Origin of the sequence: Elizabethkingia sp. YR214 (assembly GCF_003058195.1) — a bacterium.
Classification (GTDB): Bacteria; Bacteroidota; Bacteroidia; order Flavobacteriales; family Weeksellaceae; genus Elizabethkingia.
In genome coordinates this window covers 1-57,671 of the sequence record NZ_QBUH01000002.1, presented here as the reverse complement: position 1 = coordinate 57,671, position 57,671 = coordinate 1, and the positions used below count along the sequence as shown (strand labels likewise).

54 protein-coding genes (1 of these 54 running past the window's edge) are annotated in these 57,671 nt (G+C 34.8%); 38 read left to right on the top strand and 16 right to left on the bottom strand.

From position 1 onward, the window contains the following. The 18 genes from C8J95_RS03450 to C8J95_RS03365 all read left to right on the top strand — a co-directional run. On the top strand, positions 1 to 320 hold the end of the coding sequence (locus C8J95_RS03450) for an aldo/keto reductase (RefSeq protein WP_107808758.1). It extends 520 nt beyond the left edge of the window; the window shows 320 of its 840 coding nt (coding positions 521-840); its start codon lies off the left edge, out of view; its stop codon occupies positions 318 to 320. A gap of 174 nt (positions 321 to 494) precedes the next feature. Beyond that, complete coding sequence (locus C8J95_RS03445; protein ID WP_107808757.1) at positions 495 to 1,067, top strand: Crp/Fnr family transcriptional regulator; 573 nt, start codon at positions 495 to 497, stop codon at positions 1,065 to 1,067. Between the two features lie 63 nt (positions 1,068 to 1,130). Further along, the gene (def, locus tag C8J95_RS03440) at positions 1,131 to 1,712 is read left to right on the top strand and encodes a peptide deformylase (RefSeq protein ID WP_107808756.1); all 582 of its coding nucleotides are present in this window, start codon (positions 1,131 to 1,133) and stop codon (positions 1,710 to 1,712) included. Positions 1,713 to 1,718: 6 nt separating this feature from the next. Then, a complete protein-coding gene (map, locus tag C8J95_RS03435) occupies positions 1,719 to 2,483 on the top strand; it encodes a type I methionyl aminopeptidase (protein ID WP_107808755.1) in 765 nt (254 codons plus the stop codon). Positions 2,484 to 2,583: 100 nt separating this feature from the next. Next, a complete protein-coding gene (locus C8J95_RS03430; protein ID WP_107808754.1) occupies positions 2,584 to 3,450 on the top strand; it encodes an alpha/beta hydrolase in 867 nt (288 codons plus the stop codon). A 2-nt stretch (positions 3,451 to 3,452) separates the two neighbouring features. Further along, complete coding sequence (locus tag C8J95_RS03425; RefSeq protein ID WP_107808753.1) at positions 3,453 to 4,019, top strand: Crp/Fnr family transcriptional regulator; 567 nt, start codon at positions 3,453 to 3,455, stop codon at positions 4,017 to 4,019. A 56-nt stretch (positions 4,020 to 4,075) separates the two neighbouring features. After that, positions 4,076 to 4,654 (top strand): NAD(P)H-dependent oxidoreductase, encoded by a 579-nt coding sequence (locus C8J95_RS03420; RefSeq protein WP_107808752.1) that lies wholly within the window; start codon positions 4,076 to 4,078, stop codon positions 4,652 to 4,654. Between the two features lie 151 nt (positions 4,655 to 4,805). Continuing rightward, positions 4,806 to 5,831, top strand: a complete 1,026-nt coding sequence (locus C8J95_RS03415; protein WP_107808751.1) for a serine hydrolase — start codon at positions 4,806 to 4,808, stop codon at positions 5,829 to 5,831. Positions 5,832 to 6,115: 284 nt separating this feature from the next. Continuing rightward, on the top strand, positions 6,116 to 6,712 hold the full coding sequence (locus C8J95_RS03410; RefSeq protein ID WP_107808750.1) for an FMN-dependent NADH-azoreductase: 597 nt from the start codon (positions 6,116 to 6,118) through the stop codon (positions 6,710 to 6,712). A gap of 11 nt (positions 6,713 to 6,723) precedes the next feature. Then, entirely contained in the window at positions 6,724 to 7,065 is a 342-nt protein-coding gene (locus C8J95_RS03405) for a YciI family protein (protein ID WP_107808749.1), read from the top strand. A 2-nt stretch (positions 7,066 to 7,067) separates the two neighbouring features. Continuing rightward, positions 7,068 to 8,312, top strand: coding sequence for an RNA polymerase sigma factor (locus C8J95_RS03400; RefSeq protein WP_255412708.1), 1,245 nt, complete (start codon positions 7,068 to 7,070; stop codon positions 8,310 to 8,312). 282 nt (positions 8,313 to 8,594) lie between these two features. Beyond that, complete coding sequence (locus C8J95_RS03395; RefSeq protein WP_107808747.1) at positions 8,595 to 10,106, top strand: acyl-CoA dehydrogenase family protein; 1,512 nt, start codon at positions 8,595 to 8,597, stop codon at positions 10,104 to 10,106. Positions 10,107 to 10,384: 278 nt separating this feature from the next. After that, complete coding sequence (locus C8J95_RS03390) at positions 10,385 to 10,645, top strand: hypothetical protein (protein WP_370446819.1); 261 nt, start codon at positions 10,385 to 10,387, stop codon at positions 10,643 to 10,645. 227 nt (positions 10,646 to 10,872) lie between these two features. Further along, entirely contained in the window at positions 10,873 to 11,133 is a 261-nt protein-coding gene (locus C8J95_RS03385) for an RNA-binding protein (protein WP_059155565.1), read from the top strand. Positions 11,134 to 11,171: 38 nt separating this feature from the next. Then, complete coding sequence (locus C8J95_RS03380; RefSeq protein ID WP_078721506.1) at positions 11,172 to 11,606, top strand: cold shock domain-containing protein; 435 nt, start codon at positions 11,172 to 11,174, stop codon at positions 11,604 to 11,606. Between the two features lie 235 nt (positions 11,607 to 11,841). Continuing rightward, entirely contained in the window at positions 11,842 to 12,969 is a 1,128-nt protein-coding gene (locus tag C8J95_RS03375; protein WP_107809011.1) for a PCMD domain-containing protein, read from the top strand. 41 nt (positions 12,970 to 13,010) lie between these two features. Next, complete coding sequence (locus C8J95_RS03370; protein ID WP_107808746.1) at positions 13,011 to 13,796, top strand: porin family protein; 786 nt, start codon at positions 13,011 to 13,013, stop codon at positions 13,794 to 13,796. A 226-nt stretch (positions 13,797 to 14,022) separates the two neighbouring features. Then, positions 14,023 to 15,153, top strand: a complete 1,131-nt coding sequence (locus C8J95_RS03365) for an acyltransferase (protein WP_107808745.1) — start codon at positions 14,023 to 14,025, stop codon at positions 15,151 to 15,153. 50 nt (positions 15,154 to 15,203) lie between these two features. Here the strand turns inward: C8J95_RS03365 and C8J95_RS03360 are convergent, their stop codons facing one another. The 4 genes from C8J95_RS03360 to C8J95_RS03345 form a co-directional block, all read right to left on the bottom strand. Continuing rightward, positions 15,204 to 15,719: a GNAT family N-acetyltransferase gene (locus C8J95_RS03360; protein ID WP_107808744.1), complete on the bottom strand. Its 516-nt coding sequence runs from the start codon at positions 15,717 to 15,719 to the stop codon at positions 15,204 to 15,206. Positions 15,720 to 15,936: 217 nt separating this feature from the next. Beyond that, positions 15,937 to 16,725 carry an SDR family oxidoreductase gene (locus tag C8J95_RS03355; RefSeq protein ID WP_107808743.1) on the bottom strand — a complete coding sequence of 263 codons (789 nt, stop codon included), beginning with the start codon at positions 16,723 to 16,725 and terminating at the stop codon, positions 15,937 to 15,939. 123 nt (positions 16,726 to 16,848) lie between these two features. Beyond that, positions 16,849 to 17,934: an AraC family transcriptional regulator gene (locus C8J95_RS03350; RefSeq protein WP_107808742.1), complete on the bottom strand. Its 1,086-nt coding sequence runs from the start codon at positions 17,932 to 17,934 to the stop codon at positions 16,849 to 16,851. Positions 17,935 to 18,123: 189 nt separating this feature from the next. Beyond that, a complete protein-coding gene (locus C8J95_RS03345; protein ID WP_146165459.1) occupies positions 18,124 to 18,399 on the bottom strand; it encodes a hypothetical protein in 276 nt (91 codons plus the stop codon). Between the two features lie 171 nt (positions 18,400 to 18,570). Here C8J95_RS03345 and C8J95_RS03340 point away from each other — a divergent pair, with 171 nt between their 5' ends. The 12 genes from C8J95_RS03340 (at position 18,571) to C8J95_RS03280 (ending at position 31,312) form a co-directional block, all read left to right on the top strand. Further along, positions 18,571 to 20,829 (top strand): family 20 glycosylhydrolase, encoded by a 2,259-nt coding sequence (locus C8J95_RS03340; protein WP_107808740.1) that lies wholly within the window; start codon positions 18,571 to 18,573, stop codon positions 20,827 to 20,829. A 168-nt stretch (positions 20,830 to 20,997) separates the two neighbouring features. Continuing rightward, on the top strand, positions 20,998 to 21,666 hold the full coding sequence (locus tag C8J95_RS03335) for a MarR family winged helix-turn-helix transcriptional regulator (RefSeq protein WP_107808739.1): 669 nt from the start codon (positions 20,998 to 21,000) through the stop codon (positions 21,664 to 21,666). Position 21,667: 1 nt separating this feature from the next. Continuing rightward, positions 21,668 to 22,225, top strand: a complete 558-nt coding sequence (locus C8J95_RS03330; protein WP_107808738.1) for a lipocalin family protein — start codon at positions 21,668 to 21,670, stop codon at positions 22,223 to 22,225. Then, the gene (locus C8J95_RS03325) at positions 22,215 to 23,519 is read left to right on the top strand and encodes a deoxyribodipyrimidine photo-lyase (protein ID WP_107808737.1); all 1,305 of its coding nucleotides are present in this window, start codon (positions 22,215 to 22,217) and stop codon (positions 23,517 to 23,519) included. The genes C8J95_RS03330 and C8J95_RS03325 overlap by 11 nt, the downstream gene beginning before the upstream one ends. Before the next feature lie 689 nt (positions 23,520 to 24,208). Next, positions 24,209 to 24,760 carry a DUF3347 domain-containing protein gene (locus C8J95_RS03315; RefSeq protein ID WP_107808735.1) on the top strand — a complete coding sequence of 184 codons (552 nt, stop codon included), beginning with the start codon at positions 24,209 to 24,211 and terminating at the stop codon, positions 24,758 to 24,760. After that, a complete protein-coding gene (locus C8J95_RS03310) occupies positions 24,753 to 25,211 on the top strand; it encodes a heme-binding domain-containing protein (RefSeq protein WP_107808734.1) in 459 nt (152 codons plus the stop codon). Before C8J95_RS03315 ends, C8J95_RS03310 begins: the two co-directional genes overlap by 8 nt. Positions 25,212 to 25,295: 84 nt before the next feature. Next, entirely contained in the window at positions 25,296 to 25,511 is a 216-nt protein-coding gene (locus C8J95_RS03305) for a (4Fe-4S)-binding protein (protein ID WP_107808733.1), read from the top strand. Between the two features lie 199 nt (positions 25,512 to 25,710). Then, positions 25,711 to 26,613 carry an ABC transporter ATP-binding protein gene (locus C8J95_RS03300; protein ID WP_107808732.1) on the top strand — a complete coding sequence of 301 codons (903 nt, stop codon included), beginning with the start codon at positions 25,711 to 25,713 and terminating at the stop codon, positions 26,611 to 26,613. A 4-nt stretch (positions 26,614 to 26,617) separates the two neighbouring features. Further along, positions 26,618 to 28,804, top strand: a complete 2,187-nt coding sequence (locus C8J95_RS03295; RefSeq protein ID WP_107809010.1) for a thioredoxin-like domain-containing protein — start codon at positions 26,618 to 26,620, stop codon at positions 28,802 to 28,804. Between the two features lie 154 nt (positions 28,805 to 28,958). Continuing rightward, positions 28,959 to 29,576, top strand: coding sequence for a hypothetical protein (locus C8J95_RS18585; RefSeq protein WP_146165458.1), 618 nt, complete (start codon positions 28,959 to 28,961; stop codon positions 29,574 to 29,576). Further along, entirely contained in the window at positions 29,573 to 30,388 is an 816-nt protein-coding gene (locus C8J95_RS03285; RefSeq protein WP_107808730.1) for a hypothetical protein, read from the top strand. The genes C8J95_RS18585 and C8J95_RS03285 overlap by 4 nt, the downstream gene beginning before the upstream one ends. Before the next feature lie 168 nt (positions 30,389 to 30,556). Further along, the gene (locus C8J95_RS03280) at positions 30,557 to 31,312 is read left to right on the top strand and encodes an SDR family NAD(P)-dependent oxidoreductase (protein ID WP_107808729.1); all 756 of its coding nucleotides are present in this window, start codon (positions 30,557 to 30,559) and stop codon (positions 31,310 to 31,312) included. A 74-nt stretch (positions 31,313 to 31,386) separates the two neighbouring features. Here C8J95_RS03280 and C8J95_RS03275 read toward each other — a convergent pair whose 3' ends face one another. Together C8J95_RS03275 and C8J95_RS03270 are read right to left on the bottom strand one after the other, a co-directional pair. Further along, on the bottom strand, positions 31,387 to 32,976 hold the full coding sequence (locus C8J95_RS03275; RefSeq protein ID WP_107808728.1) for a discoidin domain-containing protein: 1,590 nt from the start codon (positions 32,974 to 32,976) through the stop codon (positions 31,387 to 31,389). Positions 32,977 to 33,168: 192 nt separating this feature from the next. Beyond that, complete coding sequence (locus tag C8J95_RS03270; protein ID WP_107808727.1) at positions 33,169 to 34,842, bottom strand: hypothetical protein; 1,674 nt, start codon at positions 34,840 to 34,842, stop codon at positions 33,169 to 33,171. A gap of 436 nt (positions 34,843 to 35,278) precedes the next feature. On the opposite strand from C8J95_RS03270, the gene C8J95_RS03260 reads away from it, so the two are divergent. The 4 genes from C8J95_RS03260 to C8J95_RS03245 all read left to right on the top strand — a co-directional run bounded on the left by C8J95_RS03260 (position 35,279) and on the right by C8J95_RS03245 (position 41,297). Further along, positions 35,279 to 36,571 carry a DUF389 domain-containing protein gene (locus C8J95_RS03260; RefSeq protein WP_107808725.1) on the top strand — a complete coding sequence of 431 codons (1,293 nt, stop codon included), beginning with the start codon at positions 35,279 to 35,281 and terminating at the stop codon, positions 36,569 to 36,571. Between the two features lie 318 nt (positions 36,572 to 36,889). Next, positions 36,890 to 38,365, top strand: coding sequence for a hypothetical protein (locus C8J95_RS03255; RefSeq protein ID WP_107808724.1), 1,476 nt, complete (start codon positions 36,890 to 36,892; stop codon positions 38,363 to 38,365). A gap of 874 nt (positions 38,366 to 39,239) precedes the next feature. Continuing rightward, positions 39,240 to 39,839 carry an HdeD family acid-resistance protein gene (locus C8J95_RS03250; protein ID WP_107808723.1) on the top strand — a complete coding sequence of 200 codons (600 nt, stop codon included), beginning with the start codon at positions 39,240 to 39,242 and terminating at the stop codon, positions 39,837 to 39,839. A gap of 426 nt (positions 39,840 to 40,265) precedes the next feature. Next, positions 40,266 to 41,297 carry an alpha/beta hydrolase gene (locus C8J95_RS03245; RefSeq protein WP_107808722.1) on the top strand — a complete coding sequence of 344 codons (1,032 nt, stop codon included), beginning with the start codon at positions 40,266 to 40,268 and terminating at the stop codon, positions 41,295 to 41,297. A 431-nt stretch (positions 41,298 to 41,728) separates the two neighbouring features. Here the strand turns inward: C8J95_RS03245 and C8J95_RS03240 are convergent, their stop codons facing one another. From C8J95_RS03240 to C8J95_RS03225, 4 genes are all read right to left on the bottom strand, one after another. Next, positions 41,729 to 42,961 (bottom strand): S41 family peptidase, encoded by a 1,233-nt coding sequence (locus C8J95_RS03240; protein WP_146165457.1) that lies wholly within the window; start codon positions 42,959 to 42,961, stop codon positions 41,729 to 41,731. 69 nt (positions 42,962 to 43,030) lie between these two features. Beyond that, positions 43,031 to 43,993 (bottom strand): D-2-hydroxyacid dehydrogenase family protein, encoded by a 963-nt coding sequence (locus C8J95_RS03235; protein WP_107808720.1) that lies wholly within the window; start codon positions 43,991 to 43,993, stop codon positions 43,031 to 43,033. A gap of 31 nt (positions 43,994 to 44,024) precedes the next feature. Beyond that, positions 44,025 to 44,813 (bottom strand): MBL fold metallo-hydrolase, encoded by a 789-nt coding sequence (locus C8J95_RS03230; protein WP_107808719.1) that lies wholly within the window; start codon positions 44,811 to 44,813, stop codon positions 44,025 to 44,027. A 111-nt stretch (positions 44,814 to 44,924) separates the two neighbouring features. After that, complete coding sequence (locus C8J95_RS03225; protein WP_107808718.1) at positions 44,925 to 45,803, bottom strand: helix-turn-helix domain-containing protein; 879 nt, start codon at positions 45,801 to 45,803, stop codon at positions 44,925 to 44,927. Between the two features lie 282 nt (positions 45,804 to 46,085). Here C8J95_RS03225 and C8J95_RS03220 point away from each other — a divergent pair, with 282 nt between their 5' ends. Further along, complete coding sequence (locus C8J95_RS03220; protein WP_107808717.1) at positions 46,086 to 46,619, top strand: NADPH-dependent FMN reductase; 534 nt, start codon at positions 46,086 to 46,088, stop codon at positions 46,617 to 46,619. Between the two features lie 115 nt (positions 46,620 to 46,734). Continuing rightward, on the top strand, positions 46,735 to 47,763 hold the full coding sequence (locus C8J95_RS03215; protein WP_107808716.1) for an Atu2307/SP_0267 family LLM class monooxygenase: 1,029 nt from the start codon (positions 46,735 to 46,737) through the stop codon (positions 47,761 to 47,763). A gap of 51 nt (positions 47,764 to 47,814) precedes the next feature. Here C8J95_RS03215 and C8J95_RS03210 read toward each other — a convergent pair whose 3' ends face one another. Next, positions 47,815 to 48,318, bottom strand: coding sequence for an SRPBCC domain-containing protein (locus C8J95_RS03210; protein ID WP_107808715.1), 504 nt, complete (start codon positions 48,316 to 48,318; stop codon positions 47,815 to 47,817). Positions 48,319 to 48,543: 225 nt separating this feature from the next. Between C8J95_RS03210 and C8J95_RS03205 the strand changes: the two genes are divergently transcribed. After that, positions 48,544 to 49,668 carry an agmatine/peptidylarginine deiminase gene (locus C8J95_RS03205; protein ID WP_107808714.1) on the top strand — a complete coding sequence of 375 codons (1,125 nt, stop codon included), beginning with the start codon at positions 48,544 to 48,546 and terminating at the stop codon, positions 49,666 to 49,668. Positions 49,669 to 49,718: 50 nt separating this feature from the next. Here C8J95_RS03205 and C8J95_RS03200 read toward each other — a convergent pair whose 3' ends face one another. From C8J95_RS03200 to C8J95_RS03180, 5 genes are all read right to left on the bottom strand, one after another. Continuing rightward, entirely contained in the window at positions 49,719 to 50,459 is a 741-nt protein-coding gene (locus tag C8J95_RS03200; RefSeq protein WP_107808713.1) for a LytTR family DNA-binding domain-containing protein, read from the bottom strand. Next, positions 50,459 to 52,339, bottom strand: a complete 1,881-nt coding sequence (locus C8J95_RS03195) for a sensor histidine kinase (RefSeq protein ID WP_107808712.1) — start codon at positions 52,337 to 52,339, stop codon at positions 50,459 to 50,461. The genes C8J95_RS03200 and C8J95_RS03195 overlap by 1 nt, the downstream gene beginning before the upstream one ends. Positions 52,340 to 52,650: 311 nt before the next feature. Continuing rightward, the gene (locus tag C8J95_RS03190) at positions 52,651 to 54,243 is read right to left on the bottom strand and encodes a beta-carotene 15,15'-monooxygenase (protein ID WP_107809009.1); all 1,593 of its coding nucleotides are present in this window, start codon (positions 54,241 to 54,243) and stop codon (positions 52,651 to 52,653) included. Next, positions 54,236 to 55,300 carry an HlyD family secretion protein gene (locus C8J95_RS03185; protein WP_107808711.1) on the bottom strand — a complete coding sequence of 355 codons (1,065 nt, stop codon included), beginning with the start codon at positions 55,298 to 55,300 and terminating at the stop codon, positions 54,236 to 54,238. Before C8J95_RS03185 ends, C8J95_RS03190 begins: the two co-directional genes overlap by 8 nt. Positions 55,301 to 55,303: 3 nt before the next feature. Next, on the bottom strand, positions 55,304 to 56,626 hold the full coding sequence (locus C8J95_RS03180; RefSeq protein WP_107808710.1) for a TolC family protein: 1,323 nt from the start codon (positions 56,624 to 56,626) through the stop codon (positions 55,304 to 55,306). Between the two features lie 133 nt (positions 56,627 to 56,759). Here C8J95_RS03180 and C8J95_RS03175 point away from each other — a divergent pair, with 133 nt between their 5' ends. Next, on the top strand, positions 56,760 to 57,557 hold the full coding sequence (locus C8J95_RS03175) for an AraC family transcriptional regulator (protein WP_107808709.1): 798 nt from the start codon (positions 56,760 to 56,762) through the stop codon (positions 57,555 to 57,557). The last annotated feature ends 114 nt before the right edge of the window (positions 57,558 to 57,671 follow it).

The following is a 57,671-nucleotide window of genomic DNA, read 5'->3' as shown; positions in this document are numbered from 1 at the left end:
TTCAGAATGATGTTGTTAACTACTGCAAAAACAATGAAATCCTTGTAGAAGCCTGGAGTCCTATTGGCTCAGGAAGACTTCTGGATAACGAACTTCTTAAAAGTATTGCAGAAAAATATCAGGCTAGTGTGGCACAATTGTGTTTGAAGTTCTGTTTACAGAATGCTGTTCTACCACTTCCAAAGTCTGTAACACCTGCCAATATTAAAAGCAATCTGAATGTAGATCATTTTAATATTTCAGATGAGGATATGAAAATAATTGCCGGAATGGAAGAAATTGGCTTCTCTGGTTTAAATCCGGATCATGTTCCTTTTTAATTAAAATAAATGAGCACTAAGTTACCTGCTTATAGCTTATAACTTAGTGCTTATCATTCACCATTACTCATAGATCATTGTCTATCAATACAATTGACCAATATTTATCTTCCTTCTCTCTTTATTGACTATCTTTGCATAAAGTTTCCGCAAGGCTAAAAACACAAATGCATTATGGGTTTCTTAAAAGAATATTACGAACAGATAGTTGAACTTCAGGAATCGGAATGGGATTTTATTGCATCACATTTCGAGCGTAAAGTAGTGACTAAAAACGAAATTATCACCCAGCAGGGTGAAACAGAAAACTATTTGTCTTTTATAGAATCTGGTATTGTGCGTTTCTATATTCCGGAAGAGGAAGAAGAGGATGAATTGACTTTTAATTTTAGCTTCGACAAAGAGCTTACCTGCGCTTATGATTCTTTTCTAACCCGTACTCCTTCTCAATATGAAGTACAGGCACTAACCAAAACTGTAATCTGGCAGATTTCTCATCACAATCTTCAGCGTGTGTACATGGAAACAAAAGTGGGCAACTATATTGGCCGCCTGGCCTCAGAAAAATTATTTCTGACAAAAAGTAAACGCGAACTTTCTTTACTGAAATACAACATAAAAGAAAGGTACCTGAACCTCTTTAAAGAAGAACCTGATGTTTTGAAGTATATCCCGCTAAAATATATTGCTTCTTATATTGGTACAACACCACAGGGTTTAAGCAGAATTCGCCGCCAGATCTTTTAATTACTTATCATTTGTTCATTGCCTGTGTAATCAGGTCGCAAGAACTTTGTAAAAATTTTTACAATGATCTTACCTATTCTAGTATATGGCCATAGTATCCTGAAACAAAAATGCTCTCCTATAGCCGAAAATCCTGATCTGAACAAACTTGTAAAGGATATGTGGGAAACTATGCAAAACGCTAATGGCTGTGGATTGGCAGCTCCACAAATCGGACAGGCCAAGCAATTATTTATTGTAGACAGCACTTCTGTCTATGGACTAATGGACAATGAAGATCGCAGAAATTATTTTGACGCTGCGGATCAGGGCATTACCGAAACATTCATCAACGCTAAAATTACAAGTTACTCGGAGGAGCAGTGGGACGATTATGAAGGTTGCCTAAGCATTCCGGGGCTTTCTCAAAAAGTGAGAAGACCATGGGGTATTACTATTGAATATCTTAATGCCAGTCTCCAGCCTCAACAACGAAGCTTTAGCGGGGCTACGGCACGAACCATACAACACGAATACGATCATACCCAGGGTATCCTTTACCTGGATCATCTAAAACCTTTTACCAAAAAGCTAATGGAAACAAAGCTCCATAAAATCAAAACCGGACAAACCGAAAGCAACTACCCTGTCAAATTTTTAAAATAATCACCTATGTCTATTACCAATGAAACAGAACTTACAGGCATGCAGCAGGTAAGTGAGGCTGTAGCCTATACCCTGAAAAAGATGAAAGCCTATGCCCGCGCAGGTATGTCGACTAAAGAACTGGATGATTATGGAGCTAAGATATTGGACCATTTCGGTGCTAAATCGGCACCACTCCTTACCTATAATTTCCCGGGATGTACCTGTATTAGTGTCGGTCAAGAATTTTGCCACGGCATTCCTTCAGAAAACAGAATTTTACAGGAAGGAGATCTCATTAATATTGATGTATCTGCGGAACTAAATGGTTATTGGGCAGATAATGGAGCTTCTTTTGTTATCGGTGTCGACATCCATCAGCATCAGAAACTGGTTGATGCCTCTAAAGATATCCTGAATAAGGCTATCAACAATATAAAAGGTGGTGTAAAGATCGCCGATATTGGTTACCTAATGGAAACCGAAGCCAAAAAAAGAGGTTATCGGGTAATTAAAAACCTCGCTGGTCACGGTGTAGGGAAAAGCTTACATGAAGAGCCTGATGAAATCCTGAATTATCGAAACAGAAACGACCAGAGAAGGTTTAGAAAAAATACTGTAATTGCTATTGAAACCTTTATTTCTACTACTTCTACCTATGCTGAAGAAGAAAATGACGGCTGGACAATGACCGGAAACAAAGATGGTTATATGGCTCAACACGAACATACAATTCTTATAACTGATACAAAACCTGTTGTACTGACCAGAATGAACGGAATACCCTATTAAAAATCATTGCGGTTAATCGCCATAAAAAGACTAACTTCGTTAAGCTTTTCCCCTATACAAGGGAAACAACTAAATTTCGAACAAACCTAATTAACATTACATGGCACTTACACGCTACAGGACTTTTTTTATGCTGGTAGCTCTGACTATCGCTTCTCCCCTGTTTTCACAAAACAATACCAAGCCTTTAGTATTCGGCAATAGTGAAGTTTTTCATTCCGATATACTGAAAGAAGACCGAAATATCAATATTTACCTGCCTGAAGAGTTTAACCCGACTGATGCTACAAAATATCCGGTCATCTATATTCTGGATGGCGGTGTGGAAGAAGATTTTTTCCATATTGCAGGGATTGTACGCTATAATACACAACCATGGGTGGAGCGTTTTCCAAGATCTATCGTTGTTGGCATAGAAAACACCAACAGAAGAAGAGACTTTACTTACGCTGTTCCCAATCTTAACTTCCTGGAAAAAGAAGGTTTTAAAAAGGAAAGCTTTCCGCAGTACGGTGGTTCCGAAAAATACATCAGTTTCTTGAAAAACGAACTTCAGCCTTATATTGAGAAAAAATACAAAGCCAATAATAACAGAACAATTATTGGTGAGTCCCTTGCCGGATTGATGTCAACCGAAATATTACTAAAAGAACCGGAAATGTTTAATCAGTACATCATCATTAGCCCAAGTATGTGGTGGGGTGGAGAAAAATTATTAAAAGAAGCTGACAGCTTTTTGAAATCCAGATTAAAAACAACCAAAAATATTTATATCGGTGCTCCAAATAAAGAGGAAGATGTAAGGATGTATAATGAAGCTGAAGCGCTTTATAAAATACTAAAGTCTAATAAGAATATAAAAGTAAGCTTTGATTATATGCCTGATGAATTACACTCCACAGCAATACATCAGGGCGTATACAATGGGTTTAAAAAGCTTTATCCAAAGTCAGCATATTCCAAATAATAGTGATTACAGAATATTTTAGCAGCTTTGGTATTTTTACTTCTGAGGAAATTGCCACAGTCGTTCGGTTGTTCGAAACCAGAAAACTGGATAAGGGTGATTTCTTTGTAAAGGAGCATGAAAAAAATAATGAAGTTGCTTTTATAGAATCCGGGATTTTCAGATCCTATTACACTTCTGCTGACGGTAACGATACAACATATTGCTTCCGGTTTCCTAAAGATATGCTGGCAGCCTACTCTTCTTTTATAACCGGAAATCCGAGTACCGAAAGTATGCAGGCAATTACTCCCGTAACCTTACTCGTTATACAAAAAAATATGATAGACGAACTGGAAGCCCAAAACCCTAAATGGACAATGTTTCTGAAAATAATAGCTGAACAGCAATACCTGGAACTTGAAAACCGGGTATTCCAGCTTCAGAAAGAAACAGCTCTGTATCGCTATACCTCTCTTCTGAACAATCATCCGCAATTTGTACGGGAAATCCCTTTGCAATATCTTGCTTCCTATCTGGGAATAACCCAGCGCCACCTGAGCCGCATCAGAAAGCAAGTTTCTTTTTAGACATTTGTCCTGTTATTGAGGCAAATGCTGTTCATAGCTTTGCACAAATCAATCTTATGAAACGCATCGCAATTATCAACGGACATCCTTATAAGGAATCCTTTAATGCAGGTTTGGTAAAAACCTATAAAGAAGGAGCCTTGCAAACGGGAGCTACTATACAGGAAATAAACATTGCAGATCTTGAGTTTAATCCTAACTTGGAAAGCGGTTACAGTAAAAGAACAGAGTTGGAACCTGATCTTTTAAAAGCTTGGGAAATTATTCAGTGGGCAGAGCATTTGGTATGGATACATCCTGTTTGGTGGGGAGGTCTTCCTGCAATTACCAAAGGTTTTATCGACCGTTTATTCCTTCCGGGAATGGCTTATAAATACCGTGACAATTCTATTCTATGGGATAAACTACTAAAAGGGAAGACAGCCCGTATTATCACAACACTAGACCAGCCAGGTTGGTATTACAGGCTCATGTATGGCAGACCAAGTGTTAATCAGCTTCGGAAATCTACTTTACAATTCTGCGGTATCTCTCCGGTAAAAGTTACTTATATCGGAATTATTCGAAACTCTCCTGAGGCCAATCGAAAGAAATGGCTACAGCAGGTAAAAAGAATGGGATTAAAGTTGAAATAAAGCATATACAGCCCTGTCAAAGTTTTAGACCTTGACGGGGTTATTATTTTAAGCCATACAAATAGCGTTTATTCTATATTTAAAAATAAACTTCCCCCGTGTAACGTTCACATGTATACAACTGACTTATTGAATATTAGAATCAGTCACCATGATCAGAATATTACCTCTTTTCAGCTTTATCCTGTTAATTCTTTTCTCCTGCAAAGGGAAATCAGAGAAAGATATTGTGCTTCGGTATTATGAAAAAGACAGACTTAATGGCTCTGTTCTTATTATAAAAAATGGGAAAGTAATTTGTGATACAGCATTAGGTTATAAAAGCTTTGAGGAAAAGAGTATCCTAACCAGAGAGACTCCATTCTGTATAGCTTCTATAACAAAGCCATTTACTGCTGTAGGAATTATGCTATTACAACAGCAGCATCTTTTATCGTATGATGATAAGGCCAGTCGTTATATTCCCTCGCTTCCTGTTTATGCACAGAACATTACAATCCGACAGTTACTCACCCATACCTCCGGGCTACCTGACTATGAAAATATCCTGATAATGGATTCCCATAAAATTACAAATCAGGACGTTTTTAGCTTTCTAAAAAAGCAGGCAGGTTTAAAATTCCCTTCCGGAGACAAATTTGAATATAGCAATAGCGGCTATATTGTACTGGGGCAGATTATAGAAGCACTATCGGGAGAGTCATACAGTAAATTTATGCAAAACAATATCTTTACGCCTTTGAAAATGCAGCATTCATTTGTTTATGATTCTGAAACGATTCCACCCTCTAATATCGCGAAAGCTTATGATGCTCATAAAAAACCAGATGATTATTCTTTATTAACAACAGGAGATGGCAGTATCTATTCCACTACCGGGGATTTGTACAAATTTGATCAGGCATTAAAAAACCACCAGCTACTAAACGTTGAAAATTCAAAACTGATGTACAAATTGCCTACTCTGAAAGGCGGAAAACCAAGCGAATATGCTTTTGGGTGGTATATATCAGACAATACTGCCATGCATACAGGAGGAATAGATGGCTTCAGAAGTGTGATCTGGCGCGACCTTGGTTCTAATACTGTAATTATTGCTCTTACCAGTATGGGAGATGCTTTTCCGGTATACAAATTTTTGGATGAAGAAAAGAAAGCTCTATTCCTGAACAAGTAACAGTCGACTCAATTTATATACCTTCTGGGCAAGCATTTTAATATAATTTTCAATATCACTAATAAAACAGTTGTATAATTTAAAACCTTGTCGTAACATTGTATAACTAACAAAATAGTGATACATAGAAACTAAATAACCATTATATGACAAAGTATTAACAATTCAATTATTTCAACTTATAATACCTCCATAACAGAGGTATTTTTTTTATTTTTTTTTAAGATAATGTCCCTCTTCTGTTGTCTCAATCGTTATGCTAATGAATTCAAAACTTTTACATAATGAAAAATATACTGCACATTATCTCCAGTGCGAGAGGCCAAGAGTCTTACAGCTACAGACTAAGCACTGCTATCGTAGAAAAATTAATGGATACAGATCCTAACGCAAGTATTACAAAAAGAAATCTTACAAAGGAATTTCCACCATTTATTGATGAAATACTAATTCCGGAGCTCTATAAAACTCCAAAAGACTATAATGAGGAATCGAAAAGACTTCTAAAATACTCTGATGTCATATTTAATGACGTCAAAAATGCCGATATTATAGTAATAGGCACTCCTATGCATAATTTTAGTATTTCGGCACCGCTTAAAGCCTGGATAGATCTACTTATCCGCCCTGGTATTACTTATAATTTCGATAATACAGGTGCAAGAGTTGGTCTTCTCCAAGACAAAAAAGTATATCTGGCAATTGCCTCGGGAGGTAAATTACCAGATACTATGCGGGAAAATGATTATATAGAATCGTATATAAAAACTGTTTTCCAGGCCTATACAGGAATTACAGATATTCGTACATTTAGGGTTGAGGGAACTATCGAAAACAATTATAGTACGGACGACTACAAAAAGATTATACAAAACCTCTAAATAAAACAGGCATGAAAGAATTTGCATTAATTTTCAGACTTACAGATATCAATGACTTCCGCCCTTCTCCGGAACAGATGCAGGAACGTATGAACTGGTTGGCAGGTATTGTCGCTCAAAATAAACTGGCAGATAAAGGGAATACCCTCTTACCTGTGCAGGGAAGTGCTAAAACAGTAAAGCCCGATAACGTTATAAGCGATGGCCCTTACACCGAAATCAAAGAGTTTATAAGTGGATATATTGTTGTAAGAGCTGAAAACATAGAAGAAGCTATTGAAATGACTAAAGGAAATCCTATCTTCAAAATAGGCGGGAGCATAGAAGTACGTGAAGTTTTAGCGCGTAATTAATCGTGAAACAACAATCGGTTAAAGACATACTTCCCCATCTATTCCGACAGGAATATGCTAAAATGACGGCTGTATTATGCCGTCTTTTTGGCATTCATCATATTGAAATTGCCGAAGACCTTGCCAGTGATACATTTTTGAAAGCTTCAGAATACTGGGCGCTTCACGGAATACCAGAAAATCCTAGTGCCTGGCTCTATACTGTTGCAAAAAATAAAGCTAAAGATTATTACAAACATACCGGTATTGCCAAGGAAAAGCTTCAGGAAATTTTCAGAACAATGCATAGTGAGGCAATGCAAGAAACGGAAGCTTCTGAACAATATATTACAGATAGCCAACTAGCCATGATATTTGCAGTATGTGATCCCTCGATACCTACTGAATCTCAAATATGTCTGGCACTACAGATATTATGTGGCTTCAGTATTGCAGAAATTGCCGATGCTCTGCTCAGCAAACCGGAAACCATAAAAAAAAGATTGACAAGAGCTCGGGAAAACCTTAGAAACACAAATTTTCAAATCATTCTTTTAAGCGTATCTGAAATAAAATCCAGACTCAGCACAGTTTTAAAAACCCTATATCTTTTATTCAGTGAAGGCTATTTTTCCAAAAGTAACCAATACTATATTCGAAAGGAACTATGTCTGGAAGCTATAAGACTCACCCTGATACTTACAGAATCTACTCTTACAAATACTCCGCAGGCTAATGCCCTGTTAGCCCTGATGTGTTTCCAAAGTTCCAGGCTGGAAGCAAGAACTGATCTATACGGAAAGATGGTTCTCTTTGATAAGCAGGATATAAGTCTTTGGGATCGATCTCTTATTGATAGAGGAAATTACTATCTTGTAAAGGCTTGTACAGGAAATGAAGTTTCCAAATATCACCTGGAAGCAGCTATTGCATATTGGCATACCAGTGTTGGAAACGAAAAAAAATGGCCACAGATATTAGAATTATATAATCAGCTTATTTCTATCGAAAATTCACCAATTACAGCACTCAACAGACTTTATGCTTTCTCAAGAGTCTATGGAAAAGAAAAGGCCCTCGAAGAACTTCTGAAAGGCGAAAAAACAGAAAATAGTTATTATTATGAACTATTGGGATTCTTATACGCCGATACGGAAATATCCAAAGCAATACATTATTATTCTGAAGCAATAAAACTGGTAAAATCCGGAGCTGAAAAACAGCATATTCAAGAGGAAATTGAACGATTAAAGAATATTTTGGAATAAAAATTAAAAAAATAAAATAAAACAGCAGGGGTAAACATATAGAAAACAAGGGGTTCCAAATATTAAACACTTATTTAGAAATGACCTTTACTATTTATATTATAAATACTTGCAAGAGTTTTTTTTTTAAACGTACTTTGTGACAAATCGTTCTTCTTACAAAGAATAGGATTTTGATTTAGATTATATAGGGCTGCTATTTAGATTATTAAGTTGGGTGCCATTCGCTCTATTTTCTTTTTATCGTTGTGTAGATGGCGTACAGCACTAATTTAACAATGTATGAATCCATCGGCACCAGCCCTTACCGGAATTCCGTTTTCCGAATTTTTAACTCATTTTAAAGATTCTATTTCCCAACTTTTCAAAACAGACTGTATAAATCAGCTAAGTTTATCCAGAGGTCTTCCTCCGCATGTATGGAAATCCATTATGAACTTAAAACCTTTATCAGTTGCTATCCCTGAAGAATTTGGCGGAAGAGGAACAAAAGTAAAGGAATGCCTTGGAATTCTCTCAGCTGCATCTTATGAATCCCTTCCTCTTTCTTTAACATTTGGGATCAACATTGCTCTTTTCCTCGAGCCATTGGCTAAATATGGGAATGCACTGGCAAAAGCTGATATCTTTAAGCACTTTTTAGATTACGGCGCAATGGGCGGGCTTATGATTACAGAGCCGGATTATGGTAGTGATGCTCTTAACATGAAAACCCAGAATAAACTGGAAAATGATACATACCATATAAAAGGAACAAAGCATTGGCAAGGTCTTACAGGAATGGCCGATTACTGGTTGGTAACTTCTAGGAATATAAATGCAGAAGGAGCTCTTGCAAGAGATGTAGACTTCTTTATTGCCAATACACATCAACCTGATCAAAATATAGATGTAGTCGAATACTATGACAATCCGGGACTGTATATGATTCCTTACGGATTGAATAAAATTGATATAAAAGTACCACAGCAGAATAAATTAATTCCTGAATCTACAGGACTAAAAATGATGCTGGACATCCTTCACAGAAGCAGACTTCAGTTCCCGGGAATGGGAATGGGCTTTTTGAAGCGTATGATGGAAGAAGCATCCAAGCACTGTCAGGAAAGGCAGGTAGGTGCAGGAAATCTGTTATCATTTGATCAGGTACAGTTTCAGCTTTCCAAAATGCAGTCTTTCTTTACACTTTGCTCGGCAATGTGTGCAAAAAGTACTAAAGTAAGTGGTATAGATCATGATGTATCAGGAAGCGGTATTCATGCAAATAGTATGAAAGCTCTGGTAACAGATATGATGCAGGAAGCTGCGCAGCTATATGTACAGCTATCCGGAGCTAAAGGTTACCGTATGAGCCATATTGGCGGACGTGGTATTATGGATAGTCGTCCGTTCCAGATTTTTGAAGGTTCTAACGAGATGCTTTATACTCAGATTGCAGAAGGAATCTTAAAGGATATGAAGAAGAAGAAAACAGAAAATCTGGCTCAGTATTTAGGCATTAACGAAACGACTAAAAACGCCGCTACAGTATATAGTAAAGATCTGGACATCAGCATTAACGCACCTATTTCTCAGCGTAAAATGATAGATCTGGGTAAAATTGTTGCTCGTGTCATTATCGTAAATGATCTGCTAGAGCTTAATGATTCCGGATTCAGCCAGGAACTTACAGACAACTGTATACAAATGGTAAGACAAGAGATCAGAAATCTTATCGCTTCCATAGAGCACCATGAAAATATATATGCTCTGGAAGACACCAGTAATAAAAGCGACTGGATGTTATTTTCATAAAACATTCTTTCATCTATAATAAAAGCATTTTTCTTAAACGGAAAAATGCTTTTTTGTTGCCCTAATATTTGAACACAAATCCCTACCAGTCCTTTCTATCTTTAAAAAAAATATCGCCAATGAAAACATGACACTCATTTTTAGTATATTTAAACTAATAAAATACATCAATGATGAAAAGTAAAATTATTTGGTTTGTATCTTCCATTCTGTTTGCTCTATTTATGAATTCATGTTCAACAAGGAGCAAATTTTCTTCAGAATCCCTAAACATAGGAATGACAAAAGAACAGGTCCTGGCAAAGTTTGGAAAGCCTTATAAATCTTCATTTGTACAGGATAAAGAGACCGGAGCAATTGAAGAGACTTTATTTTACAGAGAATTCCTTTATATTACGGGGAACAGCAACATAACGAATATCTTGACTTTTAAAGCAGGAAAGCTTATATCCCTGAAGCAAGGGCAGGAATCCGGCTCTTCTACTCAAACAACGATTATCAATACACCTCAGTCTACAGTTGTCCAAACTCCTAATTGATCATATTTTTTCATGAGTTTTATGCTATAATCTTTTCAATCAACTTTTTAAGCAAATAACTTTAACACTATTAAATATATTTTTCGTATATTTGCATAATCATATGACAATATGAACAGGGCTTTTGCCAATGCTATTTCTGTAATAGTTTAGAATATTTATATTTTTTTCTCAGTTTTCGCTTTTTTTCAGTTGCCGTATTTTTTTTAACCTATAATTCAATAATTATGAATATATTAGTTGGTAAACTGAACCCTCAGACAACCGAGCAACAATTGGAAAAACATTTTAATTCTTTTGGCTTTATAACTGCTGTAGACATCATTAAGGAGTCTTACTCCGGTGATTCTCTAGGCTATGGATATGTGCTGATGCCCAATCCTGAAGAAGCAGAAGCAGCAATTAGAAAACTGAATGGTACATCTCTGGATGGACATGCAATATTCGTGAGCAAAGCCTCACAAAACAGTAACAGATATAGATTATAACATAACCCAGATCATAACTAAATAAACTAAAACAATATATGGCAGATTCTTTCTCTAAAAAGGAAAACAACAAGAAAAAAGCACAAAAACAACAGGAAAAAGCAAAAAGACGCGAAGAGCGTAAATCAACCAATAACAAAGGCAAGAGTCTGGACGAGATGATGGCATATGTAGATGCCAATGGTCAGATCACTATGACTCCGCCGGAAGACAATGCTCCACTGGAGATTAATCTGGATGACATACAGCTGGGTGCTGCTCCGATAGAAGCAGAGGAAGCTGTAAAAACTGGGATTATTACATTCCTTAGTGAAAAAGGCTATGGCTTCATCACAGAAGACAAAAGCAAAGAGAATATCTTCTTCCACATCAATAACTGTAAAGAGCCGGTAAAAAAAGGCAACAAAGTATCTTTCGAAAAAGAAAGAACAATGAAAGGATTTGCAGCTATTGATATCCAGATTGTTAAGTAATAAAAAATGAATTTTTAATCTTTACCGGTTTAAAAATTTATTTTCAATAAAGCTGTTCCATATCGGAGCAGCTTTATTTTTTTTAACCAAAACAGATAAATGCATTATTTTTTACTGTATCTTTGCTTAGCATTACGGCTGTGACATTCTTTTCAGCCATCCGGAAAGTTTTTGTGACCAAATATTTCCGGTCCATACAATATATTAATCTGTTAATTAATCTTATATTATAATGATGAGAGTCAAAAACTTTATCTATTTATTACTATTGGCTACAGGTCTGTTACTAGCCTCCTGTATCCGGGATCAGGCTCAGAATATGGAAGCCGATATAGAAACCGCAACAATAGCAAATTCTACAGAAATCTTACAGATCCAACCCATTATCACTGACAATACAATTACATTCAGATTAAAGGAATACACCACCGATTTCCATTTTTCTCCGGAATTCACTTTAACACCAGGAGCCAGCATAAAACCTGCAAGCGGAACAAAACTGGATTTCAGTGCTCCTCAGAAATATACTGTAACATCAGAAGATGGTGCATGGACAAAAGAATATACAGTATCATTTGTTGTCGATGATTCAGAAAGGCGTTATTACCCTTTTGAAAATGCAGAAGTTATTGATACAGACGGCCCCGAAGGTCATTTCCATAGGTTTTTCGACTATCAGGCTAATGGACAGAAAAAATACGATTGGACGACAGCAAATGAGGGCTATAACATTCTGGCTGAAACATTGCTGGAAGAGGGAGAAACGCTTACTCCTGCCTTCTACCCTACAGCTCAGATACCAGATGGTTATATTGGAAAAGGTGTAAAAATGCAGACAAAAAGTACAGGACCATTAGGTGGTATGTTTGGCTCGCCATTGGCTGCAGGAAATCTATTCCTTGGAACATTTAAACTAACCGTTCCTGCAATTAAGTCAACTCTTTTTGGAATCCCTTACAACTTCAAAACGGCGCCAAAAGCTATTAAAGGTTATTTTAAATACAAGGCCGGAGATAATTTTGTAGTGAACAGTAAAACCGGAACCAAACTTACAAAAGACACATGGGATGCTTATGCTATTCTATTTGAGAAATCGGATAAAAACAATTACCTGAGTGGTGATCACTCTTTCAAAGATGCACGAATGGTAAGTGTAGCGAGAATAAAAGCAGACAAAAGAATAGAAACAGATAAGTGGACGGCATTCGAAATTCCTTTTGAGAATGTAAACGGAAAAGCTTTTGATAAAAATAAGGAATACATGTACACGATTGTATTTACATCTAGCTTAGAAGGCGATTTGTTTAATGGTGCTGTAGGAAGTGCTTTATGGATCGACGAAGTAAATGTCGTCACGGAGTAAAAACTAAAGTTTTCTAATCTTAACAGAATCAGAATTATCACATGAAAAGAGTATTATTATCCATATTATTATCACTGGGAACCAGCAGTATTGTTTCTGCACAACAAATAGAAGCAAATATCTCTACGCCAAAACCCAATTTTTTCAATACTGATATCGATTATCAGATCCGAGCAAATTATAGCATTGGTGGTAGCACTCCACTAGGTATGCCCCGCGAAATACGTAAAATAGAAAGTTATAACCCAACGCTTGCTTTAGGCCTTGAAGCCAATGCTACAAAATGGATTTCTGAAGACAAAAAATGGGGTATCCGTTTAGGTGTTCGTGTAGAGGGGAAAGGAATGAAAACCAAAGCAGAAGTAAAGAATTATCTTACAGAAATAAAACAGGACAATTCAAAAGTACGCGGGTACTATACCGGTAAAGTACAAACCACTGTAAAAAACTCCTATATTACAGTACCTGTGTCTGCGGTCTATCGTCTGTCTGATAAATGGAATCTGTATGGTGGACTTTATTTTTCCGGGCTTATTGATAAAAACTTTGATGGTTATGTTTCTGATGGTTACTTGCGTCAGAATACACCTACAGGACCAAAAATTACATTCTCTGAAGGTAGTACTGCAACCTATGACTTCTCGAATGAAGTACGTAAATTCCAATGGGGATTGCAACTGGGAGCAGAATGGTCTATGAACAAACATTTTGTTTTGTTCCCTGAATTCTCTTACGGAATCAATGGACTTTTGAATAAAGACTTCGACGCGATCTCATTTAGTATGCACAATGTATATCTGAATATGGGCTTCGGTTACAAATTCTAAAAAATAAAATATACAATTCTAAAAGCCCTCTTCCGAGGGCTTTTTTTATATCACATCATATTCATTTTTATTAAAATAATAAATACATAACCTAAATAATTAAAAATAGCAACATATATAAACAATAAATTATCAACTTATTATATAAAAAGCCTATTGTTTATCATAAAATAATTTTAGATATTTGACACCAAACTAATAATCCATTTAACAAACTGAAATACTGATGAGTAACACTACTTTTTCTGATTCAAAAAAACACTATGAAATCCTGGATGGTCTGCGCGGAATTGCCACTATTATGGTCGTTATGCTCCATATTTTGGAAATATTTGCCGGTGGTGACCATACCAAACTGATGATAAACCACGGCTACCTTGCGGTAGACTTTTTCTTCCTCTTATCTGGTTTTGTAATTGCTCATGCTTATGATGACCGCTGGAACAAAATGACTATTGGTCAGTTTTTCAAAAGAAGACTTATCCGACTGCATCCTTTAATTATTGCAGGGATGACTCTTGGCGGGATATTTTTCTATTTCAGTGAATCAGCTGTGCTCTTCCCTATCGTTGGGGAAACTCCAGTATGGAAACTGATATTAGTAATGCTTATTGGGTATACACTTATACCTGTTCCGCTATCTCTGGATATACATGGCTGGGGCGAGATGCACCCACTAAATGGACCTGCATGGTCATTGTTTTATGAATATGTAGGCAATATTCTGTATGCATTCTTTTTAAGAAAAGCATCTACAACCGTACTCAGTATACTGGTTTTGTTATCCGGAGCATTTCTGGCTTATTATACCATTACAAGCCCGCAGGGAGATATTATTGGCGGTTGGTCTCTTACCGGAGAGCAACTCACAATAGGTTTCACAAGACTTTTATATCCGTTTCTGGCAGGATTATTATTGTACCGTATATTCAAGCCAATGTCCCTGAAAAATGGTTTTTTACTATGCAGTATATTATTGATAGTTGTTCTGGCAATGCCGAGAATTGGTGGCAAAGAACAACTTTGGATGAATGGAGCCTATGAAGCCTTTACTATTATATTTATATTTCCTCTTATCTTATTTTTAGGAGCCAGTGGAAGTATTAAAGGAAAAGCTGCGACAAATATATGCAACTTCCTCGGAGATATTTCTTATCCATTATACATCACCCACTTCCCTGTTCTTTATGTTTATTATGCATGGGTTGTAAACAATAAAGTAACTTTGGACCAGGCCTGGCCAATAGGCATTGGAATTCTGACAGTGAGCATTTTAGTTGCCTGGCTACTCCTGAAGTATTATGACATCCCGGTAAGAAAATGGCTTACCCAAAAATATATGAATACCAAACGTTAATATAAAACAGCTAAAAGAAAATCTTTTGGCTGTTTTTATTCTAAAAAAAATTATTTTTTTATATTTTCTATTCTGAACACCAAACTATTTACTTCATTTTCAACATCATTTAGTTCACTAAACAAATCTAATCCAGACTTTTCAAGCACTTTAATTGAAGGCAGATTTGAAGGTCTGACCAAAGCGTATATATCATCTTTACCTAATTCATTAAACCCAAATTCAATTGCCATTTTAGCAACTTCTGTAGCATAGCCTTTGCCCCAGAAATCTTTATCAAACCTATATCCCAAATTCAATCTCAGATGATTCGCATATTGTTTATAATTTAGACCTCCGAAACCTATTACATATTTTGGATCTGTTTTCTCTGCAATAGACCAAACACCAAATTTATGTTCTTGCCAATGTCTAATTATAGTTTCAAAATTTCTTTTTGCAGCCTCATATTTCATAGGTCCGCTTGGATTATATAGATTATTTTGTGGGTCAGAATTAATATCAAAATACCTATCAAAATTATCTTGATTTGGTGCATTTAGAATTAATTGTTTTGTATCTATCATTTTATATTAATTTGATTTTCTGCTAAAAGATTTTGTGAAAATTATTAAAGCTTAAAAATACCTTCTTGCTATACATATCTTTTAGCGTTATAAGATTTAGCTTCTATAAATAAAAGTACAAATAACTTTATCAAAAGATCTCATTATCACTATTTTTTCAAAATTATAAAATTATCGTGTGAGTGTTAACCATAATGAACCTTAAACTATTTATGCTTCATGAGGCTATAATATTAATTTCCCTTTTTATTTTATTTGTCAGCACAGGCATTTTCAGCCATATAGGAAGAATCTTTAATAGTAGCCAGCTAAAATGGTTCACCATAATTACGGTATCACGCTTTTTTAGCTGACGGATGCAATAACAGGCAACTTTTTGTGGATCCAGGCTGGTAATCCTTGCCCAAAAGCCTTGCTCCTCTATTCTACGGCTTACCTCAGCATTTGTTTTCATAGGTCCCGGGTTTACAACGCTTACAAATACATTGGTACCCTTTAGTTCCTGATATAAACCTCTGGAAAAAGAATGAACGAAAGCTTTAGATGCAGGATACACCGTTTTGTAACCCATCGGTGAAAAAGCGGCGAGACTGGATACATTAAGTATATATGCTTTGCGGCTTCTTTGTAAATTAGGCAGAAGCTGATGCGTTAACAATGCCGTAGCAAGTACGTTGAGCTGAATAATTTTTTCGATGTAACTTCCGGAAACATCGCCAAATTTTCCGGAACCTCCAATACCTGCATTGTTAATGAGTGTATCAATATTAAACCCGGAATTAATCCATTCAGCCAAAGCCAGTACGTTATCCCTTATGCTAAGATCAGTTTCATAGTAACAGACTTTTACAAAATGTTGTGATTCCAGTTCTTCTGCAAACTCCTTTAGGTTTTGTCCCGGCAGGCTTATAAGGATCAGGTTATTCTTTTCTTTAGCCAATTCTTCAGCAAAAGCTTTTCCCAGTCCCTGACTAGCCCCTGTAATTACAGCATACGAATCTTTCATACTCTAAATATTATAGCACAAAAGTAGATTAAGCAATAGGTGGAAATGCTCCGGTTTATCAATCAGAACAAAATCAGGAAAATCAATTAAAGCACTGATTTACAACAATAAAAACAAACTATTTTATAAACCAGAACGTTTTTTCCGGTATTCTGTAGGTGTAAAAGAGGTTATTTTTTTAAAAGCATTATTGAATGATGTTTTCGAATTAAACCCGGCTTCATATCCTATCGCCAATATTGTATATTGTTTACATGCAGGACTCGTTAATAACTCTTCTGCCTTCTTAACTCTGTATTTATTGACAAAATAAAAGAAATTCTCATCAAAGCCCTGATTAAGTACATAAGAAAGCTGATGCGTAGAAATATCCATTTTTGAAGCAAGCTTAACTAAATTCAGTTCACTTTCCAGATATGGTTTAGTAGTCTCCATAAGGATCATAAGCTTTACCTTAAGGCCTTCAAGCTCTGCATCATCCATCAGTTTATTTCTTACACCAGAAGTAACTTCAGAAAATTCTGTTTCAATATCCTTTACTTCTAATCCTTTGGGGTAAATTTCTTTCTGCTGAACGGTGTAATAAGCAACAATATAAACGACCAGCATAAAGAAAAGACTGATATAAATATTTAGTGATCTTTCACCAGAAAAGATATTATAAAAAGCTGTGGTAACCGATGCCGCAATAGTAGCATAAATAATCCACGTAATCCAATTAAGATCTATATTCTCTTTACTGGAAGCAAAAGACTCAATATTCTTCCGATGTTTTAGAATTTTCAGATAAGATAATCCTGTATAAAATAATGCATTCCCCAGAACCATAGTGAGGTATATAATATGGAATAGTCCTGAATCTACTATTGATCTACTGCACAATAATATCAAAAACAAGAGGGCTAATATCAAATGCCCAGTATCTTTTATTTTATATTTATAATATGGATTGGAATAAAAATGAACGCTCTGATAAAAAGCTAGTGGAGCTAAAAACTGAATAAATCGGGTAATTACAAAAACAATCTGATTTTGTAATAAATCCCCCAATAGCAAATCGTCCCAAAAGAAGCTTGACCAAATAAGTATACATATTCCAAAATAAAAATTAGGTTTCCTGTTTACCCTGATTGCATTGCTAAGCAACAGAAAGGACAATAGGATTAGTCCTCCGGCTATTAGTAAAAGAATTAAAAGGTTTATATCCATCCGCTGATCATAAATACTTTGCTGGCTAAATTACTAAATGTGACAATACTTTGTCTATATAAATTATATCCATTCTATTAACAAACAAAGAGACCTTTTCAGCTTGGTGAATAAAGTCTCTTCTCTACATCAGACATTTTATACAAATACTCTTTCAGAATATTTATACTATATTTTCATTAAATAGAACTAACCCTGTATACAGTAATACGGCGGTCCAGCACATGGTTCGTTCTGAACAAATGTTCCCCACGGGCAAATACAGGTATATGATGGTCCACCAGGATTTCCACCTCCGCCACCGCCGCCGGGACCTGTATAAGGAACACATTTACCGCCTGAACAAATTTCGCCTGCGGAACATCCTCCCGTACCTGGTCCTTCTCCTTCAAAACAATAATAAGGACCATCACCAGCCATAAAGCTACGTTGAATTGCTCTTGAAAGTTTTTTAAGATTTTTCATATTAAACATTTTAAAGATTAGTAATCAAATATAATAAAAAAAACAAAGCATAAAACACATAAACAACTGAAAATCATTTAAATAAATACAAATACTTATATAAAACCTGACAAACTATAACATAACATAAAACAGAAAAAAGTCCTATTTTTGAGGAAAACTAATTCAAACATGAAAATACTTTCCACAATTTTCACCTGTATTATAGGTTCTTTGCTCTTTTCGGCACAAGAATTACAGTCTCCTGCTCTTATTCCTTATCCTGCAAAGTTGGAACAAACCAACGGAAACTTTTCTCTGAAAAACAATACAATAAGCTATTCAGTAGATGCAAAACAACCATGGAAACGAGTAGAAAACTTTATCAGCCAATCGCTTTTCAGTACATCAGTTATCCGGAAAAAAGGCAATTCAGCACAGGCAGATCTTCAGATAAAAAATCAGCCTGATTTAAAACCAGAAGCCTATAAGCTGCAGATTACTAATAATAAAATTGAAATATCAGCTTCTAGTGAAGCAGGTGCTTTATATGCTTTACAAACCTTGCAACAGCTTTATCAGCTTTCCGGGAATACAAAACTTCCTACACTTTCTATACAAGACAGCCCCGCCTATAATTGGCGAGGTGCAGAACTGGATGTTGCTAGGCATTTCTTTTCCAAAGAATATTTATACAAATTCATTGATTTATTAGCATCATATAAATTCAACAAACTACACCTGCATCTTACCGACGACCAGGGATGGCGTATTGAAATAAAAAAGTATCCGAAACTTACAGAACAGGGAGCATGGCGTGAATTCAATAATCAGGACCTTGCATGCCTGGAGAAAGCAAAAGAAAATCCTGACTTTGAGTTGCCTAAAGAACATCTAAGAACCATAAACGGAAAGCAACAATATGGTGGCTACTATACCCAGAAGGATATTAAAGATATTGTAGCCTATGCAGCTTTACAAAATATTGAGATCATTCCGGAAATCGATATGCCCGGACATATGATGATTGCTACGGCTGCATACCCTGAACTTTTACTGGATGGAATTACTTCAGGATGGGGAAAACAATTTTCAGTTCCCATTAATCCGGCCAAGGAAAGTTCTTATCAGTTTATTCAGGATGTACTAAAAGAAGTTATGGATTTATTCCCTTCCCGTTACATTCATATCGGAGCCGATGAAGTGGAACAAACCAGCTGGAGCAAATCTGTTCTTTGCCAGAAACTAATGCAGAAAGAAAAACTGAACTCTTTACACGATCTTCAAAGCTATTTTGTAAAACGCGTAAATAAGTTTATCCAGTCAAAAGGGAAAATAGCTATTGGTTGGGACGAAATACTGGATGGTCCGTCTGATCTAAGCATGACTGTTATGTACTGGCGTGGCTGGAAAAAGAATGCTCCTTTGGAAGCCGTAAACCGCAATCATCCCTTGATTATGTCCCCTACCAATCCATTATATTTCGATTACTTACCCAATAGCAGCTCACTAGAAAGCGTTTATAATATGAAGGTTATTCCTTTGGACATACCTCAGGAGAAGCACCATCTTGTCCAGGGAGCACAGGCCAATATGTGGTCAGAAATGATTCCATCGCGTGAACGCCTGGAATTTATGATACTTCCCCGCTTAACAGCTCTTGCGGAAAGAGTATGGACAGACAGCGATTTGTATTCATCTTACCAGCAGCGGGTAGTTAAGCATTATAATCTGTGGGATAAAAAAGATTACCGTTACCGGATGCCTGATCTTACTGGTTTTGCAGATGAACAGGTTATTGTAGATGGACAATCTGTATTAAAAGTAAATAATCCTTTACTCACAAGCAAAATACATTATACAATGGATGGCTCGTTACCAAATGCTTCCAGCCCCGTTTTACAAAGTTCATTAATCATCCGTGAACCTGCTAAAATCCGGTTTGCAACAATTTCTTCCTCAGGTGCCAAAAGCGAACTATATCAGGTACAGGTGAAACAAGGCAAATGGCATCCGGCTGTAAAAGCAAAATCAGCTACTCCAGGATTAAATACGGCATTCTACTCAGGTGTATTTCCAAATACAAAAGGCATTAAGGGTGAAGTGGTAAAGAATGAAATTATCTCTAATGTAAAACTGAGTGACACTATAAAAATGCCGGCCTTTGCAGCAAAAATAAAAGGAATGATTCGTGTTCCGGAAAAAGGAATTTATAACTTCTACTTTACATGTGATGACGGCGGAGTTTTAAAAATTGCCGAGCAATTAGTTGTTGATAATGATGGTCAGCATGCGCCGATTATGAAAAGCGGACAAATTGCTCTGGAACAAGGTTACCATCCCATAGATATAGACTTTATTGAAGCCGGAGGCGGATTTACACTGAAGCTTTATTATAGTGTTAATAATTCTGAACCTCAACCAATTCCGGATAGTTGGTTCTTTCACTAAAACTGATTCAACTCAATACTTAATAAAAGGAAAGCAATGCTTTCCTTTTTTTGTATCCATTTATATTCACATTGTATTTTTTATACAAAACAATAATTAAAAAAGTACAATAATATACTTTATATAAAATAATTAGTATATTTACATACCATTAAACATTCCTGCACCATGGATTATGCATTATTAAAAGATGTAATAACGCTTGTTGAAGAGTTTGAAACTAAGCAACAAAACACAAATCAATACCCCAATAATATTGATGGATTTAAGCTTTGGGTTACTCAGCAGACTCCTAAAGAGGAATCTTGTCCTGAACCCTATTGGGAAGGAAAAGAAAATGGAAGAAGTGCAGAAAGTATTATCAGTACACTCCTTGTACACATGAATCGGTATGCAAGAACTTACTCCAAGTCAGCCATACATTATTCAGCTTTCTCTACCCAGGAAGAGTTTATATACCTTATCAACCTCAAAGCTTTTGGAGGAATGACCAAAATGGAACTCATTAAAAAGAATATCCAGGAAAAACCAGCAGGAATACAAATTATCAACAGGCTTATACAACAAGGATGGGTAAAACAATCTGTTTCACAGACCGATAAAAGAAGTAAGATCATAGAAATTACCACTCAGGGACTAGATGCCCTTGATGCACAAATGGATAAAATTCGTCAGGCTACGCAGCTAGTTGCAGGTAATCTTACCCATCATGAGAAAATGAAACTAATAGAGTTATTAAACAAACTCAATGAATTTCACCATCCCATATTTACTCAGAATATAGACTCATCTGAACTTCTGGACAAAGTTTTTGAAAGTAACTATAAAGCAGTATAAAATGAAAAATAAAATCTTACTTGGGACAGCTCTTACGCTTACCACACTGGCACTCCTATCTTCTTGTTCCAATATTCCTAAAAATGCAAAACCTATTGAAAGTTTTGATGCAAATCGTTACCTCGGAACCTGGTATGAGATTGCCCGATTCGACTATAAGTTTGAACGGAATTTAGATAATGTAACAGCCCAATACAGCTTTAAAGAAAATGGAGAGATTAAAGTTCTAAACAGTGGTTACAATACCCAAACCCAGGAATGGAAATCAGCCACCGGCAGTGCCAAATTCAGAAAGGATAAAACAATTGCTGCACTGAAAGTGAGTTTCTTTAAACCTTTTTATGCAGGGTACAATGTTATTGCCTTGGATAAAGATTACAAATATGCACTGGTTGCAGGACAAAGTCTGAAATACCTATGGATACTTTCTCGTGAAAAATCAATACCTGAGAATATTAAGGAAGAATACCTAAAAAAGGCTCAGTCAATCGGTTATGACACCTCTAAATTAATATGGGTAAAGCAGGATAAAAATAATCCGTTTGTACATGGAAAATAAAGTTGTTATTTACTGGTTCCGAAGAGATCTAAGAACCGAAGACAATAAGGGATTACAACAAGCTTTAGCTTCTGGTTTACCGGTACTACCCATATTTATTTTTGATACAGAGATTCTCGATCAGTTAACTGATCCCTATGATCGTCGTGTAGATTATATCCATCAGGCATTAATATCAATTAATGAGACGCTTCATAAATATCAATCAACTCTTCAGGTTTACCATGGAAAGCTTTCAGAAGTTTTTAAAAAGATTATAACGCAATATCAGGTACAAGCTGTATACTGCAATCGGGATTACGAGCCTCAGGCCATAAAAAGAGATCAGATAGTACAAACATTTTTAGAAGAACATGATATTCGTTTTTGCAATTTTAAAGATCAGGTTATTTTCGATCAGTCTGAAATTGTAAAAGCAGATGGCCTCCCCTACACTGTTTATACCCCTTATGCTAAAAAATGGCGAACTGAACTTCAGCAGGAACATTATATAACAGCAAAAACGGATTTAAACAATTTATATAAAGCTATCCCACAGGAAATTCTGGCTTTATCAGATATTGGTTTCAAAAAAACAGACCTAGTATTCCAAAAGCCCGAACCAGATCTTGAAATAATAAAAGATTATGCCCTATATAGAGATTTTCCAGCTTTAGATAGAACTTCTCACTTAGGCATCGCTTTAAGATTTGGAACTATTTCCATACGAGAATGCGTTTCCTTTGCCATTAAGCATAACGATACGTGGCTATCCGAACTTATCTGGCGGGAGTTTTTCATGCAGATTCTTTATCACTTCCCTAAAGTCGTTCACCACAGCTTTAAAGCACAGTATGATTATATTCAGTGGCGCAATAATGAAACCGAATTCCAACTCTGGTGCAAAGGCGAAACTGGCTATCCGATAGTAGACGCTGGTATGCGACAGCTCAATAGTACAGGCTTTATGCATAACCGCGTAAGAATGATTGTTGCAAGCTTCCTGTGCAAACACCTGCTTATTGACTGGCGTTGGGGTGAAGCTTATTTTGCGCAAAAACTTCTCGATTACGATTTGTCTGCCAATAATGGCAACTGGCAATGGGCTGCAGGCTGTGGCTGTGATGCAGCACCTTACTTCAGGATCTTTAATCCGACCGCTCAAACACAGAAATTTGATAATGATTTACAATACATAAAAAAATGGAATCCTGATTTTCAGCAAAGTATGAAGCCTCCTATAGTACAACATGAAGAGGCAAGACAACGTGCATTGCAGGTTTATAAAAAAGCTATAGAAAGCTTTAATAAATAAGCTCATCACACAATCCACAATACACTTATATATAGACATTTATAAAAATACAAAACCTCTATTTTGTATAAATAATAAATAATAAAACATCGGATTAAAATAAATTTTTAAATTTGCTATCGATAACATGTTGCAATATCGATACATACTTATAATCTTATTAGGATTTCTCTTTACCCCTGGGCAAGTTTCCGCCTGTGGTAAAAATATAATTCCTGTATCGGAGTCCGGTTATAAAGCTGAATTATCAGAAAAAGAGTATTGCAGCGGCTGTGAAGGTTGTAATTCTCAACAGAATCGTCAAAATTGTACTGAACAGTGCAAATGTCTTACCTGCTGTATTACTACTTTACTTCCTGATTCTCAAAACTTCAGTTTTGAAAAAACAATGTACTATAACAAGTCATCTTTCATTAATCCTGAATACACTATTTCTAAAGGATTTCTTTTTACCTGGCTTACACCTAAAATAGGCTAATCTCATTACGTATAGCCCAAATTGTATTTCGTCCAAAACAATATTTGCATTAGAACAATGTGATGTAGTTTAATGTTTACTTGTATGGGACGTTTTAAAAGGGATAACTACGCGCCATCACCATTCATCAATAAACCTATTGATGTCTTAAACCCTTTATTCTAGCCTAGGATTTAGGTATAACTAATCATTAATTAAAACATACTTTGAAATGAGAAATATCATCATTACAATACTTATGGGCTTAAGTTTAATAGCCTGTGCCGATAAAAAAACTAAGACTGAAAATAAAACACTACAAACCTCTAAAGAAACAAATATACAAGCTAGAGCTTCTTTTTCGGTAAAAGAGATTATCAACGATTACCTGGATATAAAAAATGCACTGACTAAAGATGATGGAAAAGCAACTGCAGAGGCTGCAAAAAAGCTATTTGAAACTTTGGATGCTCTAGATCAGGAACAAAAAGCGGTATTCATGGATATCTATGAAAGCCTTCATGAAAATGCAGAACATATCAGTACTAATGCCGGAAATGTTGAACACCAGAGAGAACATTTTTCTTTACTCAGTAGAGATATCAACGATCTTATCGATAGTTTTGGAACTGGAGGAATAAAGCTTTATCAGGATTTTTGTCCCAATTACAATAAGGGAGAAGGAGCTATATGGCTTAGCGAAAAAAAAGAAATCATAAACCCTTATTATGGAGCTAAAATGCCTGACTGCGGGTCGATAAAAAAAGAATTACAGAATGAGTAAAGCAATCAAAAAAATACTCTTTGCCGGGGTCATTCTTTTACTACTCCTTCAGTTTTTTCAACCTTTAAGAAATATAGATAAAGGAAAAATTCCTTCTTCTGATTTCATGCAGGTCTATAAAGCGCCTATTAACATACAGCGTATTTTATTGAACTCTTGTTATGACTGTCACAGCAATAATACTACTTACCCCTTTTACGCTTATATTCAGCCGGTAAGTTATTTTTTAGAAAAACATATTAACAAAGGTAAGCAGGAACTGAACTTTAATGAATGGGGGAATTATTCTAATCGGAAAAAGAAAAATAAATTCAGTGGCATTAAAGAACAGATTGAAAATAATAAAATGCCACTCCCCTCCTACGTGGTGATTCATAAAAGTGCAAAGCTGTCTTTAGAAGAAAAGAAAGCGATTCTTAGGTGGCTGGATTCAATTAGTTCCACAGAGTAGCCTGTTACATTCATACAAAACCCTGATTTTAATATTTATTTTTTTTCAACTAACTTTATGCTAGAACAATAAGTAACATATAAGATGGAAACAAAAGAATATTCAGAAAACAAAGGCATTACAGTTTTATGGACACCTTCAAAGTGCAAACATGCCGGAGTATGCGTTAAAACACTACCTAGAGTGTATCATCCAAAGGATAAACCTTGGATCACACCTATGGAAGCTAGTGCTGAAGAGTTAAAAAGTCAGATTGAAAAATGCCCTACTGGTGCGCTTGGGTACCGCATGAACGAATAATAAGAAAAATAGGCACGCTATTTTATTGATATACCTCACAGAGATTCTGTGAGGTTTTTTATTAAATCTCTATAAACCCTTTAATAAAAGACTTTTCCTGCACTTTCACCCTTCTCTGTTTTACTATCGACTTTTCTTTTTTTGTAACAATTATCTTTTCACCAAGACTGATCAAGCAAAAGAAATCACATTTTTAGCTATGGAGAACACAATTGATATTAAAGATTTGAGCTTCTCTTTTAGTAAGGGAAAACCTATATTAAAAGACTTAAGCATTCATGTTCCGAAAGGAAGTATTTTTGGTTTTTTGGGTGCAAATGGAGCCGGAAAATCAACAACTATGAGATTTATTATTGGTGCACTTACCGATACTGATAAAACTATTAAAATTTTCGGTCAGGAACTCAGCTCGTTCTATCCCGGAGGATTTAATAGAATTGGCTCTCTTATTGATTATCCGGCATTCTATGATCATTTGTCCGGATGGGATAACCTTATGGTCCTTTCTAAACTACGGGAACTTCCAAAACAAAATGCTGAGGAAGTTCTGCACCTTGTTGGTTTATGGGATGCCAGAAATACTAAAATGAAAAAATATTCCCTGGGTATGAAACAGCGTCTTGCCATTGCTATGTCCCTTTTAGGAAATCCCGAACTTTTGATTCTGGATGAACCGGTAAACGGATTGGATCCTAATGGGATGATAGAGATTCGGGAGTTGCTTCTAAAACTAAATCAAGAAAAAGGGATTACTATTTTTATATCGAGCCATTTGCTTCAGGAAATTGAGAAAATGATTACACATCTGGCTATTATCTCTCATGGCGAGATAAAATTTATGGGAAGTAAAGAAGAGCTTAATCAACTTTATCAATATAGCCGTGTAAAAGTGGGCATTAACAATGCGCATCAGTTTATAGACAAGATCCCCAATGTATACAGTCCAAAACTTATCAATGAAAACACAATGGAATGTGCAGTTAGTAGCAAAGAAGAAGTAATAGCATTAAATAACCTTCTTGTATCTCAACAAGCTGAAATATTTGAACTAAAAAGTAATACTGGTCTTGAGGACTGGTTTATAGAACTAACTAAAAACTAAAATGATGAAAAAACTATTGATTGCTATACAAGTAGAATGGATAAAGATCAAAGGCTTAGGACTCTTATACCTAGCTATTGCCATGGGTGCTATTATTCCTCTTTTAGGGTTTGTATCAGATTTTTTCAGGGATCATAATACCGATGCAGCTGCATTGAAATATCCGGTTATTGAAACCAGCGTACAAGACTCATTAAAAGGTTTTGTTATGTTTTTCTTCTTACTGTATATTATTATTTCAGCCAATAGAATTGCCCAGACTGATCACAAAAACGGTGGATGGCTCTTAATGGAAACCCAGCCTATTAGCAAACTTAATATTTATATGGCCAAGTATGTTAATCTGGTGATTATGGCTTTCATCTGCGCCGTAAGCTTTTTGCTTATCACAGCTATTGTTGCTATTGCTCAGTACTATATCTATCCTGATCCTGCTAAAATATTAGATTTTAGTTTTCTATGGTCTGCTCAAACTTTATTTAGAATTATGGTTTCAGCATTAGGGATTATAGCCCTTCAGCTTATGATATCTGTTATAATTCCGGGATTTATATGGCCATTTTTATTGGGAATATTAGGACTTATTCTTAATGTTTTCTCTCTGGTACAAAGAATAAATATAGAATATTCCCCATACAATGTTTTCTACATTATGAGTAAAAACAATAATGTAAGAAACCTTAATCATATTTTTTCCTACTCAGAATACTTAAGCATATTCTGGATGTTTGTATTTCTCATCATCGGCTATTTATGGTATGCTAAAAAAGGATTCCGCAGTGCTTTTATAGACCATAAAAAAACACTAATCGCCAGCATTGTTATGGCCATTATCTTTACAGGTGTTTTTTATGCGGTAAAAAAACCGATTATTCCTAAAGCCAATACGGAATTCACTAATATTACCGGGAAATTTGAAACCGATATAAAAATAGATTCTGTTCGTATTTTCACTAAAGATTTTCATAAAAAAATAGCTTCTATACCTGCAACAAACAATCAGTTTAAATGGGAAACAAAAGAAAATCTTCCAATGGATGAATATGTTTTAGAGTTTGGTGATAAGAAATATCCTTTGGTGTTTGGTAAGGGAGACTGGTTTGATCTATTCTTCCGCCTGAATGCAATAAAAATGGAAGCTTTTGTAAAAAGCAACAGGAAAGCAGAACAGGAGTATAATAGTACAGAAGAGGATTTTGCAGGAAATTTCCAATACCAATTAGACAATAAAGAGTTCAAAAATCCTCAGGAATTCTACAGTAAAATACAAAAGGAATGGAATGAAAATAAAAAGTACCTCTCCAGGTTTTCTACCTCTGAAAACTTTGGGCTTTCCAATGAGTTTAAAGAATACAGAAAGCAGCTTTTGGCTATAAAATTCCTTAGCAATATTGAAAATTATAAAAAAATATCCTCCTCTTCGTCTACTGCACCAAAATATCTGATGGACGAGTTACAAGGAACTATAAAAAACCCGGTACGCCTTTTGAAAAAAAATACCAACTATCTTGATTACAAACTTAATCAATTGATGGCTGGACAAAGTAATGCAGAGGGCAATGACAGTCTTATTTTTAATAAGCTCAATACTCTACCCACCGGAATAGAAAAAGACAGACTTATAGGAACACAGCTCTATAAATCCCTAGAGTTAAAAACAGACAGCATTACCCGAAATAACATATTCCGCTCAGAGATTGGCTATATTCAGGATAAAGAGCTAAAAGCGTACCTACAGGGAAAATTATTATCTCTAAACCAAAGCCAGAAAGGCATGCCTTTCCCGGATCTTAATTTTACTGATAGCCTTGGAAAAGCCCAGAAACTTTCACAATTCCGTGGGAAATATGTCATAATCGACTTATGGGCTACCTGGTGTCAGCCATGCCTGGAAATACGTCCTGCATTTGAGGCCAGAGAAAGAAATTACAGATATTATCAAAATATAAAATTTATTTCCATCAGCGTAGACCAGGATAAAACAAGGTGGCAGAATTTCTTAAAAACTAAACCTTCTAAAACACTGCAATGGCACCTCCCAAATGCTAATAAGTTTGCTATGGAATATGGTATACAGGGAATTCCAAGATTCATTATTCTGGATCCTGAAGGTAAGATTTATAATATGAATGCACCTTCCCCCAATGAAGACAATTTTGTAGAAGTTATGAATCAGATTAAGAAAGATTAGCTTTATTATAAATAAAAACATTAACCTTGTCCATGTTATATGAATGGACAAGGTTTTTTATTGGTCAGCTTCGAATCTTAGGAACAATATTTCTCTAAAAAATGAATAATCATTAGCTTTTATTATATTTGATGGCACCAAAAAATACCAGCATTTGACTCTACAAACCTCTTATGAAGATTTCAGGCAAACAGAAATTAAAAAGCTAAAGCAATTAAGAAATACTATTTATATTGCTCTTGTCATTTTAAACTGTAGTATTTTATTTTTCTTCATTTATAATTTTCATGCAGCCTACAATAGTCGAAGCATAACTGAGCCTCATTTTATTCCCTATATTCTTACCACCATACTATCTATTCAGGCAATATTATTACTGGCCATAGGTCCTCTTATTTACATGACCTACAAGAGGTTCGGATCATTTATGGATATTCTAAGAAGTATGGATAAAGAATATATTATGTTATACCAGATTTATATTTCTAAAATTGCTCGTGTCTGGGCAGGTATTCCACCTTATATATTTACAAAAGACGGTTTTATCATCTTCAGAACATTTAGAAATAAGAGAATTCCCTATCAACAGGTTACTCGTATCAGCACTAAAACAATAGAAATTCCCGGCACTCCATTTAAATACAGATTAAAAATTGATACGGAAGTGTATGCAAGCTTTACATTCACCTTTACACAGGAAGTCCAGTCAGTATTTGCCACTGAGAATATAAAATTGAAAAATCCAGACACTTGGATAAATCGCGAGAAATGAAAAAGAAAATACAGCTACAAATCACGGAGAAAAATAATAACAAGAGAGAAATACTCATTGGGATTATTCCCTCTGTTGTAGCCTTACTTCTCTTTGGCATTAGCTTTATAATTCCTTCTATTCCGGAGAAAATGAAGCTTACAGTCGTGCTGTTAATCTATTTTACGCTCACCCTTATTGTATTTATTATATCTCTTTTTCGCTCTCCTAACAAGTTTACAATGTCATGGGCACTTCCCTTAGTTATGTTTACTTTATTTATGGGCTCGGACAGTGTATGGCAGGAAAAACTATTATGGAATAAAAATTATACTGTTATCTACAGTATTAATCTTCTTGTAATACTGCTTTTCATTGTAGTATTATGTCATAGTACCAAAATTAGAATAAAACCTTTACTTCAGGAATTCAAACAAAAATCTGAACCGCTATATGAAAAAATATTAGCCGTTTTGACTGTTTTCTTTTTTATAGCAGCTACCTGGTGGATTATTAACCAGATTATATGTACAGCTGCCTATTATTTACCACAAAAAGAAGCTCATTATACTGCAGAAGCTACCAGCACCGGTTCTATCAGGGGAAAATATTATTGGCATCGCTACTGGAACATAGCGCTTAGCAATGGAAAAAAAGAAGTTTTCTGGGTCTATGCGGCCGCCAATACCGAAACAGGATATAAATGTAGTACGATCCATGATCCGAATCCCGGAGCAGTACTCTACTTGAGCGGAAAACAAAACTTTATAGGGTTCTCTTACCAGAAGGTAGACAGCATTATAGGAAAAGACGGCAAAAGGATATGTCCTTAAATCTACTATGATGAGTTCTAATAATAAGCCGGACTAAAGATAAGGCTACAATCTAAAATGATATGAATATTTTAAATATGGTGCATAGTTAAAACTAAATACCAATCATTTTTTGTTGATTTATTTTATGATAACTTTGATAGTCAAATCAATAAAAAAACATTAATTATGAGTAAAATTGCAGTCGTAACCGGAGGAAACCGTGGGCTAGGAAAAGATATGGTACTTAATCTGGCTAAAGGCGGAAAAGATATTATTTTCACTTTCAACAGTAAAGAAGATGAAGCCAACGAGGTTATAAAAGAAGTTGAAGCACTGGGCAGAAAAGCCGCAGCAATTCAGCTTAATGTAGAAAGGCAAAGCAGCTTTGATCTTTTCTTTGATCAGTTATCCAGTGTACTTAATGACAAATTTGATGCTCGTAAAATCGATTACTGGGTAAACAATGCCGGAATAGGACTACCTACCCTTTTAGGACATACAGATGAAAAATCATTCGACACCCTTATGAACATCCATCTTAAAAGCCCTTACTTCCTTGTTCAGAGTGCTATAAACTTTATGAATGATGGTGGAGGTATCGTAAATATCGGAACCGGACTTACCCGATTTTCCATGATTGGATACTCCGTATATGCAGGACTAAAGTCAGCTATGGAAACCATGACCAGATACTGGGCAATGGAACTGGGTAACAGAAAAATAAGAGTAAATGCTGTAGCTCCAGGTGCTATAGAAACCGATTTTGGTGGTGGTGCTGTACGGGATAATGCTGAAATTAATAAAAATATTGCCGGGGGAACTGCTCTTGGCAGAGTTGGTCTTCCGGATGATATAGGTTCGGTAGTTGCTTTCCTTTGCTCTGATGAATCAAAATGGGTTAATGGCCAGAGAATAGAAGTTTCCGGAGGTATCCACTTATAACAAAGATTTTTCTTAAAAACTAAAAACCTCCCAAAATGGGAGGTTTTCTTTTATTTAAAAATGGATATCATGAATTAATAAGCTGCAAATTCAGCTAGGTGTGCATACTGGAATCCACCATTTGTAGAAGTGACTTTCACTTTTACATACCTCATAGACTGTACTTGACTTAGATCTATATATTGCCAGCTTTGCTGCGCTTTCAGTGAGAATGTGCCTATACTTGTCCAGTTAGAATTATCACTGCTTTTAAAGATTTCGATATCCTTCATAGCGCCATTCAAATTGCTTCGATTAGCAAAAGCAAATCCATTAACTGTAGTTGTACTTCCCATATCCACAACAAACTGATGTGGAAGTGGTGCTTCACCTCCTCTCCACTTGGTATGCCATACCGTAGTAGAATTACCATCCAAAATGTTTGCGATTACTCCGTCGCTGGTTTCCTGACTATCTGCTGAAAGAGCTTGCCATGCTGTTCTGTCTAGTAAGTCTTTTGTATTGATTACTGAAATATTTGGTACCCCATTTACAAATTCATATTGGTATTTATAGGTTACAAGTGTTCCATTTTCATGATAGAAATTAAGCTTGAGTTCATACTGCCCGGATAATGTATAAAAATCATCTAGTGGACATTCTATAGAGAATGAATCTCCACCCGTCGGACGTGCATCCCATGCCAAAGCATCGTAATCTTTATTACCACCTGCAGGGAAAGGATCATGATACACATTTACGATTTTCACCGGTAAGCTTGAGGTATATTTACCACTGATTATAATCTTATTGTCTTTAACTTCACCTTTTAGCTTAACCAGGTTATTTTGTACAGAAGCATACCAATCGCTTCTCGTTGTCGTCGCAAATGTCTGAGAAAGTGAAAATAATGCAGATGTCGCATTGGTAATATAAGTAGGTGTTTTACCATACGAATAGTTTCCAGCTCCCATTAGTGCTGTTCCCAGAGTAGGCTTATCTGTCTTATGTTCTTTGTTATGAGGAGCATTCAGCCCATGTCCCAATTCATGAGCAAGACCTCCAATCCATTTTGTAGCCAGATCTCCTGTTGCTCCGGCTACACCTAATTTATCGGTATCCATTCCGGCATAATCCAACGCAAAACAATCTCTTCCTAAGCCATAAAACGGAGGTCCACCCGGGTTATTTGGATCCGAATTATAAGAAGGCATGATAATGAGGTTATGGTCACTCTTTTTCTGTGTAGGATTTTGCGTAAAATACTGTCTTACTTCGTCCAATACAACTCCCCCGCCACCATCATATGGATAAGAAGCATTACCTTTTGTTCCCTTAATCGTAATAATATTCACCTGGGTATCTGATAAAAGATCCAGTCCAAAAGAGGTATAACCATAACCTGCTCTTTGCAGATTGTCACCATAAAACTTTTGCAACTGAAGCATGATGTTGCTAAGTCTTTTGCGGTAGTTAGGAATAGTATCTATATCGTTGGGTACAAAATAGATCACATTGAGTTTGTAAGGATTATTACGCCAAGCATTCGTAATCGTTGTAGTTGTAATCCCGGACTTGGCCTGAGGATTCATTTCCCCTTCGGAGGTTATATCCCTTTTACAGGAGTTTAACATAAAGGCAAGCACAAATGCTCCCAATAAGGGTTTGAATAGTTTTGTTCTCATGATTTGGTAGAATTTAATTAATTTTCGGTTAAATATACTATAATTTAACTACATATTCGTAAAATAAAAGCACAAAAACAAAATTTAATATAAAATAAATGCGGAATTAAAGTTTTTTCTGCAATACTCATATATATGGCAATATCCCTTTTACAGGGATATTACAGTTTATCTATAGCTAGAGAAAAATATTTACGGATTGTTCTTAATATAATTAATGGCCGTTTCAAAAACATTGCAAAACATGATAGAATATTTATTATCAGAACAACTGTCGGTCCCATTATAAAAACCATCGGTAGATTCATAATTAATATACCAGCTATTATCACTTACAGTCATAAAATTGTCTCCCGCTACTGCATTATATGTTCCATCAGGATTCATAAGAAAAGGCCTTGCCCCCACTGGATACGAATTAATCTTACCGATAGATCTGGTCTGTTGTATTGTGGTTGTTCTTGGTATTGACCCAAAGATACCTTTCATAGGTCCTTCTCCTTCCAGAACAGTAGTCTGAATCGTTGCGAATGTATCATATCCAAAATCATATCCAGCTAAAGTGCTAAATCCTGGGAAATATGCACCTCCTGAATCACTATCATTGGCAACAAAAAAGAATTTCTTCTTTTCATTTATTTTAGCCTCTAAAGCATTTCTTTTGGCAGAGCCTACAGGGAGATAGCTATTCGCTACATATCCTATCCAGATTATATCAGCATTATCTATTGCAGTAGAAATATCTGTATCTGTTGCAGTACTTACATTTAGTGTTGTAAAGGAGAAATTTTGAATTCTTACAGTTCCATTTGGTCCAAAATTAGACAGATTATTTAATTTAGAGCGTGCAATATTGGTATACAAACCATCTGATAAATTCGAATTCCAGCCGTCAGGAATGATACTGAGAACTCTAATTGTTTTTAAAGCTCCATCTAACTTAAGCGTCAGATCATACCTGTATCCCGGATTGACTTTTAGATTCTTTATTTTAATATTATTTCTGGTCGTGCTTCCAATAGTCAAAGAATTAAGATTAAGCTCTCCACTAAGACTGGTATCAGAAATTAAAATTGTAGGATCACTTTTGGCTGTAGGTTTCCCTAATTCTGAGGCCGGAAAAGTGACACTTGCTCCATTAGGATCTATTCCGTTATAAGTAAGCACCTGATCATTTGCAAATTTAAGATTTGCAGAGGTATTTGTCGGAGTCATTACCCCAGAGGCATTCATAACATTTCCGATTCCCGTAGCATCTATAATTGTAGTAATCTGACTGTAACGGTGCTTTAAGATCACATTCAGGTTATTGTCCTGATTTCCTGAAACCGTCATATTGGTTTTGAAATACATCAAATCACCTGTGGCTCCTACAACTCCTGCGTTGGCTAAAGAATTTGGACTATCAACATTCGGAACACCTGTTTTACTATTTACAGAATAAGCGACAAAGGTGTAATTCTGATCTCCATTTAACTGAAAACCTGAAGTATCGTTTACACCATAAGTAAAGTCTTTTTGATCTACGAACGCACCATTAGTGTCATAAACCACTACTTTATACATTACACCTGGATTTAGCGGCGTAGGCGATGCCGCCATAGGATTAATGGTTCCAAGTTTATTCACAGCCGAGGCTGGAGAGAAAGTAACCTCAAAACTGTGTTTATCATCAAAAGCTATATTTTGCCTTTGCATTTCCAGATTTCCTGCCATCTGATTCGAGGCACCTATTTTTACCGGCTTATCGTCCTCGGTTTCTGTACGCAATAAATTTACTTTTACAATGGCTTTTCCACCGGAAGCGGTATCGGTTACATTATCCGTGCTTCTGCACGAAACAATCCCTAAGGATAATCCTGCCATTAAAACCAAAGAAGGCCCTAATGGGGTATTTTAAAAAAAAATCAATGATTTCATTTTTCTATATAATATTATGTGAAGGTATTTACAGATCTATTAATTTACCTGCGATTAACAACCTAATAGCTTTTGTCCAAAACTGTGCACATTCATCAACACAATCTATCAAGCTATTCTTCATTTTTTACCGTTAATAATTTGAAATTATTAACGTTTCACAAGCCCACCCATACAACCAATTACAAATATTCATCAAAACCATCAATACATTAAAATAAAAATCAAAATATAGCTTTAACACTACATTTATATCAAAATTAATGAATATTTTTTTAAATAAAAAAACATCAAAACTTATCTCTAGCATAAAACCTGACAATCTAATTTCCACATTCATATTATTCACAGATATTTACGTATTTTGTTATCAAAACAAAACATGAGATATTTCAGTAATTTATTTGGTCTGCATAATGGAGAAGAAAACCGTAAAAAAGTCCAGGATGATGTACTTAAGAATATTTCTTTTAAAGGCGCCAACCTTTGGATATTGGCCTGTGCAATTCTCATAGCTTCTATCGGGCTTAATGTAAATTCTACCGCCGTTATTATTGGGGCTATGCTTATCTCTCCCCTTATGGGCCCGATAGTAGGTGCTGGCTTTGCCCTAGCTACTTATGATTTTATTCTGCTTAGAAAATCAGCTAAAAACTTAATTATTGCTACCGGTGTCAGCCTTATTGTATCCACTCTGTATTTTTATTTAAGTCCTTTTAAAGAAGTTCAGTCTGAACTTTTAGCAAGAACCTCACCCACTATTTATGATGTGCTTATCGCTTTTTTCGGTGGTATTGTAGGAGCTGTATCTATTACAAGAGCTGAAAAAGGAAATCCCATTCCAGGAGTTGCTATTGCAACAGCTTTAATGCCACCACTATGCACTGCTGGCTTTGGACTGGCCACACTGAACTTGAAGTTTATGGCCGGAGCGCTATACCTATACAGCATTAACTGTTTTTTTATCGGCATATCCACTTTTCTTATTATTAAATATATGAAGTATGGTGCTGTGAGCACAGGGAATTTCAGTTTTGATAAAAAGCTTAGAATTTCCATCACTTTAGTGATGCTTCTGATGATTATCCCTAGTTCTTATCTGGCATATAACCTTTTAAATGAGCGGAAATTCTCTCAAAATGTTGAACAATTTTTAAAAGATAAATTCTACAATAACGGCTACATTACCATTTATAAAAAAATCAGTTATAATTCGAACCCTAAAAGCATTGAGCTGGCATTTTTATCAAAAAAATTTGACAGTACCGAAATAAAGCAACTCAACAATGATTTGAAAAATTTCGGTATTATCAATACAAAACTTGTTATCAAACAAAATACTTCAGATTTAAAATCTGAAATTCTATCTGAAATCAATAAGCAAAATACCAATCTTTCTGAAAAAGATTTACAACTGAACGCTCTAAGTTCTGAATTAAAGAAATATAAGATTGAAAACCCAAAACTTATTAAAGAAATTGGAATATTATTTCCAGAAATATCTGAAGTATCATTGGGTAAGATGGACAATTATTATTCCAATGACTCCGTTAGTACTTCAACTGTATTGCTTTATAAAGCAAATAAAAAAACAGATGAAGACAAACTAAAAAGATGGATTGTAGAACAATTGGGAGAAACCGACCTCAAACTTATTAAAGAGGAAGAAAAATAAACGTAATCTTTCACAAAGCCTCAAATTATAGTAATAGCATTTCTGAATAAAATTAGAAATGTTTTTTTTGTATCCGCAAAGAAGAATTCAATAAAAAAAACAATTACAATGTATAAATTTCACAAATCGTATGCTTTAGCATGAAATCGTAAGGAATCGTAAGAAAACAATATATATAATTCAGTATCAAGCTTATAATTTTGCTATTTTAAAACAACAGGAGCTATCACTTATTTCCTATTTCTGTAAAAGCCTTTTATTACATACTAATTCAATATAAAAATTTATTCAAAAACACATTGATAATACACTTTATATATGCAAAGCAAACTGTTATTATTATTTTCAGTCTTTTTATATTCCTTTATTTCCGCTCAGAGTAAAAAAGAGAAAGAGATAGACAGTCTTTTTAATACAATAAAATCCAACACCGTTAATCCTTATGTAAAAAATGAAACAGACAGGATACTGAAAGTTTCTACAGAAGTCTACTACAAATCCCGGGAAATAAAATACATCGATGGTCAAATAGATGCATTAAGCTATATGGCTGAGATTTATACCAATACAGGGAATACAAAAATGGCATTAACAAAAGCCGATGAAGGAATAGCACTTGCAGGGAACAATAAAAAATATACAATAGATAAGTCAAATCTACTAATGACAAAAGGAGCAGTTTTTTCAAAGCTAGGTTATTTTGACAAGGCTATACACACCTTTCAGGAAGCTCTTAATGTCGCAGACAAAGCTTCACCTGAAGACGATAACAGAAAGTATTACAATAAGTCTCTTATTTATTTCCTTATCAGACTGCTGCACGAACGCGACGACAATGCACCTTTAAATAAAAAAGAAACAGAATTTTATATTCAGAGTGCTTATAAAGAAGCCTCCCAAATTACTCCGGATTATCAGCAAAAGCCTTACATTATGACTAAAAGTCTGCAAGGTCTGATTTCAGCTTATACAGATTGGGGAGAGCTAAGTAAAGCTGAAGCTTATCTCGCTGAAGGTGATAAAATTAATGAAAAGACAGAGTCTACCTGGCCTTTAACCCGCAATGTTCTTCTCGGAGAAATGGAAACAAAAAGAAAAAACTTTTCCAAAGCAGCAGAACATTTCAAAACAGCACTCGACCTTACAAAATCCTACAATTTGGTATATGACCAAAAGCTAATGTATTCACTTCTTGCCGAAAGTTATCATGAACTACAAGACTATAAAAATGAATCTTATTATCTTAATCAGCATAAAAAGCTAAATGACAGTCTTTCTAAAGCAGAAAAACAAATTAACAGCTATATGTTGAAAAAAGAGCTTGAAACTAAAGCTCCAAATAACATATGGGAAAGTCTGATCAACTGGTATTATATATTCCCAGCTATAATTATATCACTAATTGCCAGTTATGCAATTTACATACATTTTAAAAAGCACAAAATATCCAATTCAGTGGCTAATTATAATATAGAAGCAGACCATGGAGGTTATGATGATCACAAAAAATTAGATCAGATCATAGAACTTGCAGAAAACAACAATACTGCATTCTATCTAAAATTTCAGGAGATATTTCCAGTTTTCAATCAAAAACTTTTAAATATTAATCCAAAACTTACACAATCTGATCTGGAATATTGTGCTATGATGAAACTAAACTTTGACACAAAAAAAATAGCAATTATTAAAAAGACTTCAGTGGGTGCTGTAGAGAGTAAAAAACACCGGATCAGGAAAAAATTAAATATAACATCTGAAGAAAATATTTACATCTGGCTAATAGATAAATAAAAATAGTCTTTTAAATTATTTTAACAAAAAACCATATAAAAACACAGCTTTTATATGGTTTTAACTTTTTCGTAAGAAAACGAATGCTACTCCAAAACAAATTAGAATAAGCATTTCTGGAATCGCATACTCATACCACGCTATTTTTGTCCTATCAAACAAAATTGCCTGTTGTATATCAATATAACATCCATTTTAATCAAAATTAAATAATTGCACAACTGCCCCGAACCAGAAACACACCTGATGAAATGATCCCATAATAGTTTTAGCATTAAAGAACAGTTAACGGGGCAGTTTAATAAAAATGAAGCTGATTAATGAATGATAATTTGCAATGTAAGTAACAGATATAATTATGGCTAATAGTATTTTCCTCAGCCATAATTATATAAATAACGGAAATTAAAGAAAATAACATGATCATCATTTATTTGTTATTTGTTTGTTAAAACTGGAAACAGTTGGAGAGCGGGGAATCCCCGCTCTTTTTATAAAATAATTCTTCCATCAATCATTAAACAGAACTTTATTAATACACATTTTATGCTTCATTTATGCCAACCTACATGAAGCAAACAGGTCTTATTTATTATATTAATTTACATATTTTCAATACATCAATAAGAATTACCAATAAATGCCATAGAAGCGTTTTTAATCTACAGATTAATCCATTAAAAATACTCCAGTAAGAAACTAATTTCATTTCAACATTTTGTTACGAATCTATACAAATAAGAATATCTTTTTAGTAATGCTTTAACAAAAAATAAATATATCATAAAGTTTCATAATTAATAATTAATTAATTCACCTCCAACCACTTTTGTCCGTTATTTGCATTACAATAATCGCACTTGATTAAAATAAAATGAATGATTCTTTTAACACCACTATCAGAGGCTCTCTGAAAGGTTGGTATTTTCCTATGATAGCAGGTATTATCTCTGTAATAATGGGAGTATTTTTATTTATAATACCGCAGGCAAACTATACTCAATACATCCTATTTTATGGAATAGTTTTTATTATAGCAGGATTGCTTCGTCTTATATTTTCTTTTCAAAACCGAAGAATAATTAACGGCTGGGGTTGGTATTTGATTTACGGGATGCTGATTCTGGACCTGGGAATCTATTTAACGATTTATTCCGGGAAATCACCTGTTCTTATTATTGGTTTAACAGCTTTATTACGTTCAATCACCATGATGGGGACAGCAATAGATTTGAAAAGACATGAACATTATCATTGGGGACGTATTGCCACATGGAGTGCTGCAGGAATTATTTTCTCTGTATTACTAATTTTAAATCCAGCCTCAGCTGGTATTCCGATTAACTTTGTTACAGCTTTATATTTTATTAGTATTGGGATTGCTGCAATTTTGCTCTCCACAGAATATAGAAAAGTGAATCAGCATCATTACATTATGCGCAAACTAATGCGTAAACTGGATAAGGATCTTTAGTAATAAAAAGATAAGTATAAAATAATAAAACCGGACTAAATGCCGGTTTTATTATTTTATACAAGTTTTGAGCGATAAAATTTCTTAATAGAGAAAATATGCTCAATATAACCATTTCAAAGGCTAATGATAATTTTATTGTACTCGCTAATCTAAAATTCTGAATAGAAATACAAAAACGCCATCTGGAATTCTTTCTAAATTTCTTAAATATAATTTCGAATAAAGCATAAATTATTTTACGATTACATCCATTTAAATGCAAATTATATTAGTTTAAAGTTTAAATTTGCGTTTCAGTAGTACTATTGTAAATAGCACAATCTAAAAAACGATCAACGATAATTAAAATGATCGTAGAAGGTTTATTTTAGTTAAAAGTTTACGCTTCAAAATTGCTGACATTATCAAGCTTCAAGATCTTATATGAAATTAATTTTAAAAATATTTAAGTTTACTGGTAAACTTATCGTAGGAATTCTAATATTATTATTGTTCTCGGGGCTGTGCTACCGATTATTTGCTCCAAAACCAATTCCGCCTGGCAAATTAGTTAATGTTGATGGTACTAATATTCATGTAAGAGCAGAAGGTGAAAAGAAAGCTTTACCTACCATTATTATTGAAGCTGGAGCACAAAGCAATACAGATATGTTACATTGGCTGGCAGAAGGTTTGAAAAATAATACTAGAGTTATACGCTATGACAGAGATGGAAAATGGTTTAGTGAATCGAATAGTAATGATAGTTTATCTCCTGAATTTTATGCACATCAGCTTCATGAATTATTAGAAAAAATTGGTGAAAAACCACCTTACATTTTGGTAGGCCATTCTATGGGAGGGCCATATAGCAGAATATTCAGGGATCTTTATCCAAACGAAGTTGAGGGAATGGTTTTCATAGATTCAAGCCATCCTGAACAATGGAAGCGATTAGCTCAAAAAGAATTGGTTCCTAAAGGGCAAGCAAAACTTTTAAAAATAGGATCTGTACTTGCAGATTTAGGTATTTTGGGTATATATGATAATACTCTTGGTAAACCCGTATATCAAGGTGATGGTTTACCAAAAGAATTATACAGCCGTTCACGATCACTAATGTCTAATTCTGGAGATGTTTATCGTATGTTTTTACGAGAAAATGAAGTAACTAATCAAATACTGCAGCGAGCAGGTAAAGCAAAGGATTTAGGTTCATTACCTCTCTTGGTATTTACTGCTACAGAACAGTATAAAGAATCCCAAAAAGAGAAATATAGAAAAGATGGAATTGACCCTGATAAACAAGTTCAATTATGGTTTGATATGCAAAAAGAACTAAAAGAAATCTCTTCTAACGGAAAACAAATTATTATGGATGCAAGTCATGGTACTATCATTACCAAAAAAGAAAATGCTGATATAATAAATAAAGAGATTCTTTTACTAGCTGAAAAAATTGTAAAGGGAAATTAAAAATACTAAATAAAAACCCAAAGATTAGAGCTAATCCCTGGGTTATGTTAATTGTGAAATTTTATTTACTTCAAAAGCCGCATCATTTTAGTGATGTCATCATTACCACCATACTATGTATGTAAAGCATTCTGATAATTGGCACTGTTATAAGTGATCTCACCTTGGGGGTAGGTCCAGCGGTATAGAAGCTTAAAGAAGCATTGATACCTTTGTCTACCAATCTCCAGCATCACCACTTGCCCATCCACGGTTAAGGGCTTCAGCTATATATATCACAAAGACATATTAAGCAAAATCTTAATAATTATTGAGGTAATATATCATAAAAAGAGGTACTCTACCCTCTTTTTAATTCAAAAAATCCAGATTATAAATAACAGAAAATTAATTTATCTTCTTAGATTTTGAGTTAGAAAACGTTCTATAAATTATCTTTTTAAAATCCAGTTTAAAGCAGGATCATTTCCCAAATTGTAGTCCTTAAAGGATGGTATTATTTGTTTATCAGGCTGAAGGCCATTAGTATTTTTCTTTTGAAAAGAATAAAATAACTGTGATGAAGAAACTTCAAGTAAAGAATTTGGCAGCCTAAACCATTTTATCTCCTGATAACCATTGGGTATAGCTCCTGTCGACTCTCCTACCAGTGTTGCATTAAGGCAATCTCTAAAATGAGCAGCGTTGGACATTCCGGCAGAAAATGTTGCTCTTCCAATTATTACATAATATTTTACCAACGGGTGCAGTGCATTATAATTTAAAAACATAGGCAGCATTAATTTCAATCCTTTATCAAAATTTCCCCCACCGTTTAGACGCATATCTATAATAATTTTATCTGTAGATTTTTGACTACTTAAACCTTCGTATATATTCTTAGTGATTTTTTCAAAATCTTCCCAGGATGGATATCCTGAAAAGTTAATATAATAAATATTATCACCTAAAGCTTTATGAAAAATTGAAGGTTCAGGAGAGGTACCATGGCTTAAAAATAACGGAAGTTTACTATATGCCCATTTCCAGTTAATAGCTTTATTTTCTTCAGTAGCCTTTATTTTTACTTTAATACTTTTACCTGCTTTAAGGAACTCAAAAACCGCTAAATCTGTATCAGGAGCAAAATCAAATGCCTGAAGGTAATTCGCTGTAGTTAATCTCTTTGGCAACTGATCCAATGCATAAGATTTTGACTCTCCATGGCTAATTATAGTATTTAAGGAGTCTGTGATCCGCTTGATCGGTATATTATTTATTGAAATTAATGGTAAACCCAATAGCTCTTTATACTCTTCACCGCTTCTCACCAGAATCATCTGGTGCTGGAAAATAAAAAAATCTAAAGGGTACTTTCTGAAATCTTTTGGTTCTACCAGCATTGTATGCCCGTCCCCTACAAGGGATACAAATTGCTTAAAATGCATAATAATCTTACTGCTGGTTAGGTTTGGTATTTCTTTATAAATGGCTTGGTATTTTTTATCAAAAACCTCTTTTGAACTAAAATGAAACATATTTAAATGATTTGCCTTTAAATTATCATATAAAGCGTGTAAATCATCTCTCCACTGCTGGGGTGTTAAATGATCATTTTTAATTGACTGCCCATTAAAAGCAGCTATAAAAAGACACATTAACAAAATACCTAATTGATGTTTCATACCACTCAAATATAAAATTAAATACCAGAAGTTCGCACTACAACTTCCTTATAATTAAGTTAAATTGAGTTACTGGGCTTCAGGATTGGCAATATTTGTAGGGTTACCAGCAATATAATTAAGTACATTCTCAAAGGCTTTACTAAAATAAAGTTCATAGCCTTCACATGCTACATACCCAAGATGGGGCGTACAGATTACATTATTTCTGTTGAGTAATTCATAACTTGTATCATATACAGGTTCATTCTCATAAACATCTACTCCCACTGAAATTTTCTTTCCGCTTTTAAGCACATTCAACAGCGTATCTTTTTGAACTAATTCTGCTCTGGCTGTATTAATAAGCACAGAACCTTCTTTCATACTCATTAAATCCTGCTCTTTTACTATAGAAAAAGTATTTTCATTTAACCTTAAGTGCAAGCTTATAATGTCTGCGGTTTTAAAAAAGTCCTCTTTACTGTTTGCCGTTCCAAAACCATCTTCAAGTGCTTTAGTTCTGGAATTTTCACTTCCCCAAACCAGAACTTTTGCACCAAATACTTTTGCATACTGGGCTATTTTTTGTCCAATTTTCCCATACCCCCATATCCCAATTGTTTTTCCATTGATCGTATTTCCGATGTTAACCTGCCAGTGGCCATTTTTCATTCCTTCAATAGCCTGAGGAACTTTTCTAACCGTATTCATTAATAACGACCATGTTAATTCTGCAGGAGCCACAGGTGAACCTATTCCCTCCGAAACAAGAACATTATTTCTAGTACATGCATCTAAATCTAAGTGGTTGGAAATCTTTCCCGTCTGACTGATTAGCTTTAAATGTGGTAAATACTGAAGTAATTCACTCGATATCTCGGTTCTTTCCCGTATTAAAACTATAATCTCTGATTTTCCAATTAAGGATGCCAATTTTTCAGGATCTTTTTCAGTTTTGTTTAGGATATTTACGTTTTGGCTTTTTAGCATCTGAAAACAATCCAGATCTTTAATAATATCCTGATAGTCGTCTAATATTGTTATTTTCATATGATATTTTTTAAGTAAATATTTCAAAAATTTATTCCGATAGATGCTGTTCTATGGATTTTGCAACGATTTTCCGCACATTTTCTGTAAGATTCTGATAGCTGTAGAAACCATAAATGGTATCAAAGCTCAAGTTAGATAAGCGTTCTTTTATTCTTAAAATTTCCGTTCTCTTTAGAGGAATTCTATTAGGGTAGCTATGCATAATGGCAAAAAAATTCATGCTAGGTGAAAGATACATCGTATCTCCACAAAGCATTACCCCTAGTTTTGAGAGCTTACTTATGATCAGTACACTGCTTCCCTTAAAATGCCCACCAATATTTTCAATCGTAATATTATCCCAAAGCTTAAATGATTCGCCTGACCAGTGATGGATGCTCCTCCCTTTATCAGCTACATATTCTTTATCAAAACTATGAATGTAAACAGAGCAGTTGAACTCTTCAGCCCAATCATTCATATTGCTATAATAATGGGGATGAGATATTGCAATCGCTTTTAAGCCTCCCTTTTGGTTAATAAAGTTTATGATATTCTGATCCAATAAAGGAATGCAGTCCCAAAGAATATTACCACTTTCTGAAAGTACTAAAAATGCTCTTTGTCCTATGCCAAATTTGGGTGTAATGATAATCTCATAAAGATATTCATTAATTTCAGTTATTTCCGTTTTGTGGCTTTCCACTAGCTCCTGATGTGTTGTCCAACGCTGACCGGAAAGAGGTATAAACTGCCTTTCTTCAGAACATATTGCACATAATGCTAAATGATAATTTTCCGGAAACTGAGTTCCACAAGCTCTGCATATCTTTTTCATTCTACTGGTACTAAAATTCAACTCCTTACAAGTTTTTACCTGGCAAAGGTATCCAATACAGCACCCTTTGTAATTGGACAAAAGATCAAAAGAAATGGACTTTTAGGAAATTTAAGAATTTACTTTCCTAAATTCTGAGGGACTCACTTTGCTATTGACCATAAAAAAACGGGTGAAATAAGCGGAGTCCTCAAAACCCAGTTGAAAGGCAATTTCTTTGATGGACAAATCTGTGTAACTCAGCATTCTCTTAGCTTCCAATAAAAGTCTGTCTTTAATTAATTGATGGGCAGTTTTATGGCTGTTCTTTTTACATACCTCATTCAGGGTTCTTGTCGAAAACTTTAGTCTATTACTATAAAAGCTAAGGTTATGTTCGTCTTTGAAATACCGCTCCACAAGTTCCTGAAATTCCTGATACCTAATGGAACTCGGGTGATAAACGTTATCAATCTGGAAGCTTTCTTTTTTTATCAGATAGATTTTAAGTAGCAAAGATTTTAATAAACTTAAAATTAATGTTTTCATCGGAACTTCACCACCTCTGGTTTCATCAAAAATAATCTCAAAAAGATATTTTACTTTTTTTGCTTCAATCATTGATAAATTAAGAATAGGAAAAACATCAATATCATTGAATACAGCAAATTTTAATAAGAATTTTGACTCAGGCTCATCATTTGTAAAAAACTGATCATTGAATTTAATCACACCTCCTGAACACAGCGTATTTTTTTGAATTTTGTGTACATTCCTGGGATGTAGTAAAAAAAGACAAGGTCCGGAGTAATGATAATCAACAAAATCAATAGTGTGAACTCCACTTCCTTTTTCTACCCAGATAATTTCATAATAAGTATGATGATGTATATCAGTCCTATTACTGTTCTTAAGATTTACGTCCTGATAGTAATTAATATAAAAGTTTTCCACTATACTATTAGGAAAGCTGTCCTTTTCAGAATAGATATGAATTTGATCTTTTTTCACAGGGCTATTATCAAAGATTATTACTTAATTGTTAGATTATATCTCTAAGCAAATCTATATAAAATCAGGATTATAAAAGAAACTAAATTTCCAGCAAAAAAATTCTAAAATTATAAAGTTTTGCATATTACCAGAATTACGCCCTTAAAAGCTATAGGCTAATCTTTAAGGAAAATTTACTAATTTTAGGTAAGTCTTTTAAAAGAAAAGATTCTACACTACCTTTTTTCTTAGGAACTATTTCCTGATTGAAAATATAAACAGATAATAAAAATAAACAATATGAAAATATTAGCATTTGCAGGAAGTACTTCATCCACTTCCATTAACCGGGAACTTGTAAAATTTGTTTTAAAAAGCTTTTCCGGTAATGAGATCAATCTCCTCGACCTTAACGACTATTCCATGCCGGTATTTTCCGTAGATCTTGAGAAAAAAGGCTTTCCTGATCAGGCACATAGTTTTCTAAAACAAATTGAAGAGAGTGATATTATTATCTGTTCCTTGGCTGAACATAACAGATCTTATAGTGCAGCATTTAAAAATGTCTTCGACTGGTCATCAAGAATAAACGTAAAAGTATTTCAAAATAAACCCATGCTTTTGATGAGTACCTCTCCGGGAGGTTATGGTGGCGGAAATGTTATGAATACAGCCAAGACTTTTTTCCCTCAGTTTGGCGCTGTGATCATGGAAAACTTTTCACTTCCAAAGTTTTATGAAAATTTCGATCTCGAAAACGGTGTAATTAATACTGAAATGTTAGAAGAACTTAATACTAAAATCCAAAGCTTTAAATCTCAGATTTCAGCCTAGTGCTTTTTAAGAACTTTATTCCTTGTGGGGTCTTAGATTTCTTATCCTATATCAAGGAAAACCAAAGCTAAACACGCGATATTTGTATTAGAAATTCCCAAAAACAACACACATTATGGAAATAGGAATAGATAGCTTTATTGCAACCGGCGCTTATGAAGGAGCTTTAAATCCTCAGCAAAACATAGAAGCCATAGAAGCTTTGCTCAGTAAAATTGAACATGCTGACAAAATGGGACTTCATGTCTTTGGACTTGGGGAACACCACCGAAAAGAGTTTTTAGATGAAGCTCCTGCTGTTATTCTTGCCGCTGCTGCCGCTCGTACCAAAAACATTAAGCTTACCAGTGCCGTAACGGTACTAAGTGCGGCTGATCCTGTAAGAGTTTTTCAGGAATATGCTACCCTAGACCTTATATCAAAGGGCCGGGCAGAAATTGTTGCTGGTAGAGGTTCTTTTATTGATGCTTATCCCTTATTTGGACTTAATCTTCAGGATTATGATCAGCTTTTTGAAGAAAAAATAGAATTACTACTCGCTATCCGTGACAAGGAGACGATATCCTGGAAAGGTAAGTTCCGTGCCCCATTACATGAGCAGCCAATATATCCGCGCCCATATCAGGAATCTCTTCCGGTGTGGATTGGTGTTGGCGGAACACCAGAATCTTTTATACGAGCAGGAAAACTTGGACTTCCCCTAATGGTTGCTGTTATCGGGGGCGAAACCCATAATTTCAGACCTCTGATTGATTTATATTACGAGGCAGGAGAGAAAGCAGGGCATCCCCGTGAAAAACTACAGGTAGGATTACATTCCTTGGGTTATGTTGCGGAAGATACAAATCAGGCAAAGGATGAATACTTTCCAGGGTATCAGGAGATGATGGGCAAAATAGGTAAAGAACGCGGATGGCCTACACCAACAAGATCTCAATTCGAGGCACAGGCCGGATTAACCGGAGCCTATGTTGTAGGAAGTCCTGAGGAAGTAGCAGCAAAAATACTTCGTCATAGTAAAGCTTTGGGAGGTATTTCAAGATTTACTTTCCAGATGGATAATCCGGGACTTACACAGGAACAGGTTTATAAATCAATAGAGCTGATTGGTAAAAAAGTAATTCCGTTGATTAACGAAGCATAAAAATTAAGCTCCTCTATTTTTGAGGAGCTTTTTAGTTTTATCATAAAATCTTTATTTGTTTACTTCCAGTAATAATTCATCAAGATTTCCCATACACATGGTAAAGCCTTCTTTAAAGCCCATCTCCAGCATGGTCTCTACATCTTTATAGCTATCATGCTTAAGGATTATATGTACAGTTGTAAGATGATCGTCCGTAGAAAAATTAATACTCCAGTTGGAACGCGGCTTTTCAGTATTTTCATTTCCATTTTCGTCACAAAAAGCATCTAGCCACTCGATAAGCTTTTTAAATTCTATCTTCTGATAGTCTGCTTTACACCAAAGTTTTTCATTTTCAGGACTTACCATAGCATATAGCCATATCCCTCCTTCTGTAAAATTTAAAGTCTTTGTCTCAACCCTATAAGGCTTCGGCGCCCACCACCTGTCAAGAAATTCCGTTTTTGTCCAGGCTTGCCACACTTGCTCCAAATTTGCATTAAATTCACGCTTGATAACAATAGTATTGTTTTCCTTATCTATAGAAAAATCAAAAAAAAGATCGCTTTTCATTTTTAATATTTTTGATGGTTGTGTATTCAAAGTTACCAAATAATTCAATGCCCTATTCTGAATACAAGGTTTAATTATAAAGCTATTAATCAACCAATTATACCTACACAACATTTATACAGAATGAAGTTTCCGAAAATTTAAACTATACAGAAAAGTTGTCCGTCTTGGACAAGTCTGACAATATTTACCGATCTAATTTTGCCCTATCAAAAAAGATCAATTATGCAAAGAAGAAAATTAGTACTCTTATTACTACCCTTTATTATGTTATCATGTAGCCGGGATGAGAAGACCGATAAGCCATCCGGGACTACCGATCCGTCTGCTGTTCTTTATAAAATGCCTGAAGAGTCTGCTCCGCATGAAGGTACATGGCTTCAGTGGCCACACGAATATCAATATGGAGTTACTTACCGCGAACGTCTTGATCCCACCTGGATAGCCATGACCAAAGAGTTGGTACAGAGTGAAAAAGTTCACATTATTGCTTATGATAATACAGAGAAAGATCGTATAACAACATTATTAAATGATGCTGGAATATCACTAAACAACATTGATTTTAAAATTTATCCAACGGATGATTTCTGGGTGAGAGATAACGGCCCTATTTATGTGAAAGATAGCAATGGCAAATTATTTATTCAGGATTGGGGATTTAATGGCTGGGGAAAAAAGGCTCAGTATAACAATTGCGATGCTATTCCTTCCAAAATAGCTGCAGATACTAATGTTCCGAAAATTGACCTCAACACCGTAATGGTAAATGAAGGCGGAAGTGTTGAAATTGATGGAAACGGAGTATTAATGGCATGTAAAAGCTCTATTCTTAATAGCAACAGAAACCCCGGGATGACCCAACAACAGGCAGAGGAAATATTCACAAAGAATTTAGGTATTACAAAATTTATATGGCTGGAAGGAAAAGCTGGTCTTGATATTACCGATATGCATATCGACGGCTTTGCCAGGTTTGCCAATTCTTCTACTATTATTACAATGAATTCTAATGATCTTGCTTACTGGCAGATTCCTGACAATGATATTAATAATTTGTATAATGCCACAGGAAAAAATGGTTCAGCTTATCAGTTTGTAAAAGTTCCTTTAACCAAAAATGAAGTAACAACTACCTATGGGAAGAAAGTTGGTCGTGCATCATATATCAATTATTATATTGCCAACAACCGGGTATTGGTACCTAATTATAACGATCCAAATGATGCAGTTGCAAACAATATCATACAGCAACTGTACCCTGACAAAAAGGTCGTCGGAATTGACTGTCGGAACCTCTTTGCCAATGGCGGTATGGTACACTGTGTTACACAGCAGCAACCCCGATAAGATTATACTATAAAACTACCTTCACAGGTAGTTTTTGTTATATATAAGAGTTATAAATACTGTTCTAAATATCTCAGAACATCATCTTTTTTTCTTGCGGATACAGGAATTTTAATTCCTGTTTTTAATTGTAAATAACCTTCTTTAAAATACCGGGTAACATAATTCATATTCACAAGATAAGATTGGTGGCATCGTATGAAATGGGCAGGAGATAATAAAGTTTCATACTCTTTCAAAACTTTAGAAACCAAAACTCCCGGTTCATTGTTCAGAAAAAATGTAGTATAGCCCTTGTCCCCTTCACAATACACAATGTCATCACAAAATATAATCTGAAGATAATCGCGGTTTTTTAGAACAATCCTGTTTACTTCTTTTGGCTTTTCTATGTAACTATTAACCAGCTGAAGTTGGGACTGCTGAACTAAATAGGCTTCATTTTTATCAATAACCTTTTGTATTGCAGCCTTTAATTCGTCATTTGCAATAGGTTTTAGCAAGTAACCTATTGCTCCTAAATTGAGTGCCTGAATGGAATAATGACTAAAAGCAGTGATGAAAATCACTTTATATTTCTCGATATCAAGTGTATCAAACAATCTAAAGCTTATGGTATCTTTTAACTGAATATCTGCCAGAATTAAATGTGGCTCCAGTTTTGGAATTTCATCAAGTGCAGTTTTAACCTGATCTGTATACCCAACAACTATAATATCAGGAATTTCTTTAAGAATACTCAATATATAATTGCGGATATTCTCTTCATCTTCAAGTACGTATACTTTCATTAGTCTTCTGTTAAAATCGGAATATTAATTTCTACTCTAAAGCCATTATCTGTAGCGTTGGTTTTAACAAAAGAATTGGTTTTAGGAAAAAGAACATTCAGCCTTTGTTCGGTAATTGCTGTCGACAAAGACTGTTTGTTTACATCTGTGTATTGGGCTGCTTTTCCTCTACCGTTGTCTTCAATGATAATTTCCATATAATCCGTCTTATTTTCAAATATAATATTAATTTTTCCTATATAATCAATATTACCAAATCCATGTATAATGGAATTTTCAACAAAAGGCTGCAACAACATCGGCGGGATTAACTGGAAATATGGGTGGACATTATCATTTACTATTATACTATACTCAAAACTGGTTTTAAATCTCATCTGCTGTAACTGCATATAATCTTCCAGAAGTCTGATTTCGTCTTCGACAGATATAAAATCTTCTTTTTCGTATTCCAGGATATTACGCATCAGTCTGGCAAATTTGGTGAGATAGCTAATTGACTTAGTTGTCTCCTTTTCACTAATTAATCCTTGAAGATTACTTACAGTATTGAATATAAAATGCGGGCTTATCTTTAGCTGGAAACTTTTTTGTTCAAGTTTTAGTTTATCATTCTCAACCAGAAGCTTTTCGGCCTTGGATTGCAGATTTTTTCTTTTCAGAAAATTGTAAAGGAAAAATCCACCTAGTAAGAATGCTGCGGCGAGAATGGACATTAACCATTTTTGCTGTTTAATAATTTTGCTATTCAGCTCATTACTGGTCTTTAGATTATTAATCGTTAAATCCTTGTTTTCAGACTTAAATTTTTGCTCGATCTCATAAACCTTATCCTTTTGGATACTGTTAATGTTCTTTAGTTTAAGTTTGTAGAAGGTGTCTAAGTTTTTTAGCGAATTTTTATAATCATTCTTCCCTTTATAAGCATCCGATAATGCAGAATACAATTCGGCCATCCTGCTTGAATCTTTATGTTTTACCGACCATTTTATACCCTCTTCCCCATATTTAACAGCATTATCAAATTCATTATTCATTTGATAATTTATAGCAAGGTTGATATAGGCTACAGGATTAAGCCTTCCGGTAGACTCTAAATACTCAAAAGACTTTTTAGAATAATAGACGCCACTATCCGGTTTTTTCTTAAGTCCAAAAATAATAGCCTTATAGTCCATAGTTCTGGAAAGCTCATATTCATTTTTTTGTGCCCTTGCCAGATCTTCTGCTTTTTTCTGGTTACTCTCCATCTCTTTTATATTGGAGCTTTCCATGGCATATAAAAACAAAATTTCGTAGTACTTAAGTTGCTCTGAAATTGTATTTTTTTCCGGATTATTCTCAAAAGAGAGCTTAAAATACTCGGTTGACTTCGCTACATTTTTATTGATATAAAATGCCTGGGCCATTAGATCATAATATTTAAAAAGAAGGGGACTTTTTCTTTTCTCTTCACTATTTATTTTCTTAAAGATAGCTTCCGTAGTTTTTGGACCGATAGCATCTGACTTAAACCCATCCTTAAAATTATAGAGGTCTATAAGATCTCTTACATCCGCAGATCTTCCTACTGTGTCTATTTTATTTAAATAATAGTCTGAGCTGTCTTTTTTGCTAAGGGCATATTTCATGTAATTATAGTACAGTACTTTATCCTTTGTACTAAGTCCATTAATTATACTATCGAGCTTTAGAAAGACTTTTTCTTTACCCTCACGTGGAATTACATCTGTCTTTATGGCAAAACTTATAAAATTCTTATCTGTATTTGGTGTGGGTACAGTACCTTGTTCTTTAGCTTTTTTATTGCAGCTAATTGTAAATAGTAAAGCACATACAGATATTATAGATAGAATTCTAAATTTTAAACAATTTGACATTTGCTGATTTTAGTTAGGCCAAGATAAGTAAGTCCTGTGATAATTTAAGGTATTATATAATCTCTCCATAGATATTTACATAAAAATAGTATAAAGAAAGGGAGACTAATAGCCTCCCTCTACTTTTCTAGTTAAAATTAAGGATTTGGTGAATAGGAATATAACTAGATGAGGAATATATATTTCACATTTCTTTTACACTTCAAATTTGAAGAATTATTATCTTTCACAAGTATGGGAATTAATATTTGAAACAATCCTGTCAATATTCGTTACCTCTTCAGAAATATTCGTAGCAACTTTTATAAAACTTAAGCCGGAGAAAGTCTTCTGGATTTCAGATGCAGAATAGTTTTATTTAAATAAGGAAAAAGAAGGATTAAAAGAAGTGTAGCTAAAAGAAGCCAACTCATCATTTCATAGTAATCCATACTAAATCTTAAAAGGCTTTGCTCTTCTACTTTCTTTAGCAGCAATTTATCTGATGCTTTTATTATCTGATTTTTATTCACCCCCTTAGCACTTAATTTACCAGCCTGCTTACTCAAAATACTTTTTACTGTAGGATTCAGTACAGTCAGGTGATCCTGAAAAGCATTATAATGCCTGCTTTTTCCAAGAAGCTGAAAGAAATTAATAATTCCAATGCTGGCGCAGAACCCCAAATAGCGTATGGTAAGGGCTGTGGCTGCAGCTGAATGACCTAAAAAAAAAGGAACAGCAGATATAATATAAATAATAGTGGGTACTATTAGTATTCCCACTCCCAGCCCTTGAAGTGCTAAAGGAATAAAATAATTAAAAGGATTGGCCTCAATATCAAATGAAAAATACATCATCACATGAAAAATAAGGAGCAATGAAAAGCCTAAAAACCATATATAGCGTATTCCGACTTTCTTTATAACCATACAACAGGCCAAAACAACGCCTGTAACAATACCCAAAAGGTTAAAGATATTGATGTAAGAAAGATAAAAAGGGTCAAAATGAAGGGTTGCAGTAAAATAAGTATTGGTAATTCCTGAAGCAAATCTGCAGATATAGAGAATAAAGAGAAATACAAGACCTATAATAAAGTTTCTGTACCTGAAAACTCTGAGATCAATATAAGGACGCTTCATCGCCCTAAAGCGGATAAGCATTAATACCAAGAGTATAAAAATCCCAATAACACTCAGAAGAATTCTCTGATCTTCCAGCCAGTAATATTCCTGTCCGAAGATCATCATATAGCCAAAGAGTACAAGGCACCCACTGAGCAACATAAAGCTCTGAATATCTAATTTATAAAGGGGAAATCTTTTACCACTACGATAATGATTCATGGCAAATGCCAGGAAGATAAGACAGGGTACATAGGAGAAGATGGCGCCTTTATAGATAATATTAAAATTATAAGCGTCGATTATTCCAGCTGTTAAAAGATTATTGAAGGGTACAGCACAAATTAAAAGCCCAAAAAAAATTGAAAAGCTAATTTCCCTGCCCCGCTCGCTGCTAAGTCTTGAAAAGAATAAGGTAAGAGACAAATTTACATTGCACGCAAACAGAACCCCTTGAATAAACCGTACAGGAAAAAGAATATAAATATCATGGGCATGGTAACAAATGAGAGAATTGAATATTTGCAGGCTTACAAATACTAAGAGATATTCTCTGGCAGCTAAAAAGCTAAAGAATCTTCTTTCCAGATTATAAAATCCTACATAACCCGCATAAAACAAAATTACGGAAAACTGAATATCCCCTGTCTCGCATCCATAATACCCACGCGCCGCTTCAATATTGGTTAGAGGCAGAAAGAAAATGGCAATCCCCGGAAGTGTCATCAGTAAAAGAAAAAGCTTCACAAACCAGTCCGGTGCCCAGCTCTTAAAAAAAGGAATTTTCCTTCTAACCATTACTGTGCTTTTTTGAAGCATATACATTCACATTCATTCCCACTTTTAAGATATCTGTTTCAGATTTCTGCCCGTCGATTCTAATTCTCACAGGTATACGCTGAACAATCTTTACATAGTTTCCGGTAGAATTATCCGGCGGCAATAAGGAAAAGCTAGAACCTGTAGCTGGAGAAAGTGATATAATAATTCCTTTAAATTCTTTATCCGGATAGGAATCTGCAATGATCTTCACCCTGTCCCCGATATGCATTCCACTAATCTGGGTTTCTTTGTAATTGGCAACCACCCATTTATCGGTTTGATCATTAACAATAAAAGCAAGAGGCTCCCCTGCATCTATCATCTGTCCAACCTCTACACTTCGTTTCCCCATTCTTCCGTTATAAGGAGCCGTAACAACAGTATAGCTGGTTTCCAGTTTATGTCTTCCAAGTAGTGCTTCCAGTCTTACAATTTCAGCCTTTACAACTTCCTTTTCTGCTCTTACATCTTCTATTTTTGAAATAGAAGCTGCATAGGCATCCTGCGAAGATTTATAGTCACTTTTGTTCACCTCCAATGTTGCTTCAACATCTTCCAATTTCTGCCTTGTAGCAGATTCTTCATCATAAAGTTTTTTGTATCGGTTATAATCCAGTTCCTGCTTTTTTACCTTAGCACTGTTTGCCATAATCTGCTCTCTGGATGCCGAGGATTCTTTACTCATTGTATGGACAGTACTTTCAAGAACTTTTAACTGGGCCCGCGCTTTAATTAGCTGGGCTCTGGTCTGTTCCTGCTGCAGAATATATTCTCTGTTATCTATAACTAAAAGTATGTCACCTTTTTTTACATTCTGATTTTCTTCAAATTTTACAGCTACAATAAAACCTCCTGCTCGGGCAATTACAGGATTTACATATTCCTGAACCTGTGCATCATTAGTTTGCTCATATTTGTAATAATTAAAGAGGCTTACTCCTCCCCAGATTGCTAACATCAGAACTACAAGTATGGTAATCCAGCCGGTGATTTTTGTAATAAGCTTATCGGTGGCAGTATATTTCTTTTTCATCGTTTATAAAGTTCCTGTAACGTTTTGTAATAAGTAAAATTTATTCTGAGCTATAATTTTTGAACTTTCGAGCTCAAATCGGGTCTGAAGAAGCTGAATATTGGCATCTAAAAGGTCGGTAATAAGTGAGGTTTGACTGAAATAAGTATTTTTAATAATCCTTGCATTTTCTTTTGCCTGAGAAACATTAATTTCTGCCAGTTTTATCTGTTCCAGAGCTTCAGTATATCTTAAATAGGCTTCTTTCACACCCTGACGGATTTTATCTTCAGTATTTTTATGAGCGATTTCTTCTTTTTCTAATTCAAGTTTTGCGGCCTCCGCTTTCTGAGTATTGTGATATAGAGAAGAAAGAGAAAATGAAGCTTTCAACCCGACAATTCCTAACGAATACCAGTTGGGATTATACGGATAAAGAAAAATCTGTGGATTTGCAAAATAAAATTCTCCGTATAAACCTACTTGTGGTCTGACATTGGCTTTAACTTCCCTCAGACGAAGTTTGCACAGTTCTGTCTGCTGTCCGGAGATATGATAGTCAAACGAATATCTGAAAGCCAGCTCCAGATACTGATCATAGGTGATGTTCTTTTCCTCTTTGATATCCGAATCTTCAGGAATAACAACTGTTTCATCAGGAGCTCCTATGATGATATTAAGCTTCTGTGTGGCAATTAATATATCATTTTCAATCGTTATTAAAGTCATTTCCCTTTTGGATAAATCGAGTTCTGTCCGAAGAACATCGCTCTTTAAAATCACTCCGTTTTTATAAAGAGATTGTATTTCTTTTAGCTGTAATTTCTGATCATGGATATCCTCTTTTATAAGTTTCCGGAACATTAAACTTTTCTGAAGATCGAGATACAATGAAGCTGCTTTGTAATGAATATCGGAAACACTCTCATCTTTTCGGATCTGTTTGATCTTTTGCAGAACTTCTTCCTGCTTTATTTTAAGATTAAGCTTATTACCATTATAAATATTAAAATAAAAATCAGCTCCGGCTCTGTAAAGTGTATGGATAACTTCATGTTGCGTTGGTTTTGAGAACAAGCCATTTTCATAGACCGGAATATTAGAAGCCTTCTCCACCGAACCTTTTACACTTAGCTCAGGAAGACGCTCCAATTTAGCATCTTTTATTCTGGCTACTGAGATATCAGTTTCCAGACTACTCATCTGAATAGGGCGGCTGTTTTCTTCTGCCTTCTGCCATGTCTGCTTCAGGGAGAGATAAAGTGTGTCATTTTTAAGAACCTGGGTCTGGGCGAATGCCGGAAAAAGGGTCCCCAGCATAAAGGCCAGGGTAGAATAAATTTTCATTGAGAACTTATGAATTATCAGAATGCAAAGCTATTTTCTATCCGAATATTATTTTTATCCAAAATAGTCAATTTTTACCTGATTCCGGCCAATATAATTGTACCTTTGCACTCTTGAATTTACAGGTATAATTATGGGCCTAATTGCAGTATTACCAGATATTGACAAACACTCCAGAAGTGTTTTTGTAATGCATGAAAAATCTGAAAAACTGATTCCTTTTCACAGACATACAAAAGGGCAGCTAAGCTATGTAGAAGGAGGGATTGCCTATATTACAACAGATAACAAAACTTACGTTGTTCCTGCCCGGCATTTCTTTTGGATACCACAGGGAATGGAACATCTTCTTCGCATAGGCCATTCTGCTACTGTTTTGCGCTCCCTTTATTTCTATGCACATGATGATACCACAGATCCGTTCTATACCAAACTGGGAATTTATCCGGCTTCAGAACTTTTGATTCAGATGATTAAGTATACCGAAATTTGGGATGAAAAGCATGTGAAAGCAAAGGATCACAATTTTGAATTCCTGATTTCATTAAAGAACATACTTCCTAGAGTCAGCCAATATGCATTACCTATTGTCCTGCCCATGACAGATGATTATCAGATGAACAAAATACTTCTGTATCTGGACCATAACATTGGTGATAAACATACCCTGGTTAGTATAAGCGATCGTTTCGGAATGAGTGAAAGGTCTATGTCAAGGCTCTTCAGATCTACTTTGGACATCTCTTTTCTGCAATATCTGAAAACACTGAGAATGGTTAAAGCCATTGAACTTATCCTAAAATCACATAAATCTATTAATGAGATTGCAGACGAAGTTGGCTATAGCAGTATTAGTACCTTTAGCGATACTTTTCATGAGTTTACTCAGTCAAGGCCGTCTGACCTAAGAAAGACAAGAAGTTTGTCCTAGCATTTTAAAACAAAAAAACTGTAAGTGTCCCTAAAAACCAGACAGTTTAAAAATAGAGAAATTTATTAATTTTAAACTGTAAAAGATGAAAAAGACAAGATTCACAGAGACACA

What these genes read in the sequence shown, in the direction of transcription:
- C8J95_RS03190 (WP_107809009.1), bottom strand. Translation starts at nt 54,243, where the DNA reads ATGGTTAGAAGGAAAATTCCTTTTTTTAAGAGCTGGGCACCGGACTGG.
- C8J95_RS03415 (WP_107808751.1), top strand. Translation starts at nt 4,806, where the DNA reads ATGATCAGAATATTACCTCTTTTCAGCTTTATCCTGTTAATTCTTTTC.
- C8J95_RS03420 (WP_107808752.1), top strand. Translation starts at nt 4,076, where the DNA reads ATGAAACGCATCGCAATTATCAACGGACATCCTTATAAGGAATCCTTT.
- map (WP_107808755.1), top strand. Translation starts at nt 1,719, where the DNA reads ATGTCTATTACCAATGAAACAGAACTTACAGGCATGCAGCAGGTAAGT.
- C8J95_RS03245 (WP_107808722.1), top strand. Translation starts at nt 40,266, where the DNA reads ATGAAATTAATTTTAAAAATATTTAAGTTTACTGGTAAACTTATCGTA.
- C8J95_RS03395 (WP_107808747.1), top strand. Translation starts at nt 8,595, where the DNA reads ATGAATCCATCGGCACCAGCCCTTACCGGAATTCCGTTTTCCGAATTT.
- C8J95_RS03250 (WP_107808723.1), top strand. Translation starts at nt 39,240, where the DNA reads ATGAATGATTCTTTTAACACCACTATCAGAGGCTCTCTGAAAGGTTGG.
- C8J95_RS03210 (WP_107808715.1), bottom strand. Translation starts at nt 48,318, where the DNA reads ATGAAAAGCGATCTTTTTTTTGATTTTTCTATAGATAAGGAAAACAAT.
- C8J95_RS03235 (WP_107808720.1), bottom strand. Translation starts at nt 43,993, where the DNA reads ATGAAAATAACAATATTAGACGACTATCAGGATATTATTAAAGATCTG.
- C8J95_RS03405 (WP_107808749.1), top strand. Translation starts at nt 6,724, where the DNA reads ATGAAAGAATTTGCATTAATTTTCAGACTTACAGATATCAATGACTTC.
- C8J95_RS03280 (WP_107808729.1), top strand. Translation starts at nt 30,557, where the DNA reads ATGAGTAAAATTGCAGTCGTAACCGGAGGAAACCGTGGGCTAGGAAAA.
- C8J95_RS03180 (WP_107808710.1), bottom strand. Translation starts at nt 56,626, where the DNA reads ATGAAAATTTATTCTACCCTGGCCTTTATGCTGGGGACCCTTTTTCCG.
- C8J95_RS03385 (WP_059155565.1), top strand. Translation starts at nt 10,873, where the DNA reads ATGAATATATTAGTTGGTAAACTGAACCCTCAGACAACCGAGCAACAA.
- C8J95_RS03200 (WP_107808713.1), bottom strand. Translation starts at nt 50,459, where the DNA reads ATGAAAGTATACGTACTTGAAGATGAAGAGAATATCCGCAATTATATA.
- C8J95_RS03310 (WP_107808734.1), top strand. Translation starts at nt 24,753, where the DNA reads ATGAGTAAAGCAATCAAAAAAATACTCTTTGCCGGGGTCATTCTTTTA.
- C8J95_RS03390 (WP_370446819.1), top strand. Translation starts at nt 10,385, where the DNA reads ATGACAAAAGAACAGGTCCTGGCAAAGTTTGGAAAGCCTTATAAATCT.
- C8J95_RS03240 (WP_146165457.1), bottom strand. Translation starts at nt 42,961, where the DNA reads ATGAAACATCAATTAGGTATTTTGTTAATGTGTCTTTTTATAGCTGCT.
- C8J95_RS03325 (WP_107808737.1), top strand. Translation starts at nt 22,215, where the DNA reads ATGGAAAATAAAGTTGTTATTTACTGGTTCCGAAGAGATCTAAGAACC.
- C8J95_RS03305 (WP_107808733.1), top strand. Translation starts at nt 25,296, where the DNA reads ATGGAAACAAAAGAATATTCAGAAAACAAAGGCATTACAGTTTTATGG.
- C8J95_RS03175 (WP_107808709.1), top strand. Translation starts at nt 56,760, where the DNA reads ATGGGCCTAATTGCAGTATTACCAGATATTGACAAACACTCCAGAAGT.
- C8J95_RS03270 (WP_107808727.1), bottom strand. Translation starts at nt 34,842, where the DNA reads ATGGCAGGATTATCCTTAGGGATTGTTTCGTGCAGAAGCACGGATAAT.
- C8J95_RS03345 (WP_146165459.1), bottom strand. Translation starts at nt 18,399, where the DNA reads ATGAAAAATCTTAAAAAACTTTCAAGAGCAATTCAACGTAGCTTTATG.
- C8J95_RS03195 (WP_107808712.1), bottom strand. Translation starts at nt 52,339, where the DNA reads ATGTCAAATTGTTTAAAATTTAGAATTCTATCTATAATATCTGTATGT.
- C8J95_RS03360 (WP_107808744.1), bottom strand. Translation starts at nt 15,719, where the DNA reads ATGATAGATACAAAACAATTAATTCTAAATGCACCAAATCAAGATAAT.
- C8J95_RS03410 (WP_107808750.1), top strand. Translation starts at nt 6,116, where the DNA reads ATGAAAAATATACTGCACATTATCTCCAGTGCGAGAGGCCAAGAGTCT.
- C8J95_RS03285 (WP_107808730.1), top strand. Translation starts at nt 29,573, where the DNA reads ATGAAAAAGAAAATACAGCTACAAATCACGGAGAAAAATAATAACAAG.
- C8J95_RS03380 (WP_078721506.1), top strand. Translation starts at nt 11,172, where the DNA reads ATGGCAGATTCTTTCTCTAAAAAGGAAAACAACAAGAAAAAAGCACAA.
- C8J95_RS03260 (WP_107808725.1), top strand. Translation starts at nt 35,279, where the DNA reads ATGAGATATTTCAGTAATTTATTTGGTCTGCATAATGGAGAAGAAAAC.
- C8J95_RS03315 (WP_107808735.1), top strand. Translation starts at nt 24,209, where the DNA reads ATGAGAAATATCATCATTACAATACTTATGGGCTTAAGTTTAATAGCC.
- C8J95_RS03375 (WP_107809011.1), top strand. Translation starts at nt 11,842, where the DNA reads ATGAGAGTCAAAAACTTTATCTATTTATTACTATTGGCTACAGGTCTG.
- C8J95_RS03255 (WP_107808724.1), top strand. Translation starts at nt 36,890, where the DNA reads ATGCAAAGCAAACTGTTATTATTATTTTCAGTCTTTTTATATTCCTTT.
- C8J95_RS03275 (WP_107808728.1), bottom strand. Translation starts at nt 32,976, where the DNA reads ATGAGAACAAAACTATTCAAACCCTTATTGGGAGCATTTGTGCTTGCC.
- C8J95_RS03335 (WP_107808739.1), top strand. Translation starts at nt 20,998, where the DNA reads ATGGATTATGCATTATTAAAAGATGTAATAACGCTTGTTGAAGAGTTT.
- C8J95_RS03340 (WP_107808740.1), top strand. Translation starts at nt 18,571, where the DNA reads ATGAAAATACTTTCCACAATTTTCACCTGTATTATAGGTTCTTTGCTC.
- C8J95_RS03215 (WP_107808716.1), top strand. Translation starts at nt 46,735, where the DNA reads ATGGAAATAGGAATAGATAGCTTTATTGCAACCGGCGCTTATGAAGGA.
- C8J95_RS03355 (WP_107808743.1), bottom strand. Translation starts at nt 16,725, where the DNA reads ATGAAAGATTCGTATGCTGTAATTACAGGGGCTAGTCAGGGACTGGGA.
- C8J95_RS03370 (WP_107808746.1), top strand. Translation starts at nt 13,011, where the DNA reads ATGAAAAGAGTATTATTATCCATATTATTATCACTGGGAACCAGCAGT.
- C8J95_RS03445 (WP_107808757.1), top strand. Translation starts at nt 495, where the DNA reads ATGGGTTTCTTAAAAGAATATTACGAACAGATAGTTGAACTTCAGGAA.
- C8J95_RS03230 (WP_107808719.1), bottom strand. Translation starts at nt 44,813, where the DNA reads ATGAAAAAGATATGCAGAGCTTGTGGAACTCAGTTTCCGGAAAATTAT.
- def (WP_107808756.1), top strand. Translation starts at nt 1,131, where the DNA reads ATGATCTTACCTATTCTAGTATATGGCCATAGTATCCTGAAACAAAAA.
- C8J95_RS03430 (WP_107808754.1), top strand. Translation starts at nt 2,584, where the DNA reads ATGGCACTTACACGCTACAGGACTTTTTTTATGCTGGTAGCTCTGACT.
- C8J95_RS03185 (WP_107808711.1), bottom strand. Translation starts at nt 55,300, where the DNA reads ATGAAAAAGAAATATACTGCCACCGATAAGCTTATTACAAAAATCACC.
- C8J95_RS03365 (WP_107808745.1), top strand. Translation starts at nt 14,023, where the DNA reads ATGAGTAACACTACTTTTTCTGATTCAAAAAAACACTATGAAATCCTG.
- C8J95_RS03205 (WP_107808714.1), top strand. Translation starts at nt 48,544, where the DNA reads ATGCAAAGAAGAAAATTAGTACTCTTATTACTACCCTTTATTATGTTA.
- C8J95_RS03350 (WP_107808742.1), bottom strand. Translation starts at nt 17,934, where the DNA reads ATGGATATAAACCTTTTAATTCTTTTACTAATAGCCGGAGGACTAATC.
- C8J95_RS03330 (WP_107808738.1), top strand. Translation starts at nt 21,668, where the DNA reads ATGAAAAATAAAATCTTACTTGGGACAGCTCTTACGCTTACCACACTG.
- C8J95_RS03300 (WP_107808732.1), top strand. Translation starts at nt 25,711, where the DNA reads ATGGAGAACACAATTGATATTAAAGATTTGAGCTTCTCTTTTAGTAAG.
- C8J95_RS03220 (WP_107808717.1), top strand. Translation starts at nt 46,086, where the DNA reads ATGAAAATATTAGCATTTGCAGGAAGTACTTCATCCACTTCCATTAAC.
- C8J95_RS03295 (WP_107809010.1), top strand. Translation starts at nt 26,618, where the DNA reads ATGAAAAAACTATTGATTGCTATACAAGTAGAATGGATAAAGATCAAA.